At 69.4% G+C, this 57,167-nt stretch carries 49 protein-coding genes (2 of these 49 only partly in view); 22 read left to right on the top strand and 27 right to left on the bottom strand.

Going from position 1 to position 57,167, the window contains the following annotated elements; all coding sequences use genetic code 11:
- Together C5F75_RS22270 and C5F75_RS22265 are read right to left on the bottom strand one after the other, a co-directional pair.
- Nucleotides 1–558 carry the 5' portion of a LysE family translocator gene (locus C5F75_RS22270; protein ID WP_059585139.1) on the bottom strand. The gene continues 75 nt to the left of window position 1, outside the view, so 558 of the gene's 633 nt are visible here — the first part of the coding sequence; the start codon lies at nucleotides 556–558; the stop codon falls past the left edge of the window.
- Nucleotides 559–675: 117 nt separating this feature from the next.
- Nucleotides 676–1,572 carry a LysR family transcriptional regulator gene (locus C5F75_RS22265; RefSeq protein WP_059585063.1) on the bottom strand — a complete coding sequence of 299 codons (897 nt, stop codon included), beginning with the start codon at nucleotides 1,570–1,572 and terminating at the stop codon, nucleotides 676–678.
- Nucleotides 1,573–1,793: 221 nt separating this feature from the next.
- On the opposite strand from C5F75_RS22265, the gene C5F75_RS22260 reads away from it, so the two are divergent.
- Nucleotides 1,794–2,051, top strand: a complete 258-nt coding sequence (locus C5F75_RS22260; protein WP_059585062.1) for a hypothetical protein — start codon at nucleotides 1,794–1,796, stop codon at nucleotides 2,049–2,051.
- A 288-nt stretch (nucleotides 2,052–2,339) separates the two neighbouring features.
- Nucleotides 2,340–2,639, top strand: a complete 300-nt coding sequence (locus C5F75_RS22255; protein WP_059585061.1) for a DUF4148 domain-containing protein — start codon at nucleotides 2,340–2,342, stop codon at nucleotides 2,637–2,639.
- Nucleotides 2,640–2,722: 83 nt separating this feature from the next.
- On the opposite strand, the gene C5F75_RS22250 is transcribed toward C5F75_RS22255, so the two are convergent.
- From C5F75_RS22250 to C5F75_RS22240, 3 genes are all read right to left on the bottom strand, one after another.
- Complete coding sequence (locus C5F75_RS22250) at nucleotides 2,723–4,492, bottom strand: GGDEF domain-containing protein (protein ID WP_059585060.1); 1,770 nt, start codon at nucleotides 4,490–4,492, stop codon at nucleotides 2,723–2,725.
- Nucleotides 4,489–5,619, bottom strand: coding sequence for an ABC transporter substrate-binding protein (locus C5F75_RS22245; protein WP_059585059.1), 1,131 nt, complete (start codon nucleotides 5,617–5,619; stop codon nucleotides 4,489–4,491). Before C5F75_RS22245 ends, C5F75_RS22250 begins: the two co-directional genes overlap by 4 nt.
- A gap of 159 nt (nucleotides 5,620–5,778) precedes the next feature.
- Entirely contained in the window at nucleotides 5,779–6,501 is a 723-nt protein-coding gene (locus tag C5F75_RS22240; RefSeq protein WP_059585058.1) for a FadR/GntR family transcriptional regulator, read from the bottom strand.
- A 269-nt stretch (nucleotides 6,502–6,770) separates the two neighbouring features.
- Between C5F75_RS22240 and uxuA the strand changes: the two genes are divergently transcribed.
- The 4 genes from uxuA (at nucleotide 6,771) to C5F75_RS22220 (ending at nucleotide 11,265) form a co-directional block, all read left to right on the top strand.
- The gene (gene uxuA, locus C5F75_RS22235) at nucleotides 6,771–7,832 is read left to right on the top strand and encodes a mannonate dehydratase (protein WP_179231779.1); all 1,062 of its coding nucleotides are present in this window, start codon (nucleotides 6,771–6,773) and stop codon (nucleotides 7,830–7,832) included.
- Between the two features lie 72 nt (nucleotides 7,833–7,904).
- Complete coding sequence (locus C5F75_RS22230; protein ID WP_060009368.1) at nucleotides 7,905–9,215, top strand: MFS transporter; 1,311 nt, start codon at nucleotides 7,905–7,907, stop codon at nucleotides 9,213–9,215.
- Nucleotides 9,216–9,344: 129 nt separating this feature from the next.
- Nucleotides 9,345–10,778, top strand: a complete 1,434-nt coding sequence (locus C5F75_RS22225; RefSeq protein WP_059585137.1) for an aminotransferase-like domain-containing protein — start codon at nucleotides 9,345–9,347, stop codon at nucleotides 10,776–10,778.
- 97 nt (nucleotides 10,779–10,875) lie between these two features.
- Entirely contained in the window at nucleotides 10,876–11,265 is a 390-nt protein-coding gene (locus tag C5F75_RS22220) for a hypothetical protein (protein WP_059585056.1), read from the top strand.
- Between the two features lie 67 nt (nucleotides 11,266–11,332).
- Here C5F75_RS22220 and C5F75_RS22215 read toward each other — a convergent pair whose 3' ends face one another.
- The 4 genes from C5F75_RS22215 to C5F75_RS22195 all read right to left on the bottom strand — a co-directional run bounded on the left by C5F75_RS22215 (nucleotide 11,333) and on the right by C5F75_RS22195 (nucleotide 17,059).
- Nucleotides 11,333–12,613 (bottom strand): virulence factor family protein, encoded by a 1,281-nt coding sequence (locus tag C5F75_RS22215; RefSeq protein ID WP_059585055.1) that lies wholly within the window; start codon nucleotides 12,611–12,613, stop codon nucleotides 11,333–11,335.
- Nucleotides 12,610–15,204, bottom strand: a complete 2,595-nt coding sequence (mprF, locus tag C5F75_RS22210; RefSeq protein WP_059585054.1) for a bifunctional lysylphosphatidylglycerol flippase/synthetase MprF — start codon at nucleotides 15,202–15,204, stop codon at nucleotides 12,610–12,612. Before mprF ends, C5F75_RS22215 begins: the two co-directional genes overlap by 4 nt.
- A 426-nt stretch (nucleotides 15,205–15,630) precedes the next feature.
- On the bottom strand, nucleotides 15,631–16,065 hold the full coding sequence (locus C5F75_RS22200; protein ID WP_059585136.1) for a hypothetical protein: 435 nt from the start codon (nucleotides 16,063–16,065) through the stop codon (nucleotides 15,631–15,633).
- A gap of 79 nt (nucleotides 16,066–16,144) precedes the next feature.
- On the bottom strand, nucleotides 16,145–17,059 hold the full coding sequence (locus tag C5F75_RS22195; RefSeq protein ID WP_059585053.1) for a LysR family transcriptional regulator: 915 nt from the start codon (nucleotides 17,057–17,059) through the stop codon (nucleotides 16,145–16,147).
- Nucleotides 17,060–17,168: 109 nt separating this feature from the next.
- Between C5F75_RS22195 and C5F75_RS22190 the strand changes: the two genes are divergently transcribed.
- On the top strand, nucleotides 17,169–17,606 hold the full coding sequence (locus C5F75_RS22190; RefSeq protein WP_059585052.1) for a GlcG/HbpS family heme-binding protein: 438 nt from the start codon (nucleotides 17,169–17,171) through the stop codon (nucleotides 17,604–17,606).
- A gap of 4 nt (nucleotides 17,607–17,610) precedes the next feature.
- Nucleotides 17,611–18,387, top strand: a complete 777-nt coding sequence (locus C5F75_RS22185; protein WP_059585051.1) for an SDR family oxidoreductase — start codon at nucleotides 17,611–17,613, stop codon at nucleotides 18,385–18,387.
- Between the two features lie 44 nt (nucleotides 18,388–18,431).
- Here C5F75_RS22185 and C5F75_RS22180 read toward each other — a convergent pair whose 3' ends face one another.
- The 4 genes from C5F75_RS22180 to C5F75_RS22165 are packed head-to-tail and all read right to left on the bottom strand — an operon-like array spanning nucleotide 18,432 to nucleotide 26,941.
- Entirely contained in the window at nucleotides 18,432–22,619 is a 4,188-nt protein-coding gene (locus C5F75_RS22180; protein WP_059585050.1) for a bifunctional nitrate reductase/sulfite reductase flavoprotein subunit alpha, read from the bottom strand.
- A 16-nt stretch (nucleotides 22,620–22,635) separates the two neighbouring features.
- On the bottom strand, nucleotides 22,636–22,980 hold the full coding sequence (gene nirD, locus C5F75_RS22175) for a nitrite reductase small subunit NirD (RefSeq protein WP_059585049.1): 345 nt from the start codon (nucleotides 22,978–22,980) through the stop codon (nucleotides 22,636–22,638).
- 37 nt (nucleotides 22,981–23,017) lie between these two features.
- Nucleotides 23,018–25,591 (bottom strand): nitrite reductase large subunit NirB, encoded by a 2,574-nt coding sequence (gene nirB / locus C5F75_RS22170; RefSeq protein WP_059585048.1) that lies wholly within the window; start codon nucleotides 25,589–25,591, stop codon nucleotides 23,018–23,020.
- Nucleotides 25,592–25,612: 21 nt separating this feature from the next.
- Entirely contained in the window at nucleotides 25,613–26,941 is a 1,329-nt protein-coding gene (locus C5F75_RS22165) for an MFS transporter (RefSeq protein WP_059585047.1), read from the bottom strand.
- A 655-nt stretch (nucleotides 26,942–27,596) separates the two neighbouring features.
- On the opposite strand from C5F75_RS22165, the gene cobA reads away from it, so the two are divergent.
- The 6 genes from cobA (at nucleotide 27,597) to C5F75_RS22130 (ending at nucleotide 32,706) form a co-directional block, all read left to right on the top strand.
- Complete coding sequence (cobA, locus tag C5F75_RS22155; RefSeq protein ID WP_059585046.1) at nucleotides 27,597–28,364, top strand: uroporphyrinogen-III C-methyltransferase; 768 nt, start codon at nucleotides 27,597–27,599, stop codon at nucleotides 28,362–28,364.
- A gap of 120 nt (nucleotides 28,365–28,484) precedes the next feature.
- Complete coding sequence (locus C5F75_RS22150) at nucleotides 28,485–29,081, top strand: ANTAR domain-containing response regulator (protein WP_059585045.1); 597 nt, start codon at nucleotides 28,485–28,487, stop codon at nucleotides 29,079–29,081.
- Between the two features lie 5 nt (nucleotides 29,082–29,086).
- Nucleotides 29,087–30,136: a CmpA/NrtA family ABC transporter substrate-binding protein gene (locus C5F75_RS22145; protein ID WP_059585044.1), complete on the top strand. Its 1,050-nt coding sequence runs from the start codon at nucleotides 29,087–29,089 to the stop codon at nucleotides 30,134–30,136.
- 133 nt (nucleotides 30,137–30,269) lie between these two features.
- Complete coding sequence (locus C5F75_RS22140) at nucleotides 30,270–30,869, top strand: uracil-DNA glycosylase family protein (protein WP_059585043.1); 600 nt, start codon at nucleotides 30,270–30,272, stop codon at nucleotides 30,867–30,869.
- Between the two features lie 80 nt (nucleotides 30,870–30,949).
- Nucleotides 30,950–31,891, top strand: coding sequence for a helix-turn-helix transcriptional regulator (locus C5F75_RS22135; protein ID WP_059585042.1), 942 nt, complete (start codon nucleotides 30,950–30,952; stop codon nucleotides 31,889–31,891).
- Between the two features lie 116 nt (nucleotides 31,892–32,007).
- The gene (locus C5F75_RS22130) at nucleotides 32,008–32,706 is read left to right on the top strand and encodes a fumarylacetoacetate hydrolase family protein (RefSeq protein WP_059585041.1); all 699 of its coding nucleotides are present in this window, start codon (nucleotides 32,008–32,010) and stop codon (nucleotides 32,704–32,706) included.
- Nucleotides 32,707–32,758: 52 nt separating this feature from the next.
- Here C5F75_RS22130 and C5F75_RS22125 read toward each other — a convergent pair whose 3' ends face one another.
- The 6 genes from C5F75_RS22125 to pdxR form a co-directional block, all read right to left on the bottom strand.
- Nucleotides 32,759–33,298 carry a DUF4303 domain-containing protein gene (locus C5F75_RS22125; protein ID WP_059585135.1) on the bottom strand — a complete coding sequence of 180 codons (540 nt, stop codon included), beginning with the start codon at nucleotides 33,296–33,298 and terminating at the stop codon, nucleotides 32,759–32,761.
- Nucleotides 33,299–33,424: 126 nt separating this feature from the next.
- Entirely contained in the window at nucleotides 33,425–33,664 is a 240-nt protein-coding gene (locus C5F75_RS37675) for a hypothetical protein (protein WP_089465788.1), read from the bottom strand.
- A 249-nt stretch (nucleotides 33,665–33,913) separates the two neighbouring features.
- Complete coding sequence (locus C5F75_RS22115; RefSeq protein WP_104012743.1) at nucleotides 33,914–35,506, bottom strand: trypsin-like peptidase domain-containing protein; 1,593 nt, start codon at nucleotides 35,504–35,506, stop codon at nucleotides 33,914–33,916.
- Nucleotides 35,507–35,869: 363 nt separating this feature from the next.
- Nucleotides 35,870–36,772 (bottom strand): hypothetical protein, encoded by a 903-nt coding sequence (locus C5F75_RS22110; protein ID WP_059585038.1) that lies wholly within the window; start codon nucleotides 36,770–36,772, stop codon nucleotides 35,870–35,872.
- A gap of 45 nt (nucleotides 36,773–36,817) precedes the next feature.
- Nucleotides 36,818–37,663 (bottom strand): CPBP family intramembrane glutamic endopeptidase, encoded by an 846-nt coding sequence (locus C5F75_RS22105; protein ID WP_059585037.1) that lies wholly within the window; start codon nucleotides 37,661–37,663, stop codon nucleotides 36,818–36,820.
- A 366-nt stretch (nucleotides 37,664–38,029) separates the two neighbouring features.
- Nucleotides 38,030–39,508, bottom strand: a complete 1,479-nt coding sequence (gene pdxR, locus C5F75_RS22100) for a MocR-like pyridoxine biosynthesis transcription factor PdxR (RefSeq protein ID WP_059585036.1) — start codon at nucleotides 39,506–39,508, stop codon at nucleotides 38,030–38,032.
- A 180-nt stretch (nucleotides 39,509–39,688) separates the two neighbouring features.
- Here pdxR and C5F75_RS22095 point away from each other — a divergent pair, with 180 nt between their 5' ends.
- Nucleotides 39,689–40,891, top strand: coding sequence for a GNAT family N-acetyltransferase (locus C5F75_RS22095; protein ID WP_059585035.1), 1,203 nt, complete (start codon nucleotides 39,689–39,691; stop codon nucleotides 40,889–40,891).
- A 23-nt stretch (nucleotides 40,892–40,914) separates the two neighbouring features.
- On the opposite strand, the gene C5F75_RS22090 is transcribed toward C5F75_RS22095, so the two are convergent.
- Nucleotides 40,915–41,397, bottom strand: coding sequence for a DUF3331 domain-containing protein (locus C5F75_RS22090; protein WP_059585034.1), 483 nt, complete (start codon nucleotides 41,395–41,397; stop codon nucleotides 40,915–40,917).
- 201 nt (nucleotides 41,398–41,598) lie between these two features.
- On the opposite strand from C5F75_RS22090, the gene C5F75_RS22085 reads away from it, so the two are divergent.
- The 4 genes from C5F75_RS22085 to C5F75_RS22065 all read left to right on the top strand — a co-directional run bounded on the left by C5F75_RS22085 (nucleotide 41,599) and on the right by C5F75_RS22065 (nucleotide 45,710).
- Nucleotides 41,599–42,339 carry a GNAT family N-acetyltransferase gene (locus C5F75_RS22085; protein ID WP_059585033.1) on the top strand — a complete coding sequence of 247 codons (741 nt, stop codon included), beginning with the start codon at nucleotides 41,599–41,601 and terminating at the stop codon, nucleotides 42,337–42,339.
- Nucleotides 42,340–42,684: 345 nt separating this feature from the next.
- A complete protein-coding gene (locus C5F75_RS22075; RefSeq protein ID WP_059585032.1) occupies nucleotides 42,685–43,749 on the top strand; it encodes a 2,3-butanediol dehydrogenase in 1,065 nt (354 codons plus the stop codon).
- A gap of 338 nt (nucleotides 43,750–44,087) precedes the next feature.
- Complete coding sequence (locus C5F75_RS22070; protein WP_059585133.1) at nucleotides 44,088–44,744, top strand: VC0807 family protein; 657 nt, start codon at nucleotides 44,088–44,090, stop codon at nucleotides 44,742–44,744.
- Nucleotides 44,745–44,843: 99 nt separating this feature from the next.
- A complete protein-coding gene (locus C5F75_RS22065) occupies nucleotides 44,844–45,710 on the top strand; it encodes a CPBP family intramembrane glutamic endopeptidase (protein WP_059585134.1) in 867 nt (288 codons plus the stop codon).
- 27 nt (nucleotides 45,711–45,737) lie between these two features.
- Here C5F75_RS22065 and C5F75_RS22060 read toward each other — a convergent pair whose 3' ends face one another.
- The 5 genes from C5F75_RS22060 to C5F75_RS22040 form a co-directional block, all read right to left on the bottom strand.
- A complete protein-coding gene (locus C5F75_RS22060) occupies nucleotides 45,738–46,718 on the bottom strand; it encodes an aldo/keto reductase (protein ID WP_059585031.1) in 981 nt (326 codons plus the stop codon).
- A 159-nt stretch (nucleotides 46,719–46,877) separates the two neighbouring features.
- Nucleotides 46,878–47,549: a MarC family protein gene (locus C5F75_RS22055; protein ID WP_059585030.1), complete on the bottom strand. Its 672-nt coding sequence runs from the start codon at nucleotides 47,547–47,549 to the stop codon at nucleotides 46,878–46,880.
- A gap of 138 nt (nucleotides 47,550–47,687) precedes the next feature.
- Entirely contained in the window at nucleotides 47,688–48,488 is an 801-nt protein-coding gene (locus C5F75_RS22050; RefSeq protein WP_104012742.1) for an enoyl-CoA hydratase-related protein, read from the bottom strand.
- A gap of 39 nt (nucleotides 48,489–48,527) precedes the next feature.
- Entirely contained in the window at nucleotides 48,528–49,850 is a 1,323-nt protein-coding gene (paaK, locus tag C5F75_RS22045) for a phenylacetate--CoA ligase PaaK (protein WP_059585028.1), read from the bottom strand.
- Between the two features lie 53 nt (nucleotides 49,851–49,903).
- The gene (locus C5F75_RS22040; RefSeq protein WP_104012741.1) at nucleotides 49,904–51,460 is read right to left on the bottom strand and encodes a 3-hydroxyacyl-CoA dehydrogenase; all 1,557 of its coding nucleotides are present in this window, start codon (nucleotides 51,458–51,460) and stop codon (nucleotides 49,904–49,906) included.
- Nucleotides 51,461–52,007: 547 nt separating this feature from the next.
- On the opposite strand from C5F75_RS22040, the gene C5F75_RS22030 reads away from it, so the two are divergent.
- Nucleotides 52,008–53,096 (top strand): calcium:proton antiporter, encoded by a 1,089-nt coding sequence (locus C5F75_RS22030; RefSeq protein WP_059639561.1) that lies wholly within the window; start codon nucleotides 52,008–52,010, stop codon nucleotides 53,094–53,096.
- Nucleotides 53,097–53,238: 142 nt separating this feature from the next.
- Here the strand turns inward: C5F75_RS22030 and C5F75_RS22025 are convergent, their stop codons facing one another.
- On the bottom strand, nucleotides 53,239–54,147 hold the full coding sequence (locus C5F75_RS22025; protein WP_059585024.1) for a LysR substrate-binding domain-containing protein: 909 nt from the start codon (nucleotides 54,145–54,147) through the stop codon (nucleotides 53,239–53,241).
- Between the two features lie 113 nt (nucleotides 54,148–54,260).
- Between C5F75_RS22025 and C5F75_RS22020 the strand changes: the two genes are divergently transcribed.
- Both C5F75_RS22020 and C5F75_RS22015 read left to right on the top strand, forming a co-directional pair.
- Entirely contained in the window at nucleotides 54,261–55,199 is a 939-nt protein-coding gene (locus C5F75_RS22020) for a 2-hydroxyacid dehydrogenase (protein ID WP_059585131.1), read from the top strand.
- A gap of 64 nt (nucleotides 55,200–55,263) precedes the next feature.
- Nucleotides 55,264–56,628 (top strand): MFS transporter, encoded by a 1,365-nt coding sequence (locus C5F75_RS22015; protein ID WP_059585132.1) that lies wholly within the window; start codon nucleotides 55,264–55,266, stop codon nucleotides 56,626–56,628.
- Between the two features lie 25 nt (nucleotides 56,629–56,653).
- On the opposite strand, the gene C5F75_RS22010 is transcribed toward C5F75_RS22015, so the two are convergent.
- Nucleotides 56,654–57,167, bottom strand: the 3' portion of a protein-coding gene (locus tag C5F75_RS22010; protein ID WP_059585023.1) for a LysR family transcriptional regulator. 455 nt of this gene lie beyond the right edge of the window; 514 of the gene's 969 nt are visible here — the last part of the coding sequence; the start codon falls outside the window, past its right edge; its stop codon occupies nucleotides 56,654–56,656.

Raw genomic sequence — 57,167 nt, 5'->3', positions numbered from 1 at the left:
CGCCCAGAGCGGCCGCCCCGCGAGAAAGCCCGCGATCGAACCCGCCGCGCACGCGATCAGCGCGTTGACGCTGACGCTCACCGCGATCTGCACGCAGCCGAGCGCGAGCGATTGCGCGAGCACGCTGCCGTGCCCCGGCACGATGAACTGCGGCAGCAACGACAGGTACATCACCGCGATCTTCGGGTTCACGAGGTTCGTGATGAAGCCCATCGCGAACAACCTGATGCGGCTGTCGTGCGGCAACTCCCTGACCTGAAACGCGGAGCGCCCGCCCGGCTTCAGCGCCTGCCACGCGAGGTAGGCGAGATACAGCGCGCCGGCAACGCGCAGCGCATCGTACGCATACGGCACGGTCATCACCAGCGCGGTGATGCCCACTGCCGCGCAGACCATGTAGAACACGAATCCCAGCGCGACGCCGCCGAGCGACACCAGCCCGGCGCGGCGGCCCTGGCAGATCGAGCGCGAAACCAGGTAGATCATGTTCGGTCCGGGCGTCAGCACCATGCCGAGCGACACGAGTCCGAACGCAAACAGGGTGGGCAAGGCAGGCACGGCACGCTCCTTCAGGGCGACGATCACGAGGTGCGAACAATGTATTGCATCGCGGCCGTCGTCGGCATGAATAAACTGCAAGCGGCCCATGAGCGCCGTTCATCTTGCGGCCGGCCGCTACCTGCCCTTTTTCGCGCGCGTGCGAATCGTCTTTTCCGCTTTCGCACGTTGCGCGTCGACGAGCCGCACGAACGCGTCGGCGACCGCGTTGCCGGCGGTATTCCACGCCAGCCGCACGGACCGATGCAGCCGCGGCGACAGGGCCAGCACGCGGCCGCCGAACGGTGTGTACGTGAGCGTGATGCGCGGCACGATCGACACGCCCATGCCGGCTTCAGCCATCGACAGGATGGTGCGCATCTCGACCACGTTGAACGCCGCCCGAAGCGGCGCGCCGCCGCGCGCGAAGTAATCCGCGATCACCGGCCCGCACCCGGCCTTCGAGAAGATGAACGGCGCCGCGGCCAACTGCCTGGCCGACACGCTCTTGCGGCCGGCGAACATGTCGGCGGCCGCCACCGCGACGAAATCCTCGTCGAGCAGCGGCAGGTTGTGCGCGAACGTCTTCGTGCCGGCCACCACGCCGACGTCGGCCGTCCCGTCGTCGATCCACCCTTCGACTTCGCTGTCCGTGCCTTCGAGCAGCACCGCCGATACGCCCGGGTGCATCGCCTTCAACGCCTCGAGCGCGGGAACGACGAACGCCAGCGAGACGCTCGGCAGCGACGCGACCACCAGCTTTCCTTCGAGCTTGCCGCGCGCCAGGCTGAACTGCTGACGCAGCATCTGCGCTTCCCGCACCACGCTCTGCACATACGGCCACAGGCGTTCGCCGGCCGCCGTCAGGAGGACCGGCTGCCGGTCGCGCCAGAGCAGCTTGATCTGCGTGATGTCCTCCAGCTCCGTCAGCGCGTGGCTGATCGCGGATTGGCTGCGGCTGAGCCGGTCTGCCGCGGCCGTCAGCGAGCCGAGCTCCACCACCGCAGCCAGGGCCTGCAACTGGGCAAGCGTCATCGGGTTTCCTTGTTCGAGGGCATGTATTCTGTGCATGGTATGCCGCGTTCTCTTGAATTATATTGAACCGGCCCTGCGGTCAGGCAGCGGACAGCCACGCGTCGCCACGCCGCACCATTCGATGATGCACTTCAATCCGACTGAACGACTGCCACGCCCGGCGCCGCCGGCGTCCGGCACCACGTCCTGCTTCATTCCCGAAGACGCGCTAGACTAGCCGGATGGAACAATGCCGTTATTGCCTGAGAATCCGCGATGAATGGGATTGCCACGGCGACGAATGCCGCCGGGCAATCGCCAAGGCGCTGCGCCGGCAGCGCGCGGGCCTGCCGATGGTCCCCGATCGCATCCGCAACGAGTTGCCGTCCGGCGCGCCGACCCAGCAAGTGATCGCGGTCCTGTCGCGCCAGCGGCTGCGCGCGCGTCGCGGCAACGAGGAGCGCCGCGAGCGCAAGGAAATCGACGACGACGGGGTCTGAGCCGGCACCCTGGCGCGAGCCGTGCCGCCGCGCGACGGTCGCCGGCCCTTCGACGCCCGGGCGCCCGCGCCCGCGCGACATCCCGCCCTTTCACTCTCCCGCCACTCCGTTCAATCCCCGTAATACAGCGTGGGGACAGAAGGGGTTCGGTCGCGGCATTGTTACCGCGAAAGCAACGATCTTTCACTCAAATTCACGTTTACCCTAGGTGACCCCGCGCCTACGATGTATTCAACCGCTGACGACATGGCGTCGAACGCGGAAAGCCAATAAACACCGGAGGTCATCATGAAATCGCTCGTTTCCGCAGTCGCAGCCGCCGTCGCCCTGTCCGCCTCGTTCGGCGCATTCGCACAAAGCACCGTGACCCGTGCCCAGGTGCGCAATGAACTGGTCCAGCTCGAAAACGCCGGCTACAAGCCGAGCCAGTCGAGCCCGTACTACCCGGCCGACGTCCAGGCCGCGGAAGCCCGCGTGCGCGGCGTCGACAACAGCGGCTTCGGTTCGCAACCGGCCGCGACCGGCGAGAGCGGCGCACCGGCCGTGCGGGTGCAAAGCCGGCACGACTCGGTCTACTTCGGCCATTAAGCGCGCCGCCGCGCGCCCTGCGCGCGCAGCCCGCACGGCGAGGAGCCCGTCCCGCGACGGGCTCTTCGCGTTTCGGCCCGCCGTCAGCGGCCGCCCGACGCGACGCGGCCGGTCTCGTCCGGCGCGCTGCCCCGAATCAGATCCTGGTAGCGCACGCATGCGCGCTGCGCGGACGCCTTGGCCGCGTACATCGCCGCGTCGGCCTTGACGAGCAGTTCCTCGGCCGACGCGCCGTCCGCGGGGAACTCGCTGACACCGATGCTCGCCCCGACGGCCACGCGCCGTTCGTCGAACTCCAGTTCCTCGGCCATCACGATCTGGATGCGCGTCGCGACATCGCCGATCACCGCCGGCGAATGCACGTCCGAGAGCAGCACGATGAATTCGTCGCCGCCCAGCCGGGCCACCATGTCGCCGCTGCGCAGCACGTGGGTCAACCGCTTCGCAACGGTGACCAGCGTGCGATCGCCGGCCGAGTGTCCGAGCTGGTCGTTGATCTGCTTGAACCCGTCCAGGTCGACGAACATGACGGCCAGCCCTTCGCGTACCGCGGCCGCGTGCCGGATCGCGGCGTCCAGATGCTCCATGAACAGCATACGGTTCGGCAGCGCGGTCAGCGGATCGTGGCCGGCGAGATGCGTGAGCTCCTGCTGCTTCGCGCGCAGCATCGCGACCTGCGTGCGGATCTCGACGCGCATGCTTTCGAAACAGCGCGCGAGCACGCCGATCTCGTCGGCACGCTCGACCGGCAGCCGCTCGGCGGCCGGATCGTCGAACACATGCGTCGCCGCGCGCGCAAGCGTCTGCAACGGCCGCGTGATCGCACGCGCGAACAGGATCGCAAGGATCACCGCGAGCATGCTCGATACGAGCACCATCCTGACGATCCGTTCGCCCAGCATGCCGGCCGGCGCGAGCACGTCGCCCAGCGGGCGGGCCATCCCGAGCACGACGAAGCGGTTGCCGTCGTCGTGCCCGAACGGCGTACGCACGAACGCGAACATCTGGCCCGGCGCCTCGTCGGGCTGCGCGAGGCCGTTGAGCGTCACGTTCGTGCGCGCACTGTCGAACAGCGCGCGCGTGGCCGCGAAGCGATCCTGCATCAGCACGCGCCGGCCGCGATCGAAGCCGAACGTCTGTGACGAATCGGGATGCACGAGAAAGTCGCCCCACTCGTTCGCGAGATAGACCCCGTAGTCTCGCGGCAAGTCGCGTTCGAGCCGGTCGAACACGCGCGACAGCTCGACGTCGACGACGAGCGCGCCGACCGTCTGGCCCGACGCGTCGACCACCGGCGTCCCCACGCGCAGGATCGGCAGCCCTTGCGCCGCATGCGCGCCCGTCTCGTGATTGATCGCGATCGGCGACAGGTAGATATGACCGGGCGCCATCGCGAGCGTATCGAATACGTAGGAAAACTGTCCTTTCTCCTGGAATACGCTTTCGGGCAGCACGACGATGCCGCGCGCATCACGATCGAGGCGAATGCGTTCGATCCCGAAATGCCCGCTCGCGATCAGGCGGATCTGCAGGTATTCCGGATGATTCCTCATGAAGCTGTAATACACCTGCTCGAGCCGCATGCGGCTCGCGTTGTCCGGGTGGTCGGTGCCCGCGACGAACGCGGACGACGGCAACTGCGCGAGCACGAGCGCATCGTCGGCCACGTCGGCGAGCGCGGTCGTGAAGCGCTGGCCGAGCAATTGCGTCGACATCAGCAGGCTGTGCTGCGCTTCCTGCACGAGCATCGCGCGGTTGGCGCGATACGCGTAGTAGCCGGTCGTGCCGGACGCGATCACGCCGATGCATGCGAACAGCACCGACAGCTTCGACGTGAGCCCGAGCCGGATCATTTTCCGAACTGCTCCGGCCGGTCGCCCGACACGATGCGGCTCCACAGCGATTCGCGGCGCGCGATGTCCTCCACGGGCTGAATCCAGACGAGATGCTGGCGCCCGGTCTCCACGCCGCGAGGCGGCTCGAGCGTGTTCGCGAGACCCTGGCGCTCGGTGAGCAGCGTGCCGATCGCCGGTTCGAGCATGTAGTTGATCCACGCGAACGCGAGCTGGGGACGTTGCGCGCCGCGCGTGACGGCCCAGCAGTCGAGCCATGCCAGCGCGCCTTCGTCCGGGATCACGTAGCCGACGTCCGCGCCGGCGCGACGCAACTGCTCGACCTGCTGCGTGCCGTAGTTGCCGAACATCAGCGCTGCGCGATGCTGGACAAAGAGCGCGGTCGCCTCCTCGGGCAGCGTGTAGTACGTCAGCAGGTTGCGGCGCAGGTCGATCAGCTTGCGGGCGACGGCAAGCGTCTGCGCAGGCGACAGGCGGAACGGGTCGGGATAGCCGAGCGCCAGCGCCGTAAACGAGAAATTGTGCTGCGCGCTGTTGAAGTCGAGCACCTTGCCGCGGTAACGCGGATTCCACAACTCGCGCATCGAGCGCGGCGCGGCCGGCACCTGCTTGCGGTCGTAGATCAGCCCCATCGACGAATACGTGAACGGAATCGCGTAGGACGCGCCGTCCTGCACGAGGCCGCCGATCGTCGCGAGCTGCTGGAAATTCGGCAACTGCCGCCGCCGGTTCGGGACGCGCGGCAGGTCGATCGGTGCGAGCAGGTGTTCGTGCGCATAGCGCTGGATCTCGGCCGTATTCGCGGCCAGCACGTCGTACGGGGGCGGCGATGCGCTGTGCATGCGCGCCCACAGCGCTTCGTCGGAATCGACCAGCGTCACCTCGACGCGCACATGAAACTGCGCCTCGAATGCGCTGACGATATCGCTGTCGGCATAACCGGGCCACGCCAGCACGCGCAGCACGTTGTCGTTGGCGGTTTCGGGAGAGGCGGCGAAGGTGGGCGGCACGGGCGCCAGCAAGCCCAGCGTCAATATGACGAGCAGCGCGCGCACGGCGCCGCGTGCGCGCCTGGGTGCGCCAATTCCGCTGATCAATGGGACCCCGTGTGAATCGCCCGGCTGCATTCGACTGTCCTTTTTCGAGTCGATGCGATATCCCGCAACGAGACCATAAAACGCACGGTCGCGCAATTGGAACAAGCCGCACACGGCGCGCGTTCGCGGGCCGCGGACGGCAAATGCGACGCGATAACTCAGGCCCGTGTCGGGTCGCGAAGACGAACGTCAGCGCCAGGCCTGCGTGAATTCCGCGATCACGCGCGACAGGTGCGCGCGCATCGCGTCGCGCGCACCGTCCGCGTCGCGCGCCATGATCGTCGCGAAGATGCGCTGGTGATCGTCCTGCGACGCCTCGCGCAGCGCGGTCGAGTGAAAGTGCTCCTCGATCTTGTCCCACAGCGGATCGCTGCGCGCACAATCCCACATCGCCGTGACCATGTGCAGCAGCACCGTGTTGCCGGTCGATTCCGCGATTCGCAGATGGAACTGACGATCGGCCGCGTCATAGGCGGCCTTGTCGTTCATCTGCTCGCGCATCGTCGTCAGCGAGAAAAACAGGCGGTCGAGATCGGCATCCTTGCGTTCGGTCGCCGCGAGCGCCGCGACTTCCGCCTCGATCAGCCCGCGCGCGCGCAGCGTCTCGATCGGCCCCGGGCCGCGCGGTACTTCGAACGTCACAGGCCGCGCGGCATCGGCCGCCGACACATAGATGCCCGAGCCGATCCGCACCTCGACGATTCCCTGCACCTCGAGCGCGATGATCGCCTCGCGCACCTGCGTGCGGCTCACGCCGAACTGGTCGGCCAGGCTGCGCTCCGACGGCAGCCGCGCGCCGGCTTCGAACGCGCCGGCGGCCACCATCGCGTGAATCTGTCGCGCGAGGCCGATATAGGAGCGGTCCGCGGCATCGGTGTCGCGGCTGGCGGGCAGGCTGGAAAGATCGGTCATCGGAAGGCTCGCAACAGGCTGGCCGGCGCCGCTGCGGCGCCGGATCGTCAAAATGGTACACCAATTTGTACGACACCCCCGGTTCGACCGTTGGCCGGCCTTGTCTGGCGCTTCCGGAAACGTCACACGGACCAGCGTTCGCCCGAACAACTGGTAAACCACTATCCCGCACAATTGGCATACCAATCATAATCCGCATACCGACGACGGGCCGGCACGCTGCCGCCCCGGCCGTCCGACGCATGAACCGCCAGCCAGGAGCCGCTCCAGTGAAGATGTCTTTCCGTTGGTACGGCGAGTCCGATCCGGTCTCGCTGCAATACATCCGCCAGATCCCCGGCGTCACGCATATCGTGTCCGCGATCTACGACGAACCGGTGGGCGAGGTCTGGCCCGCGCACAAGATCGAAGCGCTGAAGGCGACGATCGAACGCGCCGGCCTGCAGTTCGACGTCGTCGAGTCGGTGCCCGTGCACGAGGACATCAAGCTCGGCAAGCCGGGCCGCGACCGCCTGATCGACCACTACCGGCAGACGATCCGCCATCTCGGCGCGGCCGGCATCCGCGTCGTCTGCTACAACTTCATGCCCGTGTTCGACTGGACGCGCACCGAGCTGTCGAAGACGCTCGACGACGGTTCGACCTGCCTCGCATTCAGCACCGACGCGGTCGACCGGATCGATCCGAACGACGGCATCGCGCTGCCCGGCTGGGATTCGAGCTACCGGCCCGAACAGTTGCAGGCGCTGCTCGCCGACTACCGCGACGTCGACGAGCACGCGCTGTGGGCCAACCTTGAATACTTCCTGAAGGCGATCATTCCGGTCGCCGAGGAAGCCGGCGTGAAGATGGCGATCCACCCCGACGATCCGCCGCGACCGATCTTCGGGCTACCGCGCATCGTGAAGAACCGCGACGATCTCGCGCGGATCGTGCGCCTCGTCGATTCCCCCGCGAACGGCTTGACGCTGTGCTCGGGCTCGCTCGGCGCGGGCCCCGAGAACGACGTCGAAGCGCTCGTGCGCGAGTTCGGCGCGATGGGCCGCATCCATTTCGCGCACATCCGCAACGTGAAGGTCGATGCGAACGGCGATTTCGAGGAAACCGCGCATCTGTCGAGCTGCGGCTCGCTCGACATCGCCGCGATCGTGAAGGCGTACCACGACACCGGCTTCACCGGCTACGTGCGCCCCGACCATGGCCGCATGATCTGGGGCGAAACGGGCAAGCCCGGCTACGGCCTCTACGACCGAGCGCTCGGCGCGGTCTACCTGAACGGCCTGTGGGAAGCGCTGACGAAGTTCGACCGCGCACCGCAAGCGTCGCGGTAATCCGCCTTTCGAGGCGGCCGGCGCAGCGGATCGCCGGTCGCCCGCCACGACATTCCGCACGGAGACACCTGCATGCCACGCATCCGATGGGCCATGATCCTGATGTGCTTCCTGGCCAACGTCATCAACTTCATCGATCGCGCGAACCTCGCGATCGCCGCACCCAGCATCCGTGCCGATCTCGGCCTCGACGCGGTCGGCATGGGGCTCGTGCTGAGCGCGTTCTTCTGGACCTATGCGTTCCTGCAATTGCCGGCCGGCTGGTTCATCGACAAGGTCGGCGTGCGCGTTAGCCTCGCGCTGGCCGTCGGCTGGTGGTCGGTGTTCACCGTCGCGACGGGCGCCGCGCGCGGCCTCGCGCAACTGGTCGGCGTACGGCTGATGCTCGGCGTCGGCGAAGCGGCCGCGATCCCTTCGTTCGCGAAGGTCGCGTTCAACTGGTTCCCGCGCAGCGAGCGCGGGCTGGCCAGCAGCATCTTCGACAGCGGCTCGCGCGTCGGCTCGGCGTTGTCGCTGCCGCTCGTCGCGTGGCTGATCTCGCTGGTCGGCTGGCGCGGGTCGTTCGTGATCACGGGCGGCATCGGCATCGTATGGGCGCTGGCGTGGTGGTTCGTCTATCGCGATCCGGAACGCTATCGCGCGATCGCGCCGGACGCCGTCGACGCGCTGCTCGCGCAACGCGGCGCGCCGACGGTTGCGGCCGCAACCGACGGCCCGAAGGTGTCGTGGCTCGACCTGTTCCGCTACCGCACCGTGTGGGGAATGATGATCGGCCTGTTCTGCCTGAACTTCGCGATCTACTTCTTCATCACGTGGTTCCCGAGCTACCTGCTGCAGTCGCGCGGCTTCTCGCTCGCGTCGCTCGGCACGTGGGGCATGCTGCCCGCGCTGCTCGCGATTCCCGGCGGCTGGCTCGGCGGCTACGTGTCGGACAGCCTGTTCCGCCGCGGCTGGAGCGCCACCGCCGCGCGCAAGACCTGCCTCGTGTTCGGCATGCTGCTGTCGTCGTCGATCGCGCTGTCCGCGTTCGTCGAAAACGACTGGGCCTGCCTCGGCCTGTTCGCACTCGCGTATGCCAGCCTGTCGTTCGCCGGCGCCAACGTGTGGACGCTCGTCGGCGAAGTCGCGCCGACGCCCGCGCACGTCGCCTCGCTCGGCGGCATCCAGAACTTCGCGGGCAATCTCGCGGGCATCTTCATCACGACCTTCACCGGCGTGATGCTGTCGATCACGAAAGGCTCGTTCGTGGTGCCGCTCGCGGTGGCCGGCGCGCTGTGCGTGGTCGGTGCACTGTCGTACCTGTTCGTGGTCGGCAAGGTCGAGCCGTTGCCGCCGCTGCGGCGCGGCGGCAGCGGGCGCAACGCCGAGCCGAACGCGGCCTGACGCCGCGGGACGGCGCGGCCGGAACAGCCGCGCTTTCCTTTTCGGGCCGCGCATCGGACAATGGGCCGCGCCCGCCGGCGCGGCGCCGCTGCGGCCCGCGTGCGGCGGCGACGCACTCCGCCCACGCCGATGAAACGCTACGAAACCCTCGCCCATACGATCGCCGACGACATCCGCAACGGCAACCTTGCCGTCGGCACGCGCCTGCCGTCGCTGCGGCAGATCATCGCGCAGCATGGCGTGAGCCAGTCGACGGTGTTTCGCGCGTATTACCTGCTCGAACAGTGGGGGTTGATCCGCGCGCGCGAACGCTCCGGCTACTACGTCGCGCCGGGCGCGCAACCGGCCGCGAGCCCGGCGGCGAAGCACCGTACGCGCCGCGTCGGCGCCACGCGCAAGGTCGACATCAGCAACCTCGTGTTCTCCGTGCTCGATGCGGCCACGCAGCCGGGCATCGTGCCGCTCGGGTCCGCGTTCCCGGCGCCGCAACTGTTTCCGCTGCCGCGTCTGGCGAAGTCGCTCGCGCAAGCCGCGCGGCTCGTGAGCCCGTGGAGCACCGTCGTCGACCTGCCGCCCGGCAGCGAAGCGCTGCGCCAGCAGATCGCGCGGCGCTATCTCGCCACCGGCATCTCGCAGCCGATCGACGAAATCGTCGTCACGAACGGTGCACTCGAAGCACTGAACCTGTGCCTGATGGCCGTCACGCGGCCCGGCGACGTCGTCGCCGTCGAAGCGCCCGGCTTCTATGCGGCGCTGCAGGCGATCGAGCGGCTCGACCTGCGCGCGGTCGAGATTCCCGTCGATCCGCGCACGGGCCTCGATCTCGATGCGCTCGCGAACGCGCTCGACCGGCACGACATCCGCGCGTGCTGGTTCATGACCAATTTCCAGAATCCGACCGGCGTCACGCTGTCCGCCGAAAAAAAGCGCGCGCTCGTCGACCTGCTCGCGGCGCGCGAGGTGCCGCTGATCGAGGACGACGTGTACGGCGAGCTGCATTTCGGCCCGGACTACCCGCTGCCCGCGCGCGCGTTCGACCGTCATGGCCTCGTGATGCACTGCAGTTCGTTCTCGAAGACGCTCGCGCCCGGCTACCGGATCGGCTGGGCCGCCGCCGGCCGGTTCGCGGAGAAGGTGCAGCGGCTCAAGCTGATGACGACGCTGTCGGCCAGCATTCCGGCGCAGGCCGGCATCGCGAACTATCTCGAGCACGGCGGCTACGACCGGCACCTGCGCAAGCTGCGCGGCGCGCTGCACGCGCAGCTCGACCGGATGGACGACGCGCTGCGGCGCTGGCTGCCGGCCGGCGTCGAATGGGTACGGCCCGACGGCGGGTATTTTCTGTGGCTCGCGTTTCCCGACGCGATCGACGCGATGGAACTGCATCGCCAGGCGATCGCCCGCGGCATCAGCTTCGCGCCGGGGCCGCTCTTTTCGGCCGCGCACGGCTTCGAGCGCTGCGTGCGCGTGAACTTCGGCCACCCGTGGAGCCGCGACATCGAACGCGCGATCCGCGTGCTCGGCGAACTGGTCGCGCAGCCGCCCGTCCGCAAGGCAGGCTGATCGCACACGATGCGCGCGGCGCGGGGCGCGTCACGGCCATGCAGCCAGGCCGCACGCGGGTTACATTGCAGGTCCTGCCGCCCTTTCCCGATTGCCCATGAGCCCACTGCCTTACGTCGATCACGACGCGCTGCTGAAACTGACGGCCGAAGCCGCGCATGTCACGCAGCCGTGCGCATGCACGAGGACCTCGCTCGCCGGCTGGACGACCCTGCCGCTGTCGCTGCCGGACACGCAACTGACCGAAGTGGCCACGCTCGTCGCGCCGGGCGAAGCCGAGCCGACCTATGCGGAATATCATCCGGCCGGCACGCGCTACGCATCGGACGACGCACCGATCGCGCCGCGCCATTTCCCGTACAACCGCTGCACCGTCAGCCGCTGCCGCACGTGCGGCCGCCTGTTCCTGCGCTACCAGGAAGGCGGCGGCTACTTCATCGACCAGCGCATCCGCGCACTCGATCCGGCGCTCGTCGTCGACGCTTGACCTCGGAACGCGATGAACCGCAAGCAAACCGGCGGGCACCCGACGTCACGCGGGCGCCCGCCGGCGTTCAGCGCGCCGCCGTCGCCTTGCCGAACCCGCCGAGGATCTTCTTTTCGAGCGCGATGTAATCGCGGCCGAAGTGGTGATCGCCCTGCGTCTTGATCACGTCGGCGCCCGTGTTCGCGAGCGCCGGGCACATCGTGTCCGTCTCTTCCGCGCCATAGAAGCACTGCACGAGCGCCGGCGGCACCTTCGCGATCTCCGGCGCGACCTTCAGCGCGTTGTCGCTGGCGGGCATGCCGAGCCAGCCCGTCACGCGGATCTGGAAATCGGCGGACGGCGCGAAGCCGAGCAGCGACATCACCACGACCTTGTCGCGCAGGTCGGCCGGCAGCCGGTTGTACGCGAACGGCATCACGTCGGCGCCGAACGAGTAGCCGACCAGCGCCACGCGGCTCGCATGCCAGCGCGCCATGTAGGTGCGCATCACGCGGGCCAGATCGCGGCTCACCTGCGCGGGCGGCTTCTCGCTCCAGAAATAGCGCAGGCTGTCGATGCCGACCACCGACACGCCGTCGCGCCGCAACGCCTCGGCGATCGTCTTGTCGAGATCGCGCCAGCCGCCGTCGCCCGAGATCACGATCGCGAGCCGGTCGCTGCCGCCCTTGGCCGGCAGCTCGACGAGCGGCAGGTCCGATACGTCGAGCTCGTCGCTGCTGGTGGTGTCGTGCAGGTGCGACGTGACGAGCGACACGAGCTTCCCAGTGTCGCCCGCCGCCGCCGTTTCGACGAAGCCCGGCATCGCGCGGCGCACGATCGTCGGATCGGGCGGACACGGCTTGAAGCGCGGATCGAGCTTCGCGGCCGGACCGACCGCGACGACACCGGCGATCGTGTTCTCCGGCGCCATCGACAGGATCTGCTTCGCGATCGCGCCGCCCTGGCCCACGCCCGCGACGATCGGCGTGAAATAGCGCGACGACTGCGCGAGACGTTCGAGCTGATGGCTGACCGCCTCGGCGTCGCCGTCGAGGTGGTGGCAGGCCTCCTGCTTCGCGGCGAGATTCGCCGCGTAACGCGCGGAATCGACGCCGACCGTCATCGCACCGGCTTTCGCGAGCGCGTCGGCCGCCTGCTGATCGGCGGCATGCCAGCCGGCCTCACGCGAGAACAGTACGACGAAACCACGCAGCGGCCCGCTTGGCTTCGTCACGGTCACGGGCCCATAGCGGCCGCCGGACACGGTTTCGGCTTTCACTGCGGCCGGCTGCGCCGCGCACGCGGCGCCGGCCAGCATCATTCCCGCGCAGGCGGCTGCCGCCCGCGCGATTCCCTTCGTCAACATCATGAACGCCGACCTCCAGCCAGCAATGAGAGATCCGCGAGCGTGACGAACACGCCGACCGAGCCCGAGGCCGCGAGATAACGCGGCTCCCAGTGCGGTTCGAACTTGCTCTTGAAAGCGCGCAAGCCGCGGAAGTTGTAGAAGCGGCCGCCGAAGCGCCAGACCATCAGGCCGAGCCGGTGGAACGGCGACGGCATCTTCGCCGCGCCCATCCCCGAGAACGGCGCGATACCCAGGCTCAGCTTGCGGAACCCCGCTTCCTTCAGATGCAGCGCGAGCTGCGTAAACAGATACTCCATCGCGTACGGCGAAGCGTCCGGCAGATGGCGCATCACGCCGACCGTCGCCTCGGTGTTGAGGTCGGTCGTCATGAACGTGACGAACGCGATCGGCTTGTCGGCCTGCCGCACCAGCATCACCGATTGCGTCGCGAGATAGCCGTCGTGGAACGCGGCCACCGAGAAGCTCTTCTCGCGCGCATCGCGGCTGTCGAGCCAGCCGTCGGAGATGTCGCGCAGCGCGGGCAGCGCGGCCGGCACGTCGTCCGGCGCGATCACCTCGACCGTCAGCGCATCCTTGTCGCCGCGGCGCAGCGCGTAGCGCAGGTGCGAGCGGTTCGATCCCTTCAGGTCGAACCGGTCGAGCGCGATATGCGCTTCCTCGCCCAGCTTCATCAGCGTGAGCCCCGCGTCGAGATACAGCGGCAGCGCGTTCGCGCGCACCTGGTAGAACGCCGCGCGACCGCTGTGCGCATGCGCGAGCGCGATGAACTTGCTGATCAGCGCCGGCCACTCTTCGCGCGGCCCGACCGGGTCGTGGAGCGCGGCCCACGTGCGGCCGTTCTTCGCGTACATCAGGAACGCGCGCCGCGACTCCGAGAACAGGAACGACTTGTCGCCCATCAGCGCGAGGCCCGCGTCGCTGCATTCCTGCGCGCGGATGATCTGCTCCGCGTCGACCAGGTCCTGCGCCGCGGGCTTCACGAAACGCCCGGGCGCCGGGCGCAGCAGTTGCCACAGCGCGAACAAGGCAACGAACACGCCGGCGGCGAGCGTCGCGCGCAGCGCCCGCGGCGCGCGCGCATCGAACGAGAAATGTGACCACAGCTCGCGCGTGTACGGCACGTCGCGGAACGCGAAGAACAGCACCCACACGGCCAGCATCAGCACCAGCGCCACCGACACGAACCAGCTCACGGTGAAGCGCTCGGCGAGCAACGACGAATGACGGTTGAACCGGCGGCGGCTGACGAGCAGCAGCACGAGCAGCGTCCCGAGCACGCCGGCCTCGACGAACGCGAGGCCCTTGGCCAGCGACAGCGCGAGGCTCGCGAGCGTCAATGCGAAGGTCATCCACCACGCGCCGTCGAGCCGGCGCAGCAGCCCGCGCGCGACGAACAGCAGCGCGACGCCGAGCACGCTGCAGATCACCTGCGAGCCTTCGAGCACCCACAGCGGCACGATGTGGCGCAGGATCGCGATCCGGTGCCAGAACGCGGGCGTCGCGCTCGAGATCACCAGCATCCCGCCGACCGCGAACGTCACGAGGCTCAGGAACACCGGCGCGAGCTGCGACACGCGCGCGGCCTGCCGCGTGACGAGCCGGCGTCGCAGCGCACGGCCTTCGAAGCCGGCCAGCAGGCCGGCCGACAGCACGAGCGGCACGCCGAAATAGATCGCGCGATACGCGATCAGCGCGGCAACCATTTCGTGCGCGGGCACTTCGCGGCCGAGCGTGAAGACCATCGCCGCTTCGAACACGCCGATCCCGCCCGGCGTATGGCCGATCATCCCGAGCAGCAACGCGGCGGCATAGACGGTAATGAAGGTCGGGAAGCCGACGGGCGCCGCCGGCAGCAACACCCACAGCGTCAGGCCCGCGGCGACGACGTCGAGCACCGCGTAGACGACTTGCGCGACGAGATCGCGCCGCGCCGGCACGTCGAACGACAACCATTTGAAGCGCGTGACGACCGGGCGCGCGGCGTTGCCGCACAGCACGACCAGCGCGGCGAGCACGACGAGCAACGCGGCCCCCGTCCACGTGAGCACGCCGGGCGCGACGTGCAGCATCGCGGCGAGCGCCTCCGGCACGCAGACCATGCCGACCGCCGTCATCAGCACCATCGCGAGCGCCAGCGTGCCGCTCGTGAACACCGTCATCCGGCCGATCTGGGCAGGCGTGACGCCCGACACGCCGTACACGCGGGCGCGCACCGCGCCGCCCGTCAGCGCGCCGAAGCCGGTCGCGTTGCCGAGCGCGGAGCCGGCGATCGCGCCGATCCATAGCGCGACGCGCGGCACCCTGGCCGCGACGTAGCGCAGGCCGACCGCATCGCGGGCGACGAGCGCGAGATAGCTGAGCGCCGTCGCGGCGAGCGACGCGCTCCACTCGCCGACGGACATGTGACGCAACTGGCGCATCACCGACCGGTAGTCGACGGATTCCGACAGGTGCTGGAAAACCACGATCAGCAGCAGGCCGATACCGAGCGCGAGCAGCGGCGACAGCACGCGCTCGTTGCGGATCAGCGCCCGGGCACGGGCGATCACCGCCGCGGCAGGGCCGGGCGAACCAGGGTGGCGGGAAGACATAACGTGTTCAGTGGTGGTGCATAGCGTGTCGCGGCGCGGGTGGGCCGGGCGGCGACGAAAATCTCGTTGTTCTGCGTGGGCGGCCGGCCAGGACGAGGGCGGGCGGCGCCGAAACCAGAATTTACGAGTATACGGAACTTATATTACAAAATCTTTCATGTTCGCTTTGTGCGAATTTGTGATGTCTTGCGCATCAAAACCGCATAGAAATACGGCGCTCCACGAACGCAGGTGCGCATCATACCGGGAACCGGGGCGGTTTTTTCATCGGATGAACGCGTTGTGATCCATTTGGGAGAAATCTGCCGCGCCAAGCGCGGACAGTGAGGACGAAAACGCGACGGCGCCGCGCGTTTCGGAATGGGAACGAGTCGATCCGGTGCGCCCGCGCGGCGCACCGTCGGTGCGGAACTACGCTCCCGTACGCTATTTCGCCCGCTCATGCTCGCCCAACCCGATCGCCTTGTAATCGTAGGTCGGGTAGAACTCCGTCCGGTACGCGCCCCAGGCCGTGTCCTCGAGCACGCGATTGACCTCGCGCAGCCGCGACGCCGGCAGCCGCAGCACGACGATCTGCCCGATTCCCATCGTCACGGTCCAGCTCACGACTTCGACGCCCGGCGGCGGAAACGCCTTGTAGAACCCCTGCTTCGCGAGTTGCGCATTCAACTCGGCGAGCGGACGGGATTGGTCGTGTTTCAGGAACACCGTCAGCAGGACCGCATTGTCGGGCGTCGCGACCGCCGAGCCTGCCGGCACCGTCGACGTCTGGCCGATGGCCGGTGTGCCGGAAATCGCGACGGCCGCCGCCGCCGCGGCAATCACGAGCGTTCGAATCGGAAAATGCGGAAATATGGTCATCGCGCGACTCCATGGCTTCGTGGCTGGAGCCGCCATCATGCGCCGCCGGATCCATTGCTGCAGCGAACGGCCGCAGCGCTTACGCCGCGCCCGCGCCGTCACGCTCGCGTAGCACGTCGATGAACGCGCGCAGCTTGGCCGGCACGTGCTTGCGGTTCACGTAATACAGCCACATCGGCGGCAGCGTCCGGCACGCACCGGGCAGCACCTCGACGAGCGTGCCGTCGCGCAGGTCCTGCTCGATCCGCTCGCGCACGAACGCGAACGCGATGCCGACTCCGGCGCGCGCCGCGTCGATCACCGCATCGTCGTCGTTCGTCACGAACACGCCGTCCGGATCGAGATCGACGTCGTGCCGCCCGTCGCGCAGCAGCCATTTGTGCAGGCGGCCGCTTTCCGAAAACCGGAAACGGATGCACGCATGCCGCGCGAGCGCGGCAATCGACTCGGGCGTGCCGTGCCGGGCAAGATAGGCCGGCGACGCGACCAGCGCACACGTCAGCGCAGGCGCGATCCGCACGCCGATCATGCCCGGCTGCAGCCGGTCGGCCAGGCGGATTCCCGCATCGAAGCCGTCCTTCGCGATGTCGACGAGTTCGTTCTCGTAGCGAATTTCGAGCCGGACTTTCGGATAGCGCTCGCGGAACGTCGCGAGCACCGGCGCGATCACGAGCAAGCGCGCGAGCGGCAGCGCGGTCACGCGCAGCAGCCCGTTCGGCTCGCTGCGCGCCTCCTTCAGTTCGTCGCGTGCCTGCATGACCTGCCGGTACGCGGGTTCGGTCTGCCGCCAGTAGCGCTGGCCGGCTTCCGTGAGACTCACGCCGCGCGTGCTGCGGTTGAACAGCTTCACGTTCAACTCGCCCTCAAGCTGCCCGATCGCGAGGCTGACAGCGGCCGGCGTCAGGCCCAGCGCGGCGGCCGCGCGCGTGAAGTTGCCGGCCGTCGCGACGGTCATGAACACGTGCAGCCCGGCCATCGGATCGCGTCTGCTCATCCCCTGCCCCATCATTAAAAAAACTTGAAACTGCTTCCAGCGGAATGCGGATTCTCGCATATACCGCAACTGCCTACACTGGCCCTGTCGTCCTATCGGAGCCCCCCGTATGAACCCGCTCACCGCCGCACTGCCGCTCGCCGTCGCCCGCCGCACGATCGACGCGGCGCTCGCGCATGCCGCATCGCTACAGATGGCCGGCGTCGCGATCGCCATCGTCGATGCCGGCGCGAACCTGCTCGCGTTCGTGCGCACCGACGGCTGTTTTCTCGGCGCGATCGATCTCGCGCAGCGCAAGGCGCTGACGGCGGTGCGCTTTCGCGCGTCGACCGGCGCGCTCGGCGCGATGTCGGGCGACGGTCCGCTGCGCGGCATCGAACACAGTCACGGCGGGCTCGTCACGTTCGGCGGCGGCGAACCGCTCGTCGACGGCGACGGGCGCTGCGTCGGCGCGATCGGCGTCTCGGGCGGCAGCGTCGACGAAGACACCGCGATCGCACAGCACTGCCGCGACCTTTTTCAGGCAACCCTTCACACCACAAGGTAAGCAGATGGCACAGAAACGCATCCTCATCACCGGCGCGGGTACCGGCTTCGGCCGCGAAGTCGCGCTGCGGCTCGCCGCGCGCGGCCACGACGTGACGGCCGGCGTACGCACGGCCGTCGAGCTCGACGCACTGGCGGACGATGCCGCGCAGCGCGGCACCGCGTTGCGCGCGGTGAAGCTGGACGTCACGTCGGCCTACGATCGCGCCCGCGCCGCCGAATTCGACATCGACGTGCTCGTGAACAACGCGGGGGTGGGCGAAGCCGGCGCGCTAGTCGACCTGCCGGTCGAGATCGTTCGCGAGTTGTTCGACGTCAACGTGTTCGGGCCGCTCGAACTCACGCAGCAGATCGCACGCGGGATGCTCGCGCGCAAACACGGCAAGATCGTGTTCGTGTCGTCGATCGCCGGGCTGATCACGGGGCCGTTCACCGGCGCGTATTGCGCGTCGAAGCACGCTGTCGAATCCGTGGCCGAGGCGATGCATGCGGAACTCGCGCCGCACGGAATCCAGGTCGCGGTCGTAAACCCCGGCCCGTACCGCACCGGCTTCAACGACCGGATGATGGAAACGATACGTCGCTGGCACGATCCGGCCGCGCATACCGTGACGCCCGCGCGGCTGACGTTCCCGCTCGAACAGCACGACCCGGAGGAAATGATCGCGAAGATGGTCGACGTGATCGACGGCGACGGCGGCGCGTTCCGCAACCTGCTGCCGGCGGCGTCGGAAGCGTTCGTGCGCGCCGAGCAGGCGCGTGCGTGGGAGCGGCGGCAGTAAGCCGCCGGAGAAGCGGCGGCCCTCCCGCCCGCCGCTCGCGCGATTCAGTACACGTCGCGCATGTAGCGCCGCGCCTTCGAAAGCCGCGCGACGTAATCGTTCGCGGCTTCGTCCGACATGCCGCCATGCTCGGCGACGATCGCCTTCAGCGCCGTATCGACGTCCTTGGCCATGCGCGCGGCGTCGCCGCACACGTAGAAGTGCGCGCCTTCCTCCAGCCATGCGAACAGCTCGGCGCCCTGCTCGCGCATCCGGTCCTGCACGTAGACCTTGTCGGCCTGGTCGCGCGAGAACGCGAGATCGAGCCGCGTCAGGAAGCCGCTTTCATGCATCTCGCTGAGCTCGTCGCCGTAATAGAAGTCGGTCCGCGCGTGCTGCTCGCCGAAGAACAGCCAGTTGCGCCCGCGTGCGCCGCGCGCCCGCCGCTCGTGCAGGAAGCCGCGGAACGGCGCGACGCCGGTGCCCGGGCCGACCATCACGATCGGCACGTCGCCGTTCACCGGAGGCCGGAAGTGCGCGGACTTCTGCACGAACACGGGCACGCGGCCGTCGTCCGCGCGATCGGCGAGGAACGTCGACGCGACGCCTTTGCGCGCGCGGCGGCCGTTGTGATAGCGCACGGCCGACACGGTCAGGTGAATCTCGCCCGCGTGCGCGCTCGGGCTCGACGCGATCGAATAGAGGCGCGGCTGCATGCGCTTGAGCATGCCGACCAGCTCCGCGCCCGACAGCTCGACCGGGTATTCGTGCAGCACGTCCGCAAGCTGTTGCCCCCACAACCATTGCTTCAGGTCGCTCTTGCGATCGTCACCGAGCAGCGACTTCAGCGCGCCGTTCGCGCTGCGCGACGCGATGAAGGCCAGCGTGTCCGGATGCGGGCGCGTGATGTCGAAGTGGCGCGCGAGCGCATCGCCGAGCCGGATGTCGCCGACGCCCGGCACCGACACCGGCGCATCGGCCTTCAGCGCGGTGACGGACAGCAGTTCGTCGACCAGTTCGGGGCAGTTGGTCGGCCATACGCCGAGCGCGTCGCCGGTTTCGTATTCGAGATTCGCGCCCTGGGTCGACAGCGATACGTAGCGCGTGTCCTTCGCGGCGCCCGGACGGTTCAGCCGCAGGTTCGCGACGAGCTTCGACGGCGCCGGATGCGCCTTCGTCGGCACCAGCCCCGACGGACTCATCCCGCCGAACGGCACCGCGTGCAGCGCGGCATCGGCCTCCTTGATGCGCGCGACGACGCGTTCGAGCCACTGATCGGCATCGTGCTGGAATTCGACGTCGCAATCGACCCGCGCGCACAGGCGCGCCGCGCCGAGTTCCGCGAGGCGCGCGTCGAGCCGGCGGCCGTGGCCGCAGAACTGGTCGTAGTTGCGGTCGCCGAACGCGAGCACCGCGAAATGCACGCCGTCGAGGCGAGCGGCGCCGCCGGCCTGCAACGCGTCCCAGAATTCGCTGCCGTTGTCGGGCGCATCGCCGTCGCCGAACGTGCTCGTCATCAGCAGCACGTATTGCGCACCGGCGAGCGACGCGACCGGATAGTCGGACATGCATGCCGTGCGGATCTCGAAGCCGGCGTTCATCAGCTTCGTCGCGTAATCCTCGGTCAGCGATTCGATGTTGCCGGTCTGCGACGCCCATAACAACGTGACCTTCGGGCGCGGGCGCACGATGCGCACGCCGCCGGCCGCGGCGGCGTCGGCCGGCAGCGCGGGCGCCGCCGCGCTCTGCGCGCCGGCAGGCAGCGCGCGGCTGAACAGGCCGGCGAGCATCCCGTCGAGCCAGAACCGCACGGGCGGCGTCAACGGCGCGCCGGCCGGCAGCACGGGCACGCCGCCGTCGCGACGGCCGGCGCTCGCCTTCAGCCCGCCGACGAGGCCGGCCACGTACAGGCGCTCGGCGTCGGTCAGCGGCGGCGGCGCGAGATCGGCGACGCCGAGCGCGGCCGCGAAAGTGTCGAGGTCTGCCATATCGAATTCCTGTGAAGCCGCGATCGGCGAGATCGCAGGCGCGGGCGGTGCATCGTCCGCGCCTGCGTCGACGCGCGCCGTGTCGTCGTCGGCCGACGCGAACGCGTCCGTGTCGACGCGCGTGAGCGCGACCGCGCAGTATTTCAGTTCGGGCTGCTGCGATTCCGGGTCGATCGCGTCGTTCGTCACCGCGTTGATGCACAGGTCGTCGCCGTACACGTCGTTCCAGTGCATCGGCGCGAAGCAGTTGCCGCGCCGCACGCGCTCGGTCACGACGGCCGGCAGCACCGCGCGGCCGCGCGCCGAACGGATCTCGACGCTGTCCTTCGCGGCGATGCCGAGCGCGCTCGCATCGTCCGGGTGCAGTTCGACGAATGGACGCGGGTTGAGCTTGTTCAGCATCGCGACCTTGCCCGTCTTCGTCATCGTGTGCCATTGATGCTGCAGCCGGCCGGTGTTCAGCACGATCGGGAACGTGCCGTCGGGCAGTTCGGCCGGATCGACGTGCGGTCGCGCGAAAAAGCGCGCCTTGCCCGACGGCGTCGGGAACGCGAGGCGCGGCGCATCGTGCCCGCCGTCGGCCGTGCGCGGCGTCTGGCTCACGCCGTCGTTCAGGTAACGGATCGGGTGCCGCTCGCGCGCGGTGCCCGGCGCGACCGGCCATTGCACGGGCCCGTCGCGGAGCGCCGCATGGCTCGCGCCGCGCAGGTCGTAGCCGGTCGCCGGATTCGAGAAGCGGACGATCTCGTCGAACACGTCGGCCGCCGACGCATAGTCGAACGCGTCGCCAAAGCCCATCGCGCGCGCGACTTCCGCGACGATGCGCCAGTCCGGCAGCGCATCGCCGGGCGGCGCGACCGCCGCGCGCATCAGCGTCATGTTGCGCTCGGAGTTGATCATCACGCCGTCACCCTCGGCCCACAGCGCGCCCGGCAGCAGGATGTCCGCATAGCGGTTGGTCTCGGTATCGAGGAACGCGTCCTGCGCGATCACGAGCTCCGCCGCCTGCAGTCCGGCGATCACGTTGCGCCGGTTCGGCACGGTCGCGACCGGGTTCGTGCAGACGATCCAGCATGCCTTGATGTCGCCGGCCGCCATCCGCTCGAACAGGTCGACCGTACCGTTGCCGGTGTCCTTGCGCAGCGTGCCGGCCGGCACGCGCCACAGATTCTCGACGAAGCGGCGGTCGTCGTCGGACGCCACCGAGCGCTGGCCCGGCAGCCCCGGGCCCATGTAGCCCATCTCGCGCCCGCCCATCGCGTTCGGCTGGCCCGTCAGCGAGAACGGCCCGCTGCCCGGGCGGCAGATCTTGCCCGTCGCGAGATGCAGGTTGCAGATCGCGTTGGTGTTCCACACGCCGTGCGTGCTCTGGTTGAGCCCCATCGTCCAGCAGCTCATCCATTCCTGCGCGTCGCCGATCCATTGCGCGGCCGTGCGGATGTCGGCCTCGGCAAGCCCCGTGATCGCGGCGACGCGCTCGGGCGTGTAGTCGGCGAGGAACGCGGGCATCGCATCCCAGCCTTCGGTGTATGCGTCGATGAACGCGGCATCGGTGCGCCCGTTCGCATGCAGCAGGTGCAGGAGCCCGTTGATCAGCGCGAGATCAGTGCCGGGCCGGATCTGCAGGAACAGGTCGGCCTTGTCGGCCGTGCCGGTGCGGCGCGGATCGACGACGACGAGCTTCGCGCCGGCCTTCACGCGATCCATCATCCGCAGGAACAGGATCGGGTGACAGTCGGCCATGTTCGCGCCGATCACGAAGAACAGGTTCGCGCGATCGAAATCCTCGTACGACCCGGGCGGCCCGTCCGCGCCGAGCGACTGCTTGTAGCCGGTGCTCGCGCTCGCCATGCACAGGCGCGAGTTCGACTCGATGTTGTTGGTGCCGACGAAGCCCTTCGCGAGCTTGTTGACGAGATACTGCGCCTCGATCGACATCTGCCCCGACACGTAGAACGACAGCGCATCGGGCCCGTGCGCGTCGAGCACCGCGCGCAGGCGGCGCGCGGTCTCGGCGATCGCGTCGCGCGCCGGCAGCGGCACGAGGTCGTCCTCGCGCGCGCGGCGCACGAACGCACGGTCGAGCCGGCCCGAACGGCGCAGCGCGACGTGCGCCGACGAACCCTTCGTGCACAGCCGCCCGAAGTTGGTCGGATGGTCGGCGTCGCCGGATACCTTGACGACTTCGCCGTCCTCGACGTGCAGCACCATCCCGCAGCCGACGCCGCAGTACGGGCACACGCTCTTGACGGGGGTGGCGGTCATGCGTGCTCCGGCGGGCTCAGGCCGCGACCCACACGAAACCGTCCTCGACCCGCGACGGATACGCGCTCACCGACTGCTCGGGCGCTTCCAGGCATTCGCCGGTACGCAGGTCGAAGTGCTGCTTGTACAGCGGCGACGCGACCACGACGCGTTCGCCGAGGCTGCCGATCAGCCCGCGCGACATCACGGCGGCCTGCGACACGGGATCGACGTTGTCGATCGCGAACACGCCGCCGTCGGGATGCGCGACGTGAAACACCGCGACCTGCTCGCCGTTGACGAGCGCGCACACGCCGGTGTTCGGCACGATGTCGTCGAGCGGACACACGCGGGTCCAGGACAGCGGAAGACGGTCGTTCATGATGGGCTCCTTGCTCGGTTACGGATGACGGTCGGGGTCAGACGGTCGCCGGCTCGGCGACGACCGGAATCGCCACGGGCTTGCCGCCCGCGCGCTCGGCGGGCGTCGCGGGCCGGATCTGGCCGCGCGTCTCGACGAATTCGATGGTCGTGTCCGGCGCGTCGCTGTTCACGAAGTGGCGGAAGCGCTTGCGCGTGTCCGGATCGGTGACGGCCCGCTTCCATTCGCACTCGTAGGTGTCGACCACGTGCTGCATGTCGGCCTCGAGCTCGGCCGCGATCGCGAGCTTGTCGTGCACGACGACGTCGATCAGGTAGTCGAGGCCGCCTTCGAGGTTGTCGCGCCACACGCTGGTGCGCTGCAGACGGTCGGCCGTGCGCACGTAGAACATCAGGAAGCGGTCGATGTAGCGGATCAGCGTCGCGCGATCGAGGTCGGACGCGAGCAGTTCCGCGTGGCGCGGCTTCATCCCGCCGTTGCCGCACACGTACAGGTTCCAGCCCTTCTCGGTCGCGATGATGCCGACGTCCTTGCCCTGCGCTTCCGCGCACTCGCGCGTGCAGCCGGACACGCCGAACTTGATCTTGTGCGGCGCGCGCAGCCCCTTGTAGCGATTCTCCAGGTCGATCGCGAGGCCGACCGAATCGTCGACGCCGTACCGGCACCACGTCGACCCGACGCACGACTTCACGGTGCGCAGCGCCTTGCCGTACGCGTGCCCCGATTCGAAGCCGGCCGCGATCAGTTCCTCCCAGATCGACGGCAACTGCTCGACGCGCGCACCGAACAGATCGACGCGCTGGCCGCCCGTGATCTTCGTGTACAGGCCGTATTTTTTCGCGACCTGGCCGACCGCGATCAGCCCTTCCGGCGTGACCTCGCCGCCCGGCATGCGCGGCACGACCGAGTACGTGCCGTCGCGCTGGATGTTCGCGAGGTAGTAGTCGTTCGAATCCTGCAGGCCCGCGTGCTCCTTCTTCAGCACGAACTCGTTGAAGCACGACGCGAGGATGCCCGCGACGGCCGGCTTGCACACGTCGCAGCCGAGCCCGCGGCCGTGCCTGGCGAGCAGTGCGTCGAACGTCGTGATGCGCTCGACGCGGATCAGGTGGAACAGCTCCTGCCGCGAATACGGAAAGTGCTCGCACAGATGGTTGTTGACCGCGAGGCCCTGCTTCTTCATCTCGGCCTTCATGATCTGCGTGACGAGCGGCACGCAGCCGCCGCACGACGTGCCGGCGCCCGTGCAGGTCTTCAGCGCGCCGAGGCTCGTCGCGCCGTCGGCCACGGCCGCGCAGATCTGCGACTTCGACACGTTGTTGCACGAGCAGATCTGCGCACCTTCCGGCAGCGCGTCGACGCCGAGCGCCGGCTTCGCCGCGCCGTCCGACGACGGCAGGATCAGGAATTCCGGCGACTCGGGCAACTCGATGCGGTTCAGCATCATCTGCAGCAGCGTGCCGTACTCGGCCGCGTCGCCGACCATCACCGCGCCGTGCAGGAACTTGCCGCAGTCGGACACCACGAGCTTCTTGTAGACCTGGCGGCGCTCGTCCGCGTACTGGTAGGTGCGGCTGCCGGCCGTCGTGCCGTGTGCGTCGCCGATGCTCGCGACGTCGACGCCCATCAGCTTCAGCTTCGTGCTCATGTCGGCGCCGGCGAACGCGGCGTCCGCCGCTTCGGCGGCGTCGCCCGCGAGCTGTTTCGCGACCACGCGCGCCATGTCGTAGCCGGGCGCGACGAGGCCGTACACCGTGCCGTTCCACGCCGCGCATTCGCCGATCGCGTAGATGTCGGCGTCGCTCGTGCGGCACGCGTCGTCGATCGCGACGCCGCCGCGCGGGCCGATCTCGAGCCCGCATGCGCGGGCCAGTTCGTCGCGCGGCCGGATGCCGGCCGAGAACACGATCATGTCGGTGTCGAGATGCGAGCCGTCGGCGAACACCATCCGGTGCGCGCCTTCGTCGCCGTCGACGATCTCGAGCGTGTTCTTGCCGGTATGCACGGTCACGCCGAGCGCCTCGATCTTCGCACGCAGCATCCGGCCGCCGCCGTCGTCGACCTGCACCGCCATCAGCCGCGGCGCGAATTCGACGACGTGCGTGTCGAGCCCCATGTCGCGCAGCGCCTTCGCGCATTCGAGGCCGAGCAGCCCGCCGCCGATCACGACGCCGCGCTTCGCGTGCGCGCCGCACGCCTGCATCGCTTCGAGATCCTCGATCGTCCGGTACACGAAGCAGCCCGCGCGATCGCGGCCCGGCACCGGCGGCACGAACGGACGCGAGCCGGTGGCGAGCACCAGCTTGTCGTACGCGAGCGTTTCGCCCGACGCGAGCGTGACCGTATGCGCGGCGCGGTCGATCGACGCGACTGGCGCGTTCAGGCGCAGGTCGAACTGCGGATGGCGCTCGAAGAAGCCGGGTTCGACGAGCGACAGGTCGTCCGCCGACTTGCCCGCGAAGAATTCGGACAGGTGCACGCGATCGTAGGCCGGACGCGGCTCCTCGCCGAGCACGGTGACGTGCGGCGCGCCCGCCGTGCCGGCTTGCGCCGCGACGCATTCGAGGAGCTTGTGGCCGACCATGCCGTGGCCGATGACGATGAGTTTCATGATGACGGTTCCTTCGGTCGATCAGTTCGCGGCGTTGGCGGCGGCGGCTAGCGCGCGATCGCGCAGCTCGGCTTCGCGCGCCTTGTGTTCTTCGCTGAAGCGCACGGCCATCGCGCAGAGCGCGGTCGCGGTGACGGCGAGGCCGAGCAGGCTCAGCGTGTGCTGCACGTCGCCGACGCCCTTCAGCAGGAAAGCCGCGGCCACCGCGCCGACGTTGCCGCCCGCGCCGACGATCCCCGCGACGCCGCCGAGCGCCTTGCGGTCGATGAACGGCACCAGCGCGTAGGTCGCGCCGCAGGCCATGTGCGTGAAGAGGCCGAAGGTCAGCATCGCGACGAGTGCGATGCCGACGCTTTGCGCATGCGAGAACCAGATCAGCCCGAGCCCTTCGCCGACGATCAGCGCGCACAGCAGCGCCGCCCGCACGTCGAGGCTGCGGCGCGCCGCGATCTTGTCGGACAGCCAGCCGCCGAGCGCGCGGGCGAACAGCGCGAGCAGCCCGAACATGCCGGCCGCGAGGCCCGCGTCCTTCAGCGACAGGCTGAAGTGATCGACGTAGTACAGCGCGGCGATGTTGTGGATGAACACCTCGACGCCGAAGCACGCGCCGTACGTGACGAACAGCATCCACACGCGATAGTTGCCGCACGCGGCGAAGAAGCTCGCCCAGCCGCCCTTCTTGCCGCTGTCGACCGTCACGCCTTCCTTGCGCAGCTCGACGAAATCGCCTTGCGGGCAGTCCTGCGTGAAGCGCCAGTACGCCCAGGCCATCACGAGCATCGCCACGCCCGGCACGATCAGCGCGACGCGCCACGACGAATCCTCGCCGAAGCCGAGCATCAGGCCGGCGGTGACCAGCAGCGGCATCAGCGCCTGCGTCGCGCCCGCGCCGGCATTGCCCCAGCCGGCCGTCGTCGCGTTCGCGGTGCCGACCACGTTCGGCGCGAACATCACCGACGTGTGGTACTGCGTGATCACGAAGCCCGCGCCGATCGCACCGATGCCGAGCCGGCAGATCAGGAACCACAGGTAATCGTGCGTGAACGACACGGCGAACACGGGAATCGCACCGAGCAGCAGCAGCCCGGCATACACGCGGCGCGGGCCGAAGCGGTCGCACAGCGGGCCGACCAGCAGCCGCACGGCGATCGTCGCGGCCACTGCGGCGATGTTGATGTTGGCGACTTGCGCCGCCGTCAGATGAAATTCGCGTGCGATCAGCGGCATCAGCGGCGCGCACGCGAACCACGCGAAGAAGCATACGAAGAACGCCATCCACGTCAGGTGGAACGCGCGCATCGGCGCGGTGCGGAGGCTGAAGAGATCGATACGGGTAGCTTTGTCGGTCATGTCATCCGCCAAACGAAAAACGGCGTCCTGCGCACCGGTCTCGTCGAGACCCGATGCGTAGGACGCCGTTGCCCATGAAGCCCGTTGCCGGGCGCGTCGGTATTCGGTGCTGCAAGCGAATCGCCGTTGATCCGCCCGAACCAGCTTACGCAAGCGACGTGCCATGTCTGCGTCAATCGCGCCGCGAGCCCCGCCGCACAAGGCGCGCCGGGCATCGGGCGCGTCACCGCGGCGCGCGGCGCGCTCTCCGTCGCGATGCACCGAGGCACAGATGTGGTGCGCTGCAGCACTGTCGCCGTGCGGGACGCGGTGCGCGCCGACGGGGCACGATGCACGCCGATGCGGCATGGGGACTGCTCGCGCGCAGCGAGCACGTGCATGCCCGCGGCCATCGCACGGTGCGCCGCGCCGCGCAACGGCCGCATCGTCGCGCCGGCTGGCCCGGATATTGCTGAACCTTCGTCACACCGGCAACGGCGCCGGTGGGCAGTCCCCGCAAACCCGGCCCGCCGCTCACGGCGGGCCCGTCAGGACAACGGCGTCCCCTCCGTGCACGGCACGGCCGGATGCCGGTGCGTTTCGACCGCCCGCCGCCGCCGAGCAACAACGCGACATCAGACCGCCGCAGCAATGCGATGCGGCACAGGAACACGACATGACGACAGGCAAAGTCACGCTGCTGGGCGCCGGGCCCGGCGATCCCGATCTCCTCACGCTGAAGGCGGTCAAGGCGCTGGCCGCCGCCGACGTGCTGCTGCTCGACGATCTCGTCGCGCCCGGCATCGTCGAACTCGCGCCGCACGCGCGCGTGATCCGCGTGGGCAAGCGCGGCGGCTGCCGCTCCACGCCGCAGGCGTTCATCGAGAAACTGATGCGCCGCTACGCGCTGCGGGGCGCGCACGTGGTGCGCGTGAAAGGCGGCGACGCGCTGCTGTTCGGGCGCGCCGGCGAAGAACTCGCGACGCTGCGCGCGGCCGCGATTCCGGTCGAGATCGTCAATGGCATCTCGTCGGGATTCGCCGCCGCCGCGAGCCTCGGCATCTCGCTCACGCACCGCGAGCACTGCCAGGGCGTCACGTTCGTCACCGCGCACCGCCAGGACCACGGCGAACCCGACTGGGCACGGCTCGCGGCGACCGGCACCACGCTCGCGATCTACATGGGGATGAGCCGCGTCGACCGCATCGCGGCGGGCCTGCTCGCCGCGCTCCCCGCGTCGACGCCGGCGGCGGCCGTGCAATGGGTCGGCACGCCCGACGAGCGCCGCTGGACCGGCACGTTGGGCGCGCTCGCGCGCGGCATCGAAGCCGCGCGGCTCGGCAGCCCGGCCGTGATCCTCGTCGGCGGCGCGATCGGCGAAGCGGCCGCGCAGGGCGCGGACGCCGAAGCGACGACCGACGCGGCGCTGGCACGGGCCGCCTGACATGCGCGGCCCCGCGCGGCTTCGGCCGCTCCCCGTTCCGTTCAGCACCGGCCGCGCGTGCGGCCGGCATGCATCGTTCGCCCCTTGCGCCGACGCGTCACTGCTCCTGTTGCCCGCCTCATGAGTTCGTCCGCCCCGCCCGCCCGCCTGCGCGTGCTGCTCGTCACCGATACCGACAAGCCGATCGGCGAACTTGGCGACGCGCTCGCGCGCCTCGGCTACGAGATGCTGAACGACGTCGCGACGCCCGCGCGCCTGCCGGCGGCCGTCGAGGAGCAACGTCCCGACGTCGTGATCATCGATACCGATTCGCCGTCGCGCGATACGCTCGAGCAACTCGCGGTCATGCATGCGACCGCCCCGCGCCCCGTGCTGATGTTCAGTCACGACGCCAACCAGGAACTGATCCGCGCGGCGGTCGGCGCGGGCGTCAGCGCGTATCTCGTCGAAGGGTTGTCGGCCGAGCGTCTCGCGCCGATTCTGGAAGTCGCGCTCGCGCGCTTCTCGCACGACGATGCGCTGCGCCGCCGGCTGGCCGACGTCGAGCGCGAACTCGAGGAGCGCAAGCTGATCGACCGCGCGAAACGCGTGCTGATGGACCAGCGCAAGCTGTCCGAACACGATGCGTATGCGGCGCTGCGCAAGCGCGCGATGGATCAGGGCCTGCGCATCGTCGACGTCGCGCGACAACTACTCGACGCGTCACCCCAGTCATGAGTGCCATGAATACCTCACCTCCCGCCGCGCCGGAACGCGCGCATCTTCGCCTCGGGTTCGTCGCGCTCAGCGACGCGGCCCCGCTGATCGTCGCGCAGCGCCTGAACCTCGGCGCGCGCCATGGCCTCACGCTCGAATTGAGTCGCCAGCCGTCGTGGGCGGCCGTGCGCGACAAGCTGCTCAGCGGCGAGCTCGACGCCGCGCATGCGCTGTACGGGCTCGTCTGCGGGCTGCAGCTCGGCATCGGCGGCCCGCAGGCCGACATGGCCGCGCTGATGGTGCTGAACCGCAACGGCCAGGCGATCACGCTGTCGCGCGGCCTCGCCGACGCTTACCGCGAAACCGCCAGCGTGCGCACCGCGTTCGCGACGCTCGGCCGCAAGCCGCTGCTCGCCCAGACTTTCCCGACCGGCACGCATGCGATGTGGCTGAACGCGTGGCTCGCGTCGCACGGCATCGATCCGCTGCGCGACGTGCGCAGCGTCGTGATTCCCCCGCCCGAGATGGTCGCGGCGCTCGCGGGCGGCGAGCTCGACGGCTTCTGCGCGGGCGAGCCGTGGCACGCGGTGGCCGAAGCATGCGGCGCGGGCCGCACCGTCGCCGTCACGAGCGAGATCTGGCCCGATCATCCGGAGAAGGTGCTCGCGACCCGGCGCGACTTCGTCGCGCTGTATCCGGCCACCGCGCGCGCACTGGTCCGCACGCTCGTCGATGCATGCGCGTGGCTCGACAGCGCCGCGCACCGCCGCGAGGCGGCCGACTGGCTCGCGTCGCCCGACGCGCTCGGCGTGCCGGCCCGGCTGATCGCGCCGCGCCTGCTCGGCGACTACGGCGCGGGGCCGTTCGCCACGCCGCCGCTGCCGATCCGCTTCCACGACGGCGGCACGGTGAACCGGCCCGATCCGCGCGAAGGCGTGTGGTTCCTGTCGCAATACCGGCGCTGGGGCATGCTCGACGGTTCGCACGACGACGCGCGTATCGCCGCGGCGATCGCGCAGACCGCGTTGTATGATGCTGCGGTCGCCGAAGGCGCGGCAGGCCCGTCGCGAGCGTGAGGTCCGAAGCCGGACGCACGAGGCGGGCGGCTCGCCCGCCCGGGCCGCTCCACGCCGGGCCGGCCGTCCGGCCGCTGCCTGCCCGTGCCGCGCGGCCGACACCGCGTTGCTACTCCGTCCCCGCTCCGAATCGATGCCGAAACCCACGCGCACGCCGCTCGACGTGCTGCTCACCGAAATCCGCGCGTGCCGTGCATGCGAGGCCGACCTGCCGCTCGGCCCGCGCCCGGTCGTGCGCGCCCATCGCGACGCACGCATCCTGATCGTCGGGCAGGCGCCGGGCGCGCGCGTCCATGCGAGCGGCATCCCGTGGGACGACGCGAGCGGCAAGCGGCTGCGCGACTGGCTCGGCGTCGACACCGACACCTTCTACGACGAGACACGCTTCGCGATCGTGCCGATGGGCTTCTGCTACCCGGGCCGCGGCGCGAGCGGCGACAACCCGCCGCGCCCCGAATGCGCGCGACTGTGGATCGACCGGCTGCTGGCCGAACTGCCGTCGATCCGGCTCACGCTGCTGATCGGCCAGTACGCGCAGCGGCATTTCCTGCGCGACACGCGCAAGGCGACGCTGACCGACACCGTGCAGGCCTGGCGCGACTACGGCCCTGCTCTCCTGCCGCTGCCGCATCCGTCGCCGCGCAACCAGGCATGGTTCAAGCACCATCCGTGGTTCGACGCCGAGGTCGTGCCCGAACTGCGGCGCCGGGTCGCGCGGCTCGTCGCGGGCTGACCGCGCGAGCGCCCGTGCCCGTCGCGCCCGGTTCGCTGTACCATCGCGGCTCAACCGCGTCACGAACAGCAGAATCCTTCATGCCCTCCACCGCCCCGCCGCGCCTGTACGGGATGCCCGAACGCAGCGACCGGCTCGATTTCTACATCCGCGACCAGGCGTCGCGCCAGGCGATCACCGAGCCGCACCGGCACGCGTATTTCCAGATCCAGTTCAACCTCGGCGGCGACACCGAGCAGCGCATCGGCGGCGTCACGCGGCCGTTTCCGCGCGGCGCGCTCGCGTTCGTGCTGCCGCACCGCGAGCACCTGATTCCGCATCCGGAAGGCGCGCACTTCATCGTGATCAACTTCAGCCAGGCGTTCCTGCGCGCCGATCTCGACGTCGATCCGCTCGATCTCGAGGACGTGCCCGCGCACCGCTTCCCCGAGCTGACGCCGTTCCGCTTCCAGGAGCACCTCGATTTCATCCTGACCGGCGACACGTACGACGAAGCGCGCCGCCTCGCGCTGTGCATGCTCGATGCCGATCGCGTGCGCACGTTCGGCTCGACCACGTTGCTGCGCGGCTACCTGCTGCAACTGATCGGGCTCGTCTGCACGCAGTACGCGGGCGCGCTCGACAAGCTCGCGCAGCGCGGCGCCCAGCGCGCCGGCCGGCGCGACGCGCTGGCTCGCGTGCTGCGCCACGTGCGGGCGAACCTGACCCGCGAGGACCTGACGCTCGCGGCGACCGCCGAAGCCGCGTTTCTCTCCCCGAACTACCTCGCGCACCTGGTCCGCAAGGAAACCGGCAGCACCTTCACCGATCTCGTGACCGAGCGCCGGATCGCGCTCGCGCAATCGCTGCTGGCCCACACCAGCCGGCGCATCGCGGACATCGCGCGCTCGGTCGGCTTCCGCGATGAAGGGTATTTCGCGCGGCGTTTCCGCGCGCGGGTCGGCGTGTCGCCGAAGGCGTACCGCGACGCGAACGCCGCGCCGCCCGGCGGCGACGACACGCCGCCGGCCGCCGACGCGTAGTTTTGTCCCGGTAAAACGCAGTTGCGTCGCATCCGCACGCACGCGCGTCGGGTATCGTTGCACGCATGCCGGCCGGTGCGCCGGCCCTCCGTCTTCCTACCGAACGAGGCCTTCCGATGTCCGCCTATGTCATCGACGCCGCCGAGCGTCCTTCCGTCGAAGTCGAACAATCGTCCGCGCGCTTTCCGGTGCGCCGCGTCTTCTGCGTCGGCCGCAACTATGCCGACCATGCCCGCGAAATGGGCGCCGACCCCGACCGCGAACCGCCGTTCTTCTTCACGAAGCCCGCCGACGCGATCGTCCCGGCCAGCGGCACGGTCGCCTATCCGCCGCTGACGAACGATCTCCATCACGAAATCGAGCTGGTCGTCGCGATCGGCAAGGACGGCCGGTCGATCGACCCGGCCGATGCGCTGTCGCACGTGTGGGGCTACGGCGTCGGCGTCGACCTCACGCGCCGCGACCTGCAGGCCGACGCGAAGAAGCTGAGCCGTCCGTGGGACTGGGCGAAGGGTTTTGACGCGTCGGGCCCCGTGACCGCGCTGCGCGCGGCGGCCACCACCGGCCACCCGGCGACCGGCCGCATCTGGCTCGCGGTCAACGGCGACACTCGCCAGCAAGGCGACCTCGCCGACATGATCTGGCCCGTGCCCGACGTCATCGCGTACGTGTCGCGCTCGGTCGAGCTGAAGGCCGGCGACCTGATCTTCACCGGCACGCCGGCCGGCGTCGGCGCGCTGCAGCCGGGCGATCGCGTGACGGGCGGCGTCGACGGCGTCGCGACTTTCGAATTCGTGGTCGGCGCGAAGCCGTAATGCCGTTTACAGGGCGGCCTGCCCGGGCCGCCCCGCGAGATCCCGATGCCGGTCAGTCGTAGCGGCGCAGGAAGGCGTCGGCGACGGCCGGCGGATTCAGCGCTTTCGCCGACGCGTTTTCCAGCGCCTCGGCCGCGTCGTCGTCGCTGATCGACACGAACAGCGTGATGGCCGCCCTGGCGTCGCCCGTGCCGAACACGCCGTCGCGATCGAGCAGCCGCAATGCCGCGATCATGTCGGCGTGCAGTTGTCGGGAAAATTCCGTGAAGCGCGACTGGACGAACTGCGGACTCAGCACTTCGTCGGCCAGCCTGCCGCAGATCGCGTTGAACGGCGACGCCTCGGCCGCCGCGTACGCCCACTCGGACACGCCCCACACGAACCACGGATCGTCGTCCGCGACCGCCTGTCGCGCGCAAATCCGGCGCAGCCCTTCGACCGAATTGGCGGCCGGCACCACCGTCATCGCGCCGCTGTCGGTGTACAACGCAAACGCATAGAAATGCTCGTCCGGGTGCAACGCCCGCAGCGCCCTGAAGGTCGCCCTCGCGGCATCGGCAATGTCCCGCTGGAAATCAGAAAAGTCGCTCATCGCATCCTCGTCCAGTCGCCCTTCTCGCTCGCCGGGACACGCGGCGCGCCGATCATGCGTCATCTCCCGGCATGCGGCGGATTGTCCGCCATTCGGCCGCGCGCCGGTACCGGGGCGCACCCGCGCTCACCGCGCGGCGTCGCGTCCGTCGAATGCCCGCACGCACACGGCGGCCGCCAGCGCGATCGCCGCCGACAGCAGCATCATCGCGAGCGGCAGGTAGCCCGCGTTGGCGGGGGTCAGCAGCGCGCCCGTCAGCGACGGCAGGAACAGGCTCAGCGGCAGGACCGACAGCGCGCACAGCATGATCAGCGTGGCGTGCCGCGGCGACGCCGCGGCGGAAGCGGTCGACGGGTTCGATGGCAAGCGGATGCCCTCCCGCACACGGGCCGCACGGCCGTGCGCAACGCAAAAAAAAGCCCCCGAACGAGTCGGGGGCGCATGGGTACCGGCGCGATCCCGCTACCGGGCCCTGCGCCTGTGGGCTACTACGATCAAGCAAGCCGTTTTCATGCCGAATGGCTCCTGAATGTCATGAATGTCATGAATGCGTGGCGGCGAGCCGCCAGCGATATCGGCTGATGTTAGGCGGACCACGCCAGCCGCGTCAACGCCCTAACGCGTGCGCACCGAGACGAACTTCCGCGCGTTGTTGCGCTGGATCAGCACGGCGATCACGCTGCCGCCGTTCGCTTCGAGCGACGGCACGTCGTCCGGCGTCTCGAGCAGCGTGTCGTTGAGCGCCAGCACGACGTCGCCCGGCTGGATGCCCGCGCGCGCGGCCGGGCCGTGCACCGCGTCCACCATCATTCCGACCGCGAGCCCCGTCGAACGGCGCTCGTCATCGCTCAACGCGTGCATCGTCAGCCCGAGGCGGTCGCCGTGGTCGCCTGCTTCGCCCGCGGCTGGCCCCAACCGTGCAGCGGCCTTCGGCGCGGCCGTGCCGATTGTCGCGGCCGGGCCGCCGCCCGCATCGTCGGCGCCGACGATCGTCAGCTTCACCGGCGCACGGTTGCGGATCACGCGCAGCGGCGCCTTCGCGCCGGGCGGCAGCGCGGCGGCCAGGTCGTCCAGTTCCGCCGAGCGGCCGATGGCCTTGTCGCCCATCTTCACGATCACGTCGCCGGGCTTCAGCCCGGCCGCGGCGGCCGGCGAGCCGGGCGCGACGCCGTTGACGAGCGCGCCGGCCGGACGCGGCAGCCCGAACGCCGCGGCCAGACCGACGCCAACGTCCTGCACGTCGACGCCGAACGCATTGGCCGACGGCGGCGCGCCCGGAGCGGGCGCCTGAGCCGGCTGCGCCTGCATCTGCGCCTGCATCTGCGCCTGCTGTTGCGCGCGCAACTGGGCGCGCACCTTGGCCGCGAATGCGATCGGGATGGCGAACGTCGTGCTCGCGTAGCGGTCGGCGCCCGTATAGACCTGCACCGCGATGCCGATCACGTCGCCCGCGCGATTGAACACGGGGCCGCCCGAGTTGTCCGGATTCGGCGCGATGTCGGTCTCGAAGAACGGAAACGCGCTGCCGTCCGGCAACCGGCGCGACGTCGCGCTGACGATGCCGGCCGTGACCGTGTTGCCCGATCCGTCCGGCGCGCCGATCGTCATCACCGGCTCGCCCGCGCGGACTTTCGACGAATCGCCGACGCGCACGAACGGCAGCTTCGTCGCGTCGACGTGCAGCACGGCGACATCGCTTTGCGGATCGACGGCCAGCACCGTCGCCTTGAATTCGCGGCGGTCGGTGAGGCGCACCGTCACGTCGGTCGCCTCGTCGACCACATGGGCGGACGTCAGGATCAGGCCATCGGCGCTGACGATGAAACCCGAGCCGCTGCCGGACACCGCGCGCGGCGCCGGATCGGGCGCCTGTGCCTGCGGCCCCTGCGCGGCCGGCGGCGCGCCATGCCGGAAGAACGCGGCGAGCGGATCGTCGGGATCGAGGGCGGCAAAGGCCGGGCCGCCGGTTTGCGGATCGGGGGTGGCGGCCATGACGGTCACGACCGCCGGGCCGTAGCGCTCGACGATCGCCGGGAAGTCGACCGGCATCGCATAAGGTGCGGCGGGCGGCCGCGCCTTCATCGCCGGCGGTGCGGCGTGCGGCGCGAGCGTGCCGGCAACGGCGGCGGGCGGCGGCAGGATTCCGGCGAACACGCCCCCGATCAACGCGGTGCGAAGCACGGCGCGAGCAAGCGTCTGGCAAACCACGGCGCACCTCCCCCGGCAGCCGCGACGCCGCCCTGCGCGAGACGCGCAGGCGTCCGACAAGCACCGGTACACCCAACCATTTATAGCCCAAGCGCCGGTTGGGACATACGAATCGAAACCCGTATGCCGGAAGGTGTCGCGGTGGTGGAACCGCGACGGCGTTCGTTTCGAACAAACTGCGCGGTTCGTCAATCCGAATATTCACCACGCATCGCTCACTGTGCGCGTCGCCGCCACCTCATCGTCGCGGTCCGCGGCCACCCATTTGCCGGTCGCGCATTGCCGACAGACCGCATGCGGCGCGCAAACAGCGAACGGTTCGTCATCGGCCTCCTTCCGTCGACGAACCGGCATCGACTCCAGTCAGTGGCACGACAACACAGCGACCCCACCAACGCCTTGCGTGTTCGGCACCGCCGCCGTGTAGCCGACGGCAACGAGCGGCTGAGCCGCGTCATGTCCGACGACGATCGATTGAATCGTCGCGGGCCCGGCGGTCTTCAACACGCCGTTCAACGGCACCTGCGTGTACGTCAACCCGTATTGCGCGCTCCCGAGCTTGATCGACAGGTCCAGCGTGGTGAGCATGCGCGTGACCGGATCGAGCGTGGCCGAAGCCGACACGAGCGTCCCGTTCGTGCCGCCCTCGTTGCTCGCCACCGTGTCGGCGATCACCTGCGTACACGAAAGCGGGCCGCCCGTCGCGGGCAATGACAGCGGCGTGCCGACCGCGTAGTGCACGCCCTGCGTATCGGCATAGGTATTGCCGTCGGTATCCATCGCGCGATTCCACCGGCCGATCGCCACATCGGTGCCGACGCCCTGGATCTCGGTCACGGCCCCGTGGTCGAGTCCGAGGCAGTCGGTCGCCGCCGCCGACGACGCCAGCGTCGTAAACGCGCCGCTTCCCTGCTGAACCAGGCTCGTTGCCGGCACATCGGCCGCCGTCATGTTGCGATTCTTCGCCCACTCGCTCGGCAAATTCGGCACCACGAGCACCGCGAGCTGGCCGTTGTTCGCCGCGACCGGCGACGCAGCGCCCGAATAGCTGAAGCTGCCGTTCGGGCGGCAGGCCGTGGGGACGGACGGCTGGGCAGGCGCGCCCGGCGCCGGCGTGGCGGGCGACGGGACCGTCGGCGTTCCCGCCGTGTCGTTGTTCGACGCGTTGCTGCCCGTTTTGGCCGCGCCACCGTCATCGCCGCCACATGCCGTCAGCATCAACACAGTACTCGCCAGCCCCACCAGACAGACTTGCTTGCCCCGCATGCTTCACCTCGTTTGCTCGTTGTAGAAGCCCGTCACCGCGCGCGTTCAGTTCGCGCCATCGTCGTTTGCCATACCGGCCGGCGCCATTCGCAGCGCATCGACCGACTTGACCAGCCCCCATGCGCCGACACCGCCCAACGCAAGCGCGCCGAACCACCAGGAAGCCGGCCAGATCTCGAGCAGGCTCTCCTTGGCAAGGACGAACGGCGATTTCAGCGCGACGATCACCACGGCCGTGTTGTAGCTGGCATGAATCAACATGCCCGGCAACAGCGATCGGGTAGCCGCATAGAGCTTTCCGATCAGCAAGCCGAGTCCGAATGCGAGCACGAACTGATAGACGTTCATATGCGCAAGACCGAACACCGCGGCCGAATGGGCGATAGCCGTTCCCTCCGGATACTGTCGCAGGAAGCTGCGCAGCATCACGCCGCGAAACAGCATCTCTTCGAGTAGCGGCGCAATCACGCAGGTCAATACGATCAGGCCGAGCCCGCCGTTGACATACACTTCCCGGGCTTCATCGCGGCTGCCGCTCCACGAGAAAAACTGCCCGATGCCGACTTCCAGCACGCTCATCGCCACCACCAATGCGGGCGTAATCAGCACGACGGGCACGAGAAATCGCCCGATCGTCGTTCGCCAGGAATCGACGCCATCGTGCAGCAAGCGACGGTAGGTGAATTTGCCGTGATGAAGCAGCACCGTAAATACGAGCCCATTCGCGAGCACGCGCCCGATACTGGCGATCGCCATCGGTTGCAGGCCGGCGCCGCGACCGGCCGACCAGATGATCGAGTTCGTCACATACTCGACCATGTTCAGCACGACGACGATAAAAAACGCTTCCAGCAGATTCGGGAAGCAATAGCGGCTTGAATCCGATTTCATGTCGTTCTATACGGTTTCGCAGGCGGCATATGCGGTGGTCGCGCACTCGGATGCCTGCGGCCGATCTCGTCGCGATCGGCATTGTTATTTATTGGAGCACTCGGCCGACGCGACTCATCGCGGCCTTCGTTCTCCGATATCCAGTGACGGCACAAAAGTAACCGTTTGTTACGGAGCGAAATCGTCGCTCATCGCAGAAGCCGTGACAAGCGACATTGACCATTTTTTACGATGGAAAAGACAAAACTTTCGATTCAGGCTGCGCGGTCGGAAATCGACAATATCGAGATATCGGCCGGATTTTTAAAATATTGAATGATTCGCGGCCCGCCATGGCCTTTAAAGCGCCGGTATTGAATCCACCCGTCACGCGTGACCCGCGCCCACCCGCTCCGCGATCGCCGACACCACCCGCAACATCGGCTCGAACGCATCCGCGGACGTATTGCCGAAACCGAGCACGAGCCCGTTGCCGGCCCGCCCCGCATCGATCGCGAAACCCGACAGCGGAAACGGCCCGATGCCGTGCGCGCGCGCCGCTTCGACGATCGCGCGATCGCGATAACGCGCCGGCAGCCGCAGCGCGAGATGCAGCCCGCAGGGGCCGCCCTCGACCTGGTGCGGCACGCTCAGGCTGCTGTCGAGCGCGGCGAGCAGCTCACGCCGCCGGTCGCGATACAGCCGGCGCATCCGGCCGAGATGCCGGCCGTACTCGCCCGTCTCGATGAAATCGGCGAGCGCGAGCTGCACATGGCGCGTCCCGCCGCGCAGCATCTCCGGCAACGCCGGCCGCACGGCGGCCAGCAGCGTGTCGGGCAGCACGAGAAAACCGATCCGCAGCGCCGGAAACATCGTCTTGCTGAACGAGCCGAGATAGACGACCGGCGAATCGGGCGCGAGCCCCTGCATCGCGCCGATCGGCTCGCCGGTGTGACGGAATTCGCTGTCGTAGTCGTCCTCGATGATCCACGCGCGATGGCGGCGTGCCGCATCGATCAGCGCGAGCCGGCGCGAGATCGACAGCACCGCGCCGGTCGGGAACTGGTTCGACGGCGTCGTGTAGACGAGGCGCGGCGGCCGCTCGCGCCAGTCGTCCGGTTCCGCGCGCAGCCCTTCCGCGTCGACGGGCATCGGCACGACGTCGAGGTCGGCCGCCTGCATCGCGGAGCGCGCGCCGCGATAGCCGGGCTCCTCGACCCACACCGTATCGCCCGGATTCGTCAGCAACTGCGCGCACAGCGCGATCGCGCCCTGTGCGCCTTCGGTGATCACGATCTGCTCGGGATAGCAGCGCACGCCGCGCGTGACGGCCAGGTGGCGCGCGATCGATTCGCGCAACGCGGGCTCGCCGAGCGGATCGCCGTACGCGAGCAGATCGCGGCCGGCGCGGCGCAATGCGCGATCGATCGCATGCCGCCACGCGTCCACCGGGAAATGCGACAGCGCGGGCACGCCCGGCCGGAAGCCCTCCGATTCGCCGGTGCCGACGAGGCTCGAGCGAATCCGGCCGAGCCGCTGCGCGACGGCTGGCGGCGCGGCACGCCGGCGCGGCGGCGCCGGCCGCGACAGCCCGACGACCCGCGTGCCGCGACGGTCCGACTGCAGGAAACCTTCGGCGACGAGCTGCTCGTATACCGCGGCCGTCGTATTGCGCGACACGCCGAGCGTGTCGGCCAGCGCGCGCGTGCCGGGCAGCCGCGTGCCGGCCGGCATCGCGCCGCCGAGAATCGCGTCGCGCAAGCGGCGCAGCAGCTGGCGCTGCAGCGACGGGGCGCCGGGCGTACGCGCCAGCGGCGCATCGAGCGGCAGCAACGGCGTGTCGTCGGGAAGAAAGGCAGTCGTCATCGGAACATCGCGGCGTGAAGAGGTCGGAACGGGACGGATGGTGAGCGGCGTACGGCTGGCGGCCACCGACCGTGGCACCATAAATTTGCCGCACGCTGGCGCTTCTCATGGTACCTCGCCGGGACTACGATCGTCTGCATGCCGGCATGTCGCCGGCCGCCAACCGAAGCGAGATCGACCTTGCCCACGCTCACCAACGCTTTCCAGCAGCCCATCGGCCAACCCGTTCCCGACTGGTCCGCGCGCCCGCGCCCCGAGCGCATCGCGCTCGAAGGCCGCTACTGCCGGCTCGAACCGCTCGACGCCGAACGCCACGCGGCCGATCTGTACGCCGCGTACGCGCAGGCGCCCGACGGCCGCGACTGGACCTATCTGGCTCACGGCCCGTACGCCGATGCGTCCAGCTACCGCGACTACGCGCGCGGCGCGCAGGCGAGCGCCGATCCGCTGCACTACACGGTGATCGATCGCGCCACGGGCCGCGCGGTCGGCACGCTCGCGCTGATGCGCATCGATCCGGCCAACGGCGTGATCGAGGTCGGTTCCGTCACGTTCTCGCCGCTGCTCAAGCACACGCCGGTATCGACCGAAGCGCAGTTCCTGCTGATGAAGTATGCGTTCGATACGCTCGGCTACCGCCGCTACGAATGGAAGTGCGACGACCTGAACGCGCCGTCGCGCAAGGCGGCCGCGCGCCTCGGCTTCCGCTACGAGGGCACGTTCCGGCAGGCGATGGTCTACCGCGGCCGCAATCGCGACACCGCGTGGTTCTCGATCATCGACGGCGAATGGCCGGACGTCCGCGCCGCGTTCGAAGCCTGGCTCGCGCCGGAGAATTTCGACGCCGAAGGCAACCAGCGCCAGTCGCTCACCGCGATCCGCCACGCGCAGGCCAACGCGCGCGACGCGGCCAGCCGCGCGAACGACGCGACGCGCGTCACGGTGCGCCCGCTCGTCGCCGCCGACGAAGCCGCGTGGCGCCCGCTGTGGCAGGGTTACCAGACGTTCTATGACACCGCGCTGAGCGACGCGGTGTTCGCGACCACATGGGCGCGCCTGATGGATCCGGACGAGCCGATGTTCGTGCTCGGCGCGTTCGATGCGTCGGGTGCGCTCGTCGGGATCGTGCACGCGATCTACCACCGCTCGTGCTGGACCGAAGGGCCGTACTGCTACCTGCAGGATCTGTACACGGCGCCCGACGCGCGCGGCCAGGGCGCGGGCGGCGCGCTGATCGAGGCCGTGTACGAACGGGCCCGCGAAGCCGGCGCGAGCCGCGTGTACTGGCTCACGCACGAGACCAACACGACCGCGCGCGCGCTGTACGACAAGCTCGCGAACAACGCCGGCTTCATCCAGTACCGGCACGATCTGAAGAAATGACGTCGCTCCCCGACGGCCGATGTTCAGCCATGAACATCGGCCGGATGGCGTGCGCCACCGTCTTCCGGCGCGCCATCGTGCGCCGCACCTGCCACGCCCGGCACCGCGGCCGGACAGATCATCTCGTCGCCGTTGGCCGGCACGGGCCGCCGCACCGGCCGAAACACCGGTTCGCCCGGCTCGATCGGCTGCCCGGACAGCGCGCAGCGCCCGGGCTGCAACGCGACGCGCAGGCGCCAGCGCTGCTCGCCGTAATGACACCGGCCGCTCTCGACCCAGCGCACCAGCAGCGCGTCGTCGCCCGCCTCCAGTACCGTGACGAACAGTTGCGGGCGCAACGGCGACGCCGCGGCGGTCGCCTGCTCAGGAATCGGCGTACGGCCGATCGTCACGAGCGGATGCGCGACCGCGCCGCCGCGCGACGGCATCGCATCGTCTTCGTCCAACGCCGACGCGTCGCACGACAGGTCTTCTTCGCAGATCGGGCTTTCCATGGTGTTGAGCATGCTTGGCGGCCGCGTGCAACGGGATGCCGCACGCGAGCGCAATCGGACTGGCGCACATGATACAAATTGAAGTTAACTTCAAGTAAAGAGGTAGCCTGCGCAACGGTCCGTTTCGGCGATCGCGGCAATGGCCGGCGCGACACGCGACGGCGTCCTGGTCTAAGCTGGCGCCTTCCCCCTGACAACGCCGCGCCCCTACGCATGCCGACCGCCTCCCCCGCCCCGGCCACGCTGTTCCCGCTCGACGAAGCCTGGTCCGATTTCCCCCGCCGCAAGGCGGCCGTACGCGCGTTCATCGCCGGGTACTGCGCCGCGCGCGACCGGCGCGACGCGCCGCTGCACGACGGCCCGGACGGCCATGTCGTGCAGTTCGACCGCGCGATGGGCCGGCCTTTCGAGCATTTCATGATCGAGGGTGCGCCCGAATCCGGCGCCGGCCCGTTTGCCGTCGGCGCGTGGATCACGCGCTACGGCGCGGCACCGCTGCCGCCCGCGCTGCGGGGCAGGACGCGCCGGCTGACCGACGAGCATTTCATGGCCGCCGATATCGACGGGCTGTCCGGCGACGACGCGCTCGCGCAAGCGCTCGCCTGCGACACGCCGGACGCAATCCAAGCGTTCAACACGAGCGGCGCCTTCCCGCCATTCCAGCCGAATCCCGCCGCGTTCCTGTTCGCGCACCGGCTCGACGGGCAGATCGCGGCCACCGCGCGCTACGGCTTCGCGTCGCCCCGCGATATCGTCGTCGACCGCGTCGGGACGGCGGACGCATACCGGCGCCGCGGCCTCGCGACGCAACTGCTCGCCGCGATCGTCGCGCACGCGCGGCACCGCGGTGCGCGCCGCGCGTGGCTCATCTCGACCGAAACCGGTCAGCCGCTGTACCGCGCCGCCGGATTCACGTCGCTCGCCGCGGTTGCCGTGGACGAAGTGCTCGCCTGAACGCGGAGCGGGCAACGCCCCCGTCACGTTCGTCTCGCGATTCGTCTCATCTCAGTGAGACGAACGTCCCGCCGTCTCACCCCGCCCGCCGTTTCGCTATCGCAGCAGAGCCGACGCTCCGTTTCTTCCGAATCGTTGCCGGCCGCCGGAAAGCGACATGGTGCAACGCACGCCACGCGTGCTTCGGCTTGCCACGCACCTCCCTGATTCACGCTGGCCCCGTTCCTGCATACCGGTCGATCGCGCAATCGCGCGACGGGCGCACCGGCAGCATTGCCGCGCACCCGACGACAACCCGACGGAGACAGCAACGTGAGCACACCGGCATCGATCACCCCGCCCAGCATGAAGGCCGCCGTCTGGCATGGCCGCCACGACATCCGCGTCGAAGAGGTTCCCGTTCCGCAGCGCCCGCCCGCGGGCTGGGTGACGATTCGCGTGCATTGGTGCGGCATCTGCGGCTCCGACCTGCACGAATACGTCGCCGGGCCCGTGTTCATTCCGGTCGACGCGCCGCACCCGCTGACCGGCCTGAAGGGCCAGTGCATCCTCGGCCACGAGTTCAGCGGCGAGATCGCCGAGTTGGGCGCGGGCGTGTCGGGCTTCGCGGTCGGCGACCGCGTGACGGCCGACGCGTGCCAGCATTGCGGCACCTGCTGGTACTGCCGGCACGGGCTGTACAACATCTGCGAGAACCTCGCGTTCACCGGGCTGATGAACAACGGCGCATTCGCCGAATACGTGAACGTGCCGGCCGAGCTGCTGTACAAGCTGCCCGACGATTTCCCGACCGAGGCCGGCGCGCTGATCGAACCGCTCGCGGTCGGGCTGCACGCGGTGAAGAAGGCCGGCAACATCGTCGGGCAGACCGTCGTCGTGGTCGGCGCGGGCACGATCGGCCTGTGCACGATCATGTGCGCGAAGGCCGCGGGCGCCGGGCGCGTGATCGCGCTGGAAATGTCGGCCGCGCGCAAGCAGAAGGCGCTGGAGGTGGGCGCGAGCGTCGTCATCGATCCGAAGACGTCCGATGCGATCGCCGAAGTCAGGGCGCTGACGGGCGGCTACGGCGCCGACGTGTCGTTCGAGTGCATCGGGCACACGGCCACCGCGAAGCTCGCGATCGACGTGATCCGCAAGGCCGGCAAGTCGGTGATGGTCGGCATCTTCGAGGAACCGGCGCCGTTCAACTTCTTCGACATCGTGTCGACCGAGAAGGAAGTGATCGGCTCGCTCGCGTACAACGGCGAATTCGCGGACGTGATCCGCTTCATCGCGGACGGCCGCATCGACGTGCAGCCGCTCATCACCGGGCGCATCGCGCTCGGCGACATCGTCACGCGCGGCTTCGAGGAATTGGTCAACCACAAGGACCGCAACGTGAAGATCATCGTCCAGCCGGCCGTCTCCTGACCGCACGCGCGCGCCCGCGGCATCCGCGGCATCGATTCGCGCCGCGGTGCGCAGGCCGCCGCTATGCCGTCGAGCGTCGCCCCTGCCCCTGCGCGGGCGGCGCGCTTGACTCCGCCTCCCTTCCCCGCGCGGCGTGGCACGCAACCCTCATCACCCCGGTCCGGGGCTGCCGCCATGCCGCGTTCCATCCGGACGCGGCACGCGGAAACATTCACAACCCCGAGCCCCGCGCGATTCTTCGATATACTGGACCGAACCCTTTTCAGGGCATTGTCGGGGCAACCGGGGGCGACCACGCCTTTCGCGCGTTCGCCCCGACCTGCGTGGGATGGCGCACCGTGAAACCGCGAGCCGGACTGATACTCGAACTCTTCGTCAACCTCGTGCTGCCGTGGGTAGCCTATCGGGTCGCGCATCCGTATTTCGGCGAAACCGGCGCGCTGTACGCGTCCGCGGTTCCGCCGATCGTCTGGTCGATCGTCGAATTCATCCGCTCGCGCCGCATCGACGCGGTGGCGGCCATCGTGCTGCTCGGCATCACGCTGTCGATCGTCGGGATGGCGTTCGGCGGCAGCCCGCGCACGCTGCTGATGCGCGAATCGATCGGCTCGGGCACGATCGGCATCGTGTTCCTGCTGTCGCTGTTGCGCGAACGCCCGCTGATCTACTATCTGGCCCGCGCCACCGTGGCCCGCGAGATGGACGGCGGCGCCGCGCACTTCGAAGCCGTCTGGGACGCGCAGCCGGGCCTGCGGCAGATGCTGCGGCTGATGACGTTCGTGTGGGGCGCGATCATGACGCTCGAGATGCTGCTGCGCTGGTGGATGGTCGCCAACTGGCCGGTCGAACGCGTGCTCGTCGTGTCGCCGGTGATGGGCTACACGGTGTTCGGCTGCCTGCTGCTGTGGACGTTCTGGTATCGGCGGCGGATGCGCGTGCGCAACAGCGTCGACATCCCGGGCCGCGGCGGCGTCACGGAAACCGCCGGCCGCTGACACGCGGTGCGCCGGCTGCCCGGCCGATGCCGCCCGGCCGCGTTTCACGGCGCCTGCTGTATGATGCGCGGCGTCTCGTCCGCCCATCCGTTTCCCGTCATGTCCCTTTCGCTCCTTCCGTGTGCCACGATCTGGATCGCCCTGTTCGCGGCCGCCGCATTCGCATGGCACCGCCCGCTGCACGGCCTGAGCATCGGCCTCGCCGTGCTCGGCTATGCGGGTGCGCTCGCATTCGGCCAGCTTGCGCCGATCACGCTGGCGCCGTTCGCGCTGCTGATCGCGGCCGCGTGGGGCGTGCTGCCCGAGCGCCCGCTCGCGGTGCGCATCGTGGCGCACCTCGTCTTCGCCGCGCTGGCGATCGCGCTGAGCCTGCACCTGATTCCGGGCTTCCACAATCCGCGCGTGATCGGGCCGATCCGCTTCACCCCGGACGCCGCGCCATTCACGATGTACCTGAACTTCGACAAGCCGCTCGTCGGGCTGTGGCTGTTGTGGGTGCTGCCGTGGGTCGCCCCCGGCGTCGCGCTGTCGCGCGCGCTGCGCACCGGCGTCGTGGCGGCCGTCGCCACGGCCGCCGCGTGCCTGGCCGGCGCGCTCGCGTTCGGGATGGTCGGCTGGGCGCCCAAATGGCCGCCGTCGGGCTGGCTGTGGCTCGTGAACAACCTGTTGCTGGTGACGCTCGCCGAGGAAGCGCTGTTTCGCGGCTACGTGCAAGGCGGGCTGACACGCATGTTCCGCGCGTACTCGTGGGGCCCGTGGGTCGCGCTCGCGGCGGGCGCGGTGCTGTTCGGCGCCGCGCACGCGGCGGGCGGCTGGCAATGGATCGTGCTCGGCACGGTGGCCGGCGTCGGCTACGGCCTCGCGTGGCGGCGCGGCGGACTGCTCGCCGCCGCGCTCGGGCACGCGGGGCTGAACGTCGTCCACTTCGGCCTGTTCACCTACCCGATGCTCGCCGCCGCGCGCTGAACGCGGCGCAGGTACCGCCGCCGCCACTCAGTTGAACCCGGCGACCGCGTGCGGCACGTACGGGCGTTCGAGCGTGGCGATTTCATCGTCGGTCAGCTTCAGCGCGAGCGCGCCGAGCGCATCGTCCAGTTGCCGCGGCTTCGAAATGCCGACGATCGGTGCGGTCACGCCGCGCTTTTGCGCGACCCACGCCAGCGCGACCTGCGCCCGCGGCACGTTGCGCGCGGCGGCGATCGCCGCGACGGCCTCGACGACCGCCTTGTCCGCATCGGCCGTGGCGTCGTACAGCCGCTGGCCGACGTCGTCCTTCTGCTGCCGTTCCGACGATTCGTCCCAGTTGCGCGTCAGGCGCCCGCGCGCGAGCGGGCTCCACGGAATCACCGCGATGCCTTCGTCCGCGCACAGCGGCAGCATTTCGCGCTCTTCCTCGCGATACAGCAGGTTCAGATGATTCTGCATGCTGACGAAGCGCGTCCAGCCGTTCTGCTTCGACGTGTGCAGCGCCTTCGCGAACTGCCACGCGAACATCGACGAGGCGCCGATATAGCGCGCCTTGCCGGCCTTCACGACATCGTGCAGCGCCTCGAGCGTCTCCTCGATCGGCGTGCCGTAGTCCCAGCGGTGAATCTGGTAGAGGTCGACGTAGTCGGTGCCGAGCCGCTTCAGGCTCTGGTCGATGTCGGTCATGATCGCCTTGCGCGACAGGCCGGCGCCGTTCGGCCCCGGCCGCATCCGGTAGAACACCTTGGTCGCGATCACGACGTCGTCGCGCTTCGCGAAATCGCGCAGCGCGCGGCCGACGATCTCCTCGGACGTTCCGTCCGAATACATGTTCGCGGTGTCGAAGAAATTGATGCCGGCCTCGACCGCCCGCTGGATGATCGGGCGGCTTTCCGCTTCCGGCAGCGTCCACGGATGCGTGCCGCGCGACGGCTCGCCGAACGTCATGCAGCCCAGCACCAGCTTCGACACGTCCAGCCCGGTCGACCCGAATTTCACGTATTCCATTGCACGCCTCGCCAATCAGGTGGGGATTGCGGCCGGATGCGCGCCGCGCATCCGCCAGACGTCGCATGGTATCCCGCATGCCGCGAACGCGCATGACCGCGCGCCGCGTGCAGGCTGCGTGAAAGGAGGCCCCTTGAAGGATGAACCGGGTGGCCCCGGTTATCTGGCCTGGTCGGCGAGCGGTTGCAGGAACGCGGAGAAGCCGGTCAGCATGATCTGCACGCCGATGCACAGCAGCAGGAACGCCGACACGCGTTTCGCGACCTTCGTCCCTTCGCTGCCGAGGTAGCGCGCGAGCAGCGCGGAGCGGCTGTAGACCTGCCAGATCACGAGCGTGACGAGCACGGACACGGCGATCGACACGATGCTCGACAGCGCGAACTCCGACAGCTTGTGCGTGCGGTTCGCGTTCAGCGCGATCGCGGTCGCGATCGAGCCGGGGCCGACCGTCAGCGGCATGGTCAGCGGGAAGAACGCGCGCGTCATGATCGCGTTCGCGTCGATCGGCTTGACCGGCGTGTCGCCGCCGCCCGGCCCGTCCGGTTCGTTCAGCATCTGCCAGCCGGCCACGGCAACCGCGAAGCCGCCGCCGATCCGCAGCGCTTCCATCGAGATCCCGAAGAAATGCAGCACCGGCGTGCCGGCGAAGAAGGCGACCATCAGCACGACGAACGCATTGAACGCGACCTTCCGCGCGAGCAGATCCCGTTCATGCGCGGTGAGCGCCTCGGTCCGCTCGAGAAACAGGAACGCGATGCCGATCGGATTGATGATGCCGATCAGGCCGGTAAAGCCGAACAGGATCTCGGAGACAAGGCGGTTGACGATCATCGTGCGAAGCATCGGTCGGGACGGGGCCGGCAGCGCGCCGGGGGTCACGCATTGTAGTGCAAGCGCCCGTGCCCGAGACGCAAAATGCGGCCGCCCCCGGTTTCCGCGTCGATCGTCATGAACGATCGTCGCGCAGCCTTATTCGGCGCCCGTCTCCCACGCCGGCGGCCGCTTCGCGAAGAAGGCCGCGAAGCCTTCCTTCGCTTCCGGCGTCGCCCGCACGCGAGAGATCGTCTGCGCGGTGAACGCCGCGCGCTCATCCGACGGCGGGTACTCGCCGATCGCATCGAAAAAGCGCTTGATCTCCATCAGCGCGTGCGGGCCGTTGCGGCCGAGTTCCGCGAGCGTCCGCTCGAGCGTGTCGTCCAGCGCATCGAGCGGCACGGCCTGATGAATCAGCCCAATCGCGACGGCTTCGGCGGCCGCGAGCTGCGTCGCGGTCAGCGCGAGACGGCGCGCCTGGCGTTGCCCGACCGCCTCGACCAGATACGGGCCGATCACGGCCGGCAGGATCCCGAAGCGCGCCTCGCTGACCGAAAAGCGCGCGTGGTCGCTCGCAATCACGATGTCGCACGCGGCGCACAGGCCCACCCCGCCGCCGAACGCGTGGCCCTGCACGCGGGCGACCGTCGGTTTCGGACATTGCCGGATCGCGCGCATCATCGCGGCGAACCGCTCGGCGTCGCGCAGGTTCGCGGCCGCGTCGTTCGCGCTCGCACGCTGCATCCACTGCAGGTCGGCGCCCGCGCAAAATGCGCGGCCGTCCGAACGCAGCACGATCGCGCGTACGTCGTCGCGCCGGCCGAGTGTCGTGAACGCGTCGGTCAGCTCCGCGATCATCGTCTCGTCGAACGCGTTCAGCACGTCGCCGCGCTGCAGCGCGACGGTCGCGATGCCGCGCGCATCGACCTTGACGGCCAGGGTCTTCAATCCATCCATCGAACAGGTTTCCTCGGGTAGAACGGCATCCATCGACAATCAGGCGGCCTGGCGGCGATCGATCACGCGCCGCGCCTTGCCGGTCGCGCTCGCGGGAATGCCGCCGGCCGCGAGCACCGTCACGCCGGACGACACGCCGACCATCGTCTTGATCCGATGCTGCAGCTCGCGCGCGAGCGCCGCGCGATCGGCGTCGGAAACGGACGCCGCCGCCTCGGAGCGCAACTCGACCGCGAGGTCGAGCCGGTCCATGTGACCGTCGCGCGACAGCGTGATCTGGAATTGGCCCGACAACTGCGGCAGCGCGACGACGATCTCCTCGATCTGGCTCGGGAACACGTTCACGCCGCGCACGATCAGCATGTCGTCGGAGCGGCCCGTGATCTTCGCGAGCCGGCGCATCGCGCGCGCGGTCGGCGGCAGCAGCGCGGTGAGGTCGCGCGTGCGGTAGCGGATCACCGGCATTGCCTCCTTCGTCAGCGACGTGAACACGAGCTCGCCCTGGCTGCCGTCGGGCAGCACTTCGCCGGTGACGGGGTCGATGATCTCCGGGTAGAAATGGTCCTCCCAGATCACCGGGCCGTCCTTCGTCTCGACGCATTCGCACGCGACGCCCGGGCCCATCACTTCCGACAGCCCGTAGATGTCGAGCGCGTCGATGCCCGCGCGCGTCTCCACTTCGTCGCGCAGCGCCTGCGTCCACGGCTCGGCGCCGAAGATGCCGATCTTCAGCGACGATTCGGCCGGGTCCATCCCTTGCCGCACCATCTCGTCGATCAGGTTCAGCATGTACGACGGCGTGACGAGGATGATCTTCGGCTCGAAATCGCGAATCAGTTGCACCTGCTTCTCGGTCTGCCCGCCGGACATCGGCACGACCATGCAGCCGAGCCGCTCCGCGCCGTAGTGAATCCCGAGACCGCCGGTGAAAAGCCCGTAGCCGAACGCGTTGTGCAGCGTATCGCCCGGGCGGCCGCCGGCCGCGCGGATCGAGCGCGCGGTCACGTTCGCCCACGTATCGATGTCGCGCGCGGTGTAGCCGACGACCGTCGGCTTGCCGGTCGTGCCGCTCGACGCGTGCACGCGCACGACCTGCTCGCGCGGCACCGCGAAGAGGCCGAACGGATAGTTGTCGCGCAGATCGCTCTTGGTCGAGAACGGGAACTTCGCGAGATCGGCGAGCGACTTCAGATCGTCAGGATGCACGCCTGCCGCATCGAACGTGCGCCGATAGTGCGGGACGTTGTCGTACGCGTGGCGCAGCGACCACTTGAGGCGGTCGAGCTGCAGCGCCTGCAGTTCGTCGCGGCTGGCGGTCTCGATCGGCTCGAGGGCGGCGGCGGGGTGCGTCGGGTGAGTCATCGGGGGCTCCTCCAAGGAGTGATGTCGTTATCGTGTTCGAGGGGACGAGGCGGTCACGACCGGAACATGCGGCCGGCCGCATGCAGCGCGGCGAGCCGCGGCGACACGCGATAGCGGTCCTCGCCGTAGCTCGCCGCCAGGTTCGACAGCACGCGGTGCACGCGGCCGATGCCGATCGCATCGGCCCACGCGAGCGGGCCGCACGGGTAGTTCACGCCCTTCTCCATCGCGAGGTCGAGATCGGCCGGCGAGCACACGCCCTGGTTCACCGTGTCGGCGGCTTCGTTCGCGAGCATCGCGACGGTGCGCATCGCGACCATGCCCGGCACGTCAGCCAAGCCGACGACGCGAAAGCCCGCCTGCTGAAAGAGCCCGACCGCATCGGCGTACGCGGCGTCGCCGCACTGGAGCGCGCGCGTCAGCGCGACGAGCCCGGCCTGCGCGTAATCGCGTGCGAGGTCGACGAGCACGAGATCGGCCACGCCGGTTTGCGCGGCGCGCGCCGTGGCCGTCCGGCCGTCGGTCAGCGCGATCGACGCGCGGCCGGCCGTTGCGAGCAGTTCGTCCGGCTGCACGCCGGCCTGCCGGACGCCGTCGATACGTTCGGCCAAGCGTGCGTGCAACGCGGCGGCCGGGCCGTCCTGCGCAAACAGCACGACGTCGGCCGGCGCGGCGCGCGGCGGTTCGAGATCGGGGGCGGGCGGCGGCGCGCCGTCCGCATACGAATAGAAACCGCGCCCGGACTTGCGCCCGAGAAAGCCCGCGTTCACGAGTTCCTGCTGGATCAGCGACGGCGTGTAGCGCGGGTCGTTGAAGTACGCGCGGAACACCGACTCGGTCACCGCGAAGTTCACGTCGTGGCCGATCAGGTCCATCAGCTCGAACGGCCCCATCCGGAAGCCGGCGGCTTCGCGCATCACCGCGTCGATCGTGGCCGGCGCGCCGCCCTGCTCGTTTAGCACGCGCAGCGCCTCCGCGTAATACGGCCGCGCGACGCGGTTCACGATGAAGCCCGGCGTCGATTTCGCCATCACCGGTTGCTTGCCCCATGCAGCGGCGGTCGCAACGAGCATCCGGGCGATATCGGGCGCGGTCGCGAGCCCGCTGACCACCTCGACGAGCGCCATCAGCGGCGCCGGATTGAAGAAATGCAGGCCGGCGACGCGCTGCGGCACGCGCAGCCCGGCCGCGATCGACGTGATCGAGATCGACGACGTGTTGGTCGCCAGCACGCACGCGTCGTCGACATGGCGCTCGAGGGTCGCGAAGATCTCGCGCTTCACGTCGAGCCGTTCGACCGCCGCCTCGACGATCAGCGCGGCGCCCGCGAAATCGGCCAGCGCGCGCACCGCGCGGATCCGGTTGCCGGCCGCGTCGGCCTGCGCCGGTTCGAGCCGGCCCTTCTCCGCCAGCCGAGCGAACTGTGCACGGATGCCGGCCAGCGCCTTGTCGCAGGCCGCTTCGTTCAGGTCGTACAGCAACACCGGATGGCCGGCCGCCGCCGCGACCTGTGCAATGCCCGCGCCCATCGCGCCGGCGCCGATCACGCCGATGACGGCCGACGGCGCCAGCGCGCCCGAGTTCACCGAATGTGCAGAGGAAACAGCCATCGATTGCGATCCGTCATGAAGTGGGAATGCGATCGATTATAAACCGACCGGTCGGTAGATTTATGTCAGGGCGAGCCCGAATTTGTCGTGCAAGAGGGCATGACGAAAACCGCAACGACAAAAAAATCGAAAGAGCACGGCACTTTTTGCAAACCGAAAGGTCAATGTAAGATCTCGAATATGAGATAGCGACCCCGCAACGCCTGATAAAATTCGACAAATTGCCGGATTGAAGGGGGAAACGCGTGTCGCGCCGTCACCGCCGTCCATCGCCGGCCGTCCTTATGGGGGCGAATCGAGCCACCGGCCCGCGCGTCGCCACCTATGCTTGTCTCGCTGTCCGCAGGCAGCCGCATCGAACCGTTTCGTCCCGCGACGGGCCTCGGCCCGCCCGCGCCCCTCGCCGCGTCGCGGCAGCGAACCCGGGCAGCGCCATTGCGCGCTGCCGCCCTTCGGTTTCATCGTCCTCGTTCGGCGGATAGTACGGCCGGGCTTCATCAACCCGTGACGGCGCGTCGCGCGCCGCCACTCGCATAAGGAAACCCTCATGCCGCTCTCGTCCAACCAGCTCCCGCGCTGGACCCTCTGGGCCCCGCTTGCCGCCTGGCTGGTGCTCGCGCTGTCGCGCGTCGTGCCGGCCGAAGGCCTCGTCATCGCGGTGTTCGCGGCCGCGCTCGCCGGCGCCGTGTTCTCCGCCGTCCACCATGCGGAAGTCGTCGCGCACCGCGTCGGCGAACCGTTCGGCACGCTCGTGCTCGCGGTTGCCGTGACCGTCATCGAAGTCGCGCTGATCGTGTCGGTGATGCTCGGCGCGGGCCCCGAGAAATCGGGCCTTGCCCGCGACACCGTGTTCGCCGCCGTGATGATCATCTGTAACGGCATCGTCGGCATCTGCCTGCTGGTCGGCGCATGGAAGCACGGCGAACAGGATTTCCAGGGGCGCGGCGCGAGCAAGGCGCTCGCGGTGCTCGCGTCGCTGTCGGTACTGTCGCTCGTGATGCCGAACTACCTGAACGCCGCGCCGGGCCCGTTCTTCTCGAAATCTCAGCTTGCGTTCGCCGGCGTCGCGTCGCTCGTGCTGTACGGCGCATTCGTGTTCGTGCAGACCGTGCGCCACCGCGACTACTTCCTCGCCGAGCACGACAGCGCCAACGAAGCGGTGCACGCGGCGGCGCCGAGCAACCGCACCGCGGCCATCAGCATGGTGCTGCTGTTCGCGAGCCTCGTCGCGGTCGTGCTGCTCGCGAAGCTGCTGTCGCCGGCCGTCGAGCACGCGGTGCTGAAGCTCGGCGCGCCCGAAGCCGCGGTCGGTATCGTGATCGCCGCGCTCGTGCTGCTGCCGGAAGGGCTCGCGGCCGTCACCGCCGCGCGTGCGAACCGGTTGCAGACCAGCATGAACCTCGCGCTCGGGTCGGCGCTCGCGAGCATCGGGCTCACGATTCCGACCGTCGCGGCCGTGTTCATCTGGGTCGGCCAGCCGCTCACGCTCGGGATCGGCGCGATGGAAACCGTCCTGCTCGCGCTCACGCTGCTGGTCAGCACGCTCACGCTGAGCCAGGGGCGCACGACGGTGCTGCACGGCGTCGTGCACGTCGCGCTGTTCGCCGCGTACCTGTTCCTGTCGATCACCCACTGACGGGCCTGTGCCGCGGCCCGGCGGATGCGCTCCGCCGGGCCGCGTGCACGTCTTCGAGCCCCGCCCTCATCCCTCGCTTCACCCCGCCGTCAGCGGGCCGCCATCGCACGTCGCGCCACGCGGAACGGGCGAGCAAGCGCCGCTAGACGCCCGCGTCGTCCGTGCTTTCGGTCAGAAACCGCTCGACCATCGCGTTGAACACCGGCAGCGCCGGGTTGTCGTTGTCCGCGCGCCAAGCGAGATACAGCTCCGCCGCCACGTTGACGCCCGCGAGCGGCCGGAACACCACGCCGTCGACATGAAGCTCGCGCGCCGACGCCGGCACCAGCGCCGCACCGAGCCCCGCGCGCACGAGGCCGAGGATCGTATGCGTCTGGCCGACGTAGTGCAGGTAATTCGGCAGCCGCCCGGCGCCCGCGAACATCCCCGAGATCATGTCGTGGAAATACTTGCCCTCGTTCGGCGAATACGCGATGAACGGCTGCCGGTCGAGCTCGTCGGGGCCGATCTGCTCGTAGGCCGCGAGCGGCGCGCCTTCCGCGACCGCGACGAGCATCGGCTCGCGCTGCACGAGCCGGTATTCGAGCGGCTGGCGCGCGGCGCGCTGGCGCACGAAACCCGCGTCGAGCATCCGCGACGCGAGCGCGTCGATCTGCACGGTCGACACCATCTCCCGCAGTTCGACGTCGACGTCCGGCAGCGCGTGCGCCGCATGCGCGAGCAGCACCGGGATCATCCGGTACGCACTGACGGCCGTGAACCCCAGCGTGATGCGCCCGGCCCCGCCGTGCGCGACACGCTGCGCGGCCTGCTCGGCGCGCGCGGAGAATTCGAGGATGTGCCGCGCATCGCGCAGGAAGCGCTCGCCGGCCGCGGTCAGGCTGACCTGCCGGCTGCTGCGCTCGAGCAGCGCGATGCCGAGCGCGTGCTCGAGCAACTGGATTTGCCGGCTGAGCGGCGGCTGGGTCATGAAGAGCCGCCGGGCCGCGCGGCCGAAATGCAGCTCTTCGGCAACCGCGACGAAGCAGCGAAGCTGGTGCAGTTCAATCATTCAAATGTTGAATCAATCGATAGTCTTTTGATGTTAGACGCATATCGATGCGATTTCTATACTCGGTTCCACCTGATGCGCGGCCCGCGCCGCGCACGACGACCGAGACCTTCATGACCATCGACATCCTGCTGACCCAGCCGCTCCCCGACGCGATCGACGCCGAACTCGCCGCCCGCTACACCGTGCACCGGCTGTATGCGGCCGAGCAACCGGAAGCACTGCTCGATCGCGTGGCGCCGCGAATTCGCGGCGTCGTGACGGGCGGCGCGAACGGCCTGTCCGCCGCGCTGATGGAGCGGCTCGGCGCGCTCGAGATCGTCGCGATCAACGGCATCGGCACCGACGCGGTCGACCTCGATCGTGCCCGGGCGCGCGGCATCCACGTGACGACGACGCCCGACGTGCTGACCGACGACGTCGCCGACATGGCGCTGGGGCTGATCCTGATGACCCTGCGCGACCTCGGCGCCGGCGAGCGGATCGTGCGCGCCGGCCGCTGGGGCAAAACGGCCCAGCCGCTCGCGACGCAGGTCACGGGCAAGCGGCTCGGCATCGTCGGGCTCGGCCGCGTCGGACGCGCGATCGCGCAGCGCGCGCAGGCGTTCCGGATGCCCGTCAGTTACTTCGGGCCGCGCGAGCATCGCGACAGCGGCTATCGCTACGTGCCCGACCTCGCCGCGCTCGCGCATGACAGCGACGTGCTCGTGATCGCGGCCTCGGCCGATCACGGCAACGTGCTCGTGACGGCCGACGTGCTCGCCGCGCTCGGCCCCAAAGGATTCCTGATCAACGTCGCGCGCGGCAAGCTGGTCGACGAAGCCGCGCTCGTGCGCGCGCTGGCCGACGGCACGATCGCCGGCGCCGGTCTCGACGTGTTCGCGCACGAACCGCACGTGCCGGCCGCGCTGCTCGAACTCGACCGCGTCGTCGTGCAGCCGCACCGCGCGAGCGCCACGCATGAAACGCGCGAGGCAATGGGCCGCATCGTGCTCGCGAACCTCGCCGCGTGCTTCGCGGGCCAGCGCCCGCCGACCAGCGTCACGCACTGAGCGCGGCGCCGCCCCTTCCATTACGACACGGATGCCTCCGCACGACGGAGGCCAGGAGACACGCATGTCCAATCGATCCAGCGGCGCCGCCGTCGCCGCCTCACCCGCCGCATCGCGCACGATCGGCCGCGTCCGTTATGCGGTCCTCGCGCTGATTTTCTCGGTTACCGTCGTCAACTACGCGGACCGCGCGACGATGTCGATCGCCGGCACCGGCGTCGCGCACGACCTCGGGCTCACGCCCGTGCAGCTCGGCGTCGTCTTTTCGGCGTTCGCCTGGGCCTATGCGATCGGCCAGATTCCGGGCGGCTGGCTGCTCGACCGCTTCGGCGCGCGGCGCGTGTACGGCCTGAGCCTGTTGCTGTGGTCGGTATTCACGATGCTGCAGGGCACGGTCGGCGCGTTCGCCGTGCACGGCGCGGCCGCGACGCTCGCGCTGTTCGTCATGCGCTTCATGCTCGGGCTCGTCGAATCGCCGGCGTTTCCGGCCAATTCGCGGATCGTCGCATGCTGGTTCCCGACGGCCGAACGCGGCACCGCGTCGGCCTTGTTCAATTCCGCGCAATACATGGCCGTCGTGCTGTTCACGCCGGCCATGGCATGGCTCACGCATGCGCTCGGCTGGGAACACGTGTTCCTGTGGATGGGGCTGCTCGGCATCGCGCTCGCCGCGCTGTGGTTCGCGTGGTATCGCGAGCCACACGGCCACCCGCGCATGACGAACGCGGAGCGCGACTACCTGCGCGCCCACGGCGCGCTCGTCGATCTCGAGGCGAACCGTATGCGCGAGCGGCCGCGCGCGTCGTGGCACGACGTGTCGCAACTGTTCCGCCACCGGAACCTGTGGGCGATCTACATCGGCCAGTACTGCATCACGGCGCTCACCTACTTCTTCATCACGTGGTTTCCGATCTATCTGATCAAGGGGCGCGGAATGACGATCATGGAAGCCGGCTGGGTCGCCGCGCTGCCGGCGATCTGCGGCTTCACGGGCGGCGTGCTCGGCGGCGTGCTGTCGGACTGGCTGATCCGGCGCGGCATGCATCCGTCGAAGGCACGCAAGACGCCGTTCGTCGCGGGGATGGCGATGGCGACGCTGCTCGTGCTCGCGAACGGCGCATCGTCGAACGCGGCCGTGATCGCGCTGATGACGGTCGCGTTCTTCGGCAAGGGGCTCGCGGCGGTCGGGTGGGCCGTGCTCGCCGACACGGCGCCGGAAGGCATGGTCGGGCTGAGCGGCGGCGTCTTCAACGGCCTCGGCAACATCGCCGGGATCGTCACGCCGCTCGTGATCGGCTACTTCGTCGCCAGCACGGGTTCGTTCGCCGGTGCGCTGTGGTTCGTCGCCGCGCACGGGCTGATCGGCATGGCCGCGTACGGGTGGCTCGCCGGCCGCTTCGAGCGGATCCGCATCGCGCCAGCCGCATGAATGCCGCGGCGGCACACCGGCGCGGTCACGCGCGCAGGCGGCCGCCCGGCATGTGCTCCGTCGTCAGCCGGTCGAGCTCGCGCAGATCGTTTTCCAACGCCGGCGTGAGCGTCGTACGCAGGTGATCGAGGAAGGTGCGGATCTTCGCGTCGAGATAGCGGCGCGTCGCATAGACGGCATAGACGCTCACCGTCTGCAGCCGGTACGCCGGCAGCACGCGGATCAGGCGCCCTTCGCGGATATCGTCGAGCACCGTATACAGTGCCACGCACGCGATCCCCCGCCCGGCACGCACCGCGACGCACAGCGCGTCCGGCACGTTGACCTGGAACGGCGCCGGCTGCAGCTCGTAGACGGTTTCCTCGCCGTCGCCGCGCTCCAGGCGCCATTCGCTGGCCGGCGACGCGGGCGTGTCGAGGCGCAGGCACACGTGGTTCGGCAGGTCGTCGGGCGTCTGCGGCGTGCCGTGCCGCGCGAGGTATTCGCGCGATGCGACGAGCACGCTGCAGCTCGTGCCGCAGATCTGCGCGACATAACCC

It is taken from the genome of Burkholderia anthinoferrum, assembly GCF_002925705.1.
Lineage (GTDB): Bacteria > Pseudomonadota > Gammaproteobacteria > Burkholderiales > Burkholderiaceae > Burkholderia > Burkholderia semiarida.
This window is presented reverse-complemented; position numbering and strand designations above follow the sequence as displayed.

Bases quoted from the DNA above. Each gene is read 5' to 3' on its own strand.
- C5F75_RS22230 (WP_060009368.1), top strand. From the start codon at position 7,905: ATGCCACGCATCCGATGGGCCATGATCCTGATGTGCTTCCTGGCCAAC.
- C5F75_RS22125 (WP_059585135.1), bottom strand. From the start codon at position 33,298: ATGAGCGACTTTTCTGATTTCCAGCGGGACATTGCCGATGCCGCGAGG.
- C5F75_RS22090 (WP_059585034.1), bottom strand. From the start codon at position 41,397: ATGCTCAACACCATGGAAAGCCCGATCTGCGAAGAAGACCTGTCGTGC.
- C5F75_RS22055 (WP_059585030.1), bottom strand. From the start codon at position 47,549: ATGATCGTCAACCGCCTTGTCTCCGAGATCCTGTTCGGCTTTACCGGC.
- paaK (WP_059585028.1), bottom strand. From the start codon at position 49,850: ATGACTCACCCGACGCACCCCGCCGCCGCCCTCGAGCCGATCGAGACC.
- C5F75_RS22245 (WP_059585059.1), bottom strand. From the start codon at position 5,619: ATGCAGCCGGGCGATTCACACGGGGTCCCATTGATCAGCGGAATTGGC.
- nirD (WP_059585049.1), bottom strand. From the start codon at position 22,980: ATGAACGACCGTCTTCCGCTGTCCTGGACCCGCGTGTGTCCGCTCGAC.
- C5F75_RS22020 (WP_059585131.1), top strand. From the start codon at position 54,261: ATGACCATCGACATCCTGCTGACCCAGCCGCTCCCCGACGCGATCGAC.
- C5F75_RS22040 (WP_104012741.1), bottom strand. From the start codon at position 51,460: ATGGCTGTTTCCTCTGCACATTCGGTGAACTCGGGCGCGCTGGCGCCG.
- C5F75_RS22130 (WP_059585041.1), top strand. From the start codon at position 32,008: ATGTCCGCCTATGTCATCGACGCCGCCGAGCGTCCTTCCGTCGAAGTC.
- C5F75_RS22025 (WP_059585024.1), bottom strand. From the start codon at position 54,147: ATGATTGAACTGCACCAGCTTCGCTGCTTCGTCGCGGTTGCCGAAGAG.
- C5F75_RS22050 (WP_104012742.1), bottom strand. From the start codon at position 48,488: ATGGATGGATTGAAGACCCTGGCCGTCAAGGTCGATGCGCGCGGCATC.
- C5F75_RS22105 (WP_059585037.1), bottom strand. From the start codon at position 37,663: ATGAAATCGGATTCAAGCCGCTATTGCTTCCCGAATCTGCTGGAAGCG.
- C5F75_RS22075 (WP_059585032.1), top strand. From the start codon at position 42,685: ATGAAGGCCGCCGTCTGGCATGGCCGCCACGACATCCGCGTCGAAGAG.
- nirB (WP_059585048.1), bottom strand. From the start codon at position 25,591: ATGAAACTCATCGTCATCGGCCACGGCATGGTCGGCCACAAGCTCCTC.
- C5F75_RS22145 (WP_059585044.1), top strand. From the start codon at position 29,087: ATGAATACCTCACCTCCCGCCGCGCCGGAACGCGCGCATCTTCGCCTC.
- cobA (WP_059585046.1), top strand. From the start codon at position 27,597: ATGACGACAGGCAAAGTCACGCTGCTGGGCGCCGGGCCCGGCGATCCC.
- C5F75_RS22140 (WP_059585043.1), top strand. From the start codon at position 30,270: ATGCCGAAACCCACGCGCACGCCGCTCGACGTGCTGCTCACCGAAATC.
- C5F75_RS22110 (WP_059585038.1), bottom strand. From the start codon at position 36,772: ATGCGGGGCAAGCAAGTCTGTCTGGTGGGGCTGGCGAGTACTGTGTTG.
- C5F75_RS22015 (WP_059585132.1), top strand. From the start codon at position 55,264: ATGTCCAATCGATCCAGCGGCGCCGCCGTCGCCGCCTCACCCGCCGCA.
- C5F75_RS22085 (WP_059585033.1), top strand. From the start codon at position 41,599: ATGCCGACCGCCTCCCCCGCCCCGGCCACGCTGTTCCCGCTCGACGAA.
- C5F75_RS22185 (WP_059585051.1), top strand. From the start codon at position 17,611: ATGGCACAGAAACGCATCCTCATCACCGGCGCGGGTACCGGCTTCGGC.
- C5F75_RS22250 (WP_059585060.1), bottom strand. From the start codon at position 4,492: ATGATCCGGCTCGGGCTCACGTCGAAGCTGTCGGTGCTGTTCGCATGC.
- C5F75_RS22225 (WP_059585137.1), top strand. From the start codon at position 9,345: ATGAAACGCTACGAAACCCTCGCCCATACGATCGCCGACGACATCCGC.
- C5F75_RS22220 (WP_059585056.1), top strand. From the start codon at position 10,876: ATGAGCCCACTGCCTTACGTCGATCACGACGCGCTGCTGAAACTGACG.
- C5F75_RS22060 (WP_059585031.1), bottom strand. From the start codon at position 46,718: ATGGAATACGTGAAATTCGGGTCGACCGGGCTGGACGTGTCGAAGCTG.
- C5F75_RS22200 (WP_059585136.1), bottom strand. From the start codon at position 16,065: ATGACCATATTTCCGCATTTTCCGATTCGAACGCTCGTGATTGCCGCG.
- C5F75_RS22215 (WP_059585055.1), bottom strand. From the start codon at position 12,613: ATGATGTTGACGAAGGGAATCGCGCGGGCGGCAGCCGCCTGCGCGGGA.
- mprF (WP_059585054.1), bottom strand. From the start codon at position 15,204: ATGTCTTCCCGCCACCCTGGTTCGCCCGGCCCTGCCGCGGCGGTGATC.
- C5F75_RS22260 (WP_059585062.1), top strand. From the start codon at position 1,794: ATGGAACAATGCCGTTATTGCCTGAGAATCCGCGATGAATGGGATTGC.
- C5F75_RS22030 (WP_059639561.1), top strand. From the start codon at position 52,008: ATGCCGCTCTCGTCCAACCAGCTCCCGCGCTGGACCCTCTGGGCCCCG.
- pdxR (WP_059585036.1), bottom strand. From the start codon at position 39,508: ATGACGACTGCCTTTCTTCCCGACGACACGCCGTTGCTGCCGCTCGAT.
- C5F75_RS22195 (WP_059585053.1), bottom strand. From the start codon at position 17,059: ATGAGCAGACGCGATCCGATGGCCGGGCTGCACGTGTTCATGACCGTC.
- C5F75_RS22240 (WP_059585058.1), bottom strand. From the start codon at position 6,501: ATGACCGATCTTTCCAGCCTGCCCGCCAGCCGCGACACCGATGCCGCG.
- C5F75_RS22255 (WP_059585061.1), top strand. From the start codon at position 2,340: ATGAAATCGCTCGTTTCCGCAGTCGCAGCCGCCGTCGCCCTGTCCGCC.
- C5F75_RS22135 (WP_059585042.1), top strand. From the start codon at position 30,950: ATGCCCTCCACCGCCCCGCCGCGCCTGTACGGGATGCCCGAACGCAGC.
- C5F75_RS22150 (WP_059585045.1), top strand. From the start codon at position 28,485: ATGAGTTCGTCCGCCCCGCCCGCCCGCCTGCGCGTGCTGCTCGTCACC.
- C5F75_RS22165 (WP_059585047.1), bottom strand. From the start codon at position 26,941: ATGACCGACAAAGCTACCCGTATCGATCTCTTCAGCCTCCGCACCGCG.
- C5F75_RS22065 (WP_059585134.1), top strand. From the start codon at position 44,844: ATGTCCCTTTCGCTCCTTCCGTGTGCCACGATCTGGATCGCCCTGTTC.
- C5F75_RS22190 (WP_059585052.1), top strand. From the start codon at position 17,169: ATGAACCCGCTCACCGCCGCACTGCCGCTCGCCGTCGCCCGCCGCACG.
- C5F75_RS22265 (WP_059585063.1), bottom strand. From the start codon at position 1,572: ATGACGCTTGCCCAGTTGCAGGCCCTGGCTGCGGTGGTGGAGCTCGGC.
- C5F75_RS22180 (WP_059585050.1), bottom strand. From the start codon at position 22,619: ATGACCGCCACCCCCGTCAAGAGCGTGTGCCCGTACTGCGGCGTCGGC.